Origin of the sequence: Cohnella sp. GCM10012308 (genome assembly GCF_042649185.1) — a bacterium.
GTDB lineage: Bacteria > Bacillota > Bacilli > Paenibacillales > Paenibacillaceae > Cohnella.
The window spans coordinates 1-57671 of the sequence record NZ_JBHRYU010000045.1 but is presented as its reverse complement, the minus strand read 5'-3'; the positions used below and the strand labels follow the sequence as shown (position 1 = coordinate 57671).

The window sequence follows — 57671 nt, the reverse complement described above, 5'->3', positions numbered from 1 at the left end:
TTTTTATTCTAGCTGCACTATGTCCGCAACATCGCCAAAAGCCATGTTTTTGAGTAAATAACGCATCTGGTGTCCGGCTACCAGCTGCCCGAAGCTGGCGAAGCCGGCAACGCCTGTCGTAGAGCAGGCGATGGCCATGGCGATGCCCGCGAAGCCAGCATCGCCTCTTGTAGAGTAGGCGATGGCCCTGCCACGGCCCGCGAAGCCGGCAACGCCTCTTGTAGAGCAGGCGATGGCCCTGCCGAGGCCCGCGAAGCCGGCATCGCCTCTTGTAGAGCAGGCGATTGCCCTGCCGCGGCCCGCGAAGCCAGCATCGCCTCTTGTAGAGCAGGCGATTGCCCTGCCGCGGCCCGCGAAGCCAGCATCGCCTGTCATAGAGCAGGCGATGGCCATGCCGCAGACTATTTTAAGCCTGTACAGACGATTTGCTACAGGCATGATTGGATCGTGGTATGTTGGCGGGCGTGCAGACCAAGGTCAACGACCTCTCGGATTCGATCGACTACGGCTTGCTGACATTACAGAGACGAGTGGCGGAATCCTGCTTCAAGCTGGGCTTCGCGATGCCGGCCGACCTGGCCGACACCGCGAGCTGTTATTTATGATAAAGAGTCGGCCGACCGGCGCCCGCTTGCCTGACCGGCTGGTCCCCGATACGAACGGCGATGTCTTGCGAGCGAACTTCGGAATCGGTATCGGTGGCCGTGCTTTCTTTCTCGCCCGGACTCAACGCTTCCTTTACCGAGTGTGCGATCGTGTGCAGTACGTCGCCTACCTCGTGCGTCGTCTCGAGCAGCGGATCGACGGTATTGATGCGACCTTTAACGTCCTTAACGGTACGGTTAACGGTATGAATTAATGCAGTCGCCTCGTGCGTGGCCTGAAGGGCGGATCTCTTGACATCGACCAGCGTGCGGTTGGCTTCGTCGAGGGTCGCCATCGTCTTCTTCATCGTCTTGACGGCGTAGAGGACGAAGACGGACAGGGAGACGGAAGCCAGCGCCGCGCTTTTGCCTCGCATCGGTCACACCTCCCGGGATTCGTGGGGAATGACGAATTCCTTCACGGGCGTCTGCACGTCGCCGTCCTTGGCGCTAATGTAGACGCGCATCTCGTCGGCAGGCTCGGGCGCGGCATCCGGCAGCTTAGGCTGCTCGAACGTGACGGCGGTAGAGCGCGGCTCTATGGCGCCGAATGCCTGGAAAATGCTCTCCACATGCGAGCGGTTCTCGGCCCCGGTCTTCACGATGACGAGCAGATGATCCTGCTCGACCAATGTCTTGTAGATCTCCGCCTCGCGGTCCGGAATTCCGAGACCGACGAGACCGCCGATGAGCGTGCCCGTGCTTCCGCCGACAGCTGCGCCGGCAATGACGGTCGCGATCGGTCCGGCCGCGAGCAGCGGGCCGAGACCCGGAATGAACAGCAGGCCAGCCGTGGCGAGGAGTCCCGCGGTTCCGCCGAGAAAGGCGCCCGCTACGCCGCCCGTAACCATGCCTTCCGCGCTGTTCGTGCCGGTGACGGTGTCCACGTGATGGACAGCTTCGCGTTTATGGCTGACGACGGAGATATCATCCTTGTTCCAGCCCGCCGCTTTTAACGCTTCGATCGCGTCAATGACGTCCTGTTCATTTCTAAACGTTCCAACGACTGGTGTAAGCATCGCAATCGCCTCCATGCTGTTTTTTTCGCTGGCCGCGCCAGCTGAATACTGATTATTCACCATGTTGGAATTGGAAATAACAGGGTGGACAAGCGGTGGCCGAACTTTATTTTCGCAGGCTTGTCCGAAAAAGGGGGGCTCTATTTGCGCGGAGAGGGGGCCAATCGCCTGCAATAGGAGAGGCGATGCGGGCTTAGAGGTCCGGCCCCGGCCAATCGCCTGCACAAGGAGAGGCGATGCGGATTCGCGGGGCCTCCCGAGACCAATCGCCTGCACAAGGAGAGGCGATACGGATTCGCGGGGCCTCCCGAGACCAATCGCCTGCACTACGAGAGGCGATACGGGTTCGCGGGGCCTCTCGAGACCAATCCCCTGCACTACGAAAGGCGATGCGGGCTCAGAGGTCCGGCCCCGCCCAATCGCCTGCACTAGGAGAGGCGATGCGGATTCGCGGGGCCTCTCGAGACCAATCGCCTGCACTAGGAGAGGCGATACGGGCTCAGAGGTCCGGCCCCGCCCAATCGCCTGCACTAGGAGAGGCGATGCGGATTCGCGGGGCCTCTCGAGACCAATCCCCTGCACTACGAAAGGCGATGCGGGCTCAGAGGTCCGGCCCCGGCCAATCGCCTGCACTAGGAGAGGCGATGCGGATTCGCGGGGCCTCCCGAGACCAATCGCCTGCAATAGGAGAGGCGATACGGGCTCAGAGGTCCGGCCCCGGCCAATCGCCTGCAATAGGAGAGGCGATGCGGATTCGCGGGGCCTCCCGAGACCAATCCCCAGCACTACGAAAGGCGATGCGGGCTCAGAGGTCCGGCCCCGGCCAATCGCCTGCACTAGGAGAGGCGATGCGGATTCGCGGGGCCTCTTGAGACCAATCCCCTGCACTACAAAAGGCGATGCGGGCTTAGAGGTCCGGCCCCGGCCAATCGCCTGCACTACGAGAGGCGACACGCGTCGTATCCCCCAATTGCGCAGAAAACCCAAAGAACCCGCCCTCACTCTCGGCAGGTTCTTTGGGTTAAACGATCTCAACGCTAACTAGCTGTCTTTTGGCTTCCGCCCGCGTCTGCCCGGCTGCTTGGGCTGGTTCGGCTCGCCAGGGGCTTCTGCGGAAGTAGCCGGTACGGTCGCTTCGGTCGTATCCGTCTTCCGCGTAGCCCGCGGCCTTCCGGCCGTCTTTCGGGCAGCGGGCGCAGCGGCTTTCTCGACAGCTTCCGCCGGCTTGGCATCCGCAGCGGCTTCGAGGCCGACATTTATTGGCTCGCCAGCAGCCGCCTTCCTGCGGCCCCTCGCCGGCTTGCCTTCGTCGGCTGCTCCGCCATCCTCCGCCTGTTGGTCGGCCGCCGCCTTCCTGCGGCCCCTCGCCGGCTTGCCTTCGCCGGCTGCTCCGCCATCCTCCGCCTGTTGGTCGGCCGCCGCCTTCCTGCGGCCCCTCGCCGGCTTGCCTTCGTCGGCTGCTCCGCCATCCTCCGCCTGTTGGTCGGCCGCCGCCTTCCTGCGACCTCTTGCCGGCTTGCCTTCGTCGGCTGCTCCGCCATCCTCCGCCAGCTGGACGGCCGCCGCCTTCCTGCGACCTCTCGCCGGCTTGACGACAGCTTCTGCTTCGCTATCCGCCGGCTTGCCATCGGCAGCTTCCACGCCGACTTGCGCCGTCTCGCTTTCCGCAGCATCCTCGCTATTCGCTGCTGCTACACCGCCAACCTCGGTTAGCTCGGCATCCGCAGCGTCACCGCCAGCCTCCTCCAGCTCGGCATCCGCAGTGTCGCCGCCAGCCTCCTCAAGCTCGTCATCGACAGCGTCGACGCCAACGTCCGCAGCTTCCTCATTCTCATCCTCATCGGCGGAATCGGTGGATTTCTGCCGCTCGTCCTCGGCGCGGTCCTTGGTTTCCTTGCGCTTGGCCGATGCCAGTTTGGCACGCGTCTCCTCGTCCAGATCCAGCTCTCCGAAACGCTCGATGTCGATCTTCGGATAAGCGAGATCCAGCGACTCGAACGCTTCCGTAATAATCTTCAGCACGCGGTAATCGCGGTACCAGCGCTTGTCCGCAGGGACGATATGCCACGGGTTGCGCTTTGTGCCGGTCGCCTCGAAGACATCTTCGTAAGCGCGGACGTACTCGTCCCAATGCTGCCGTTCCTTCAGATCGCTCGGATCGAACTTCCACAGCTTCTCGGGCCGGGTAAGCCGGTCGTGCAGCTTTTCCAGCTGAAATTCTTTGGAGATGTGAAGGAAAATCTTGATGACCAGCACGCCGCTGTTCGCCAGCAGCTTTTCAAAGTTTTTGATATGCTCGAGGCGACGCTCCGTCTCTTTTTTGTCGATGATGCCATGCACGCGGGTGATCAGCACTTCTTCATAATAAGAACGGTTAAAGGAGGCTATGTATCCCTTTTGCGGAATCAGCTTGTGGGTTCGCCACAAGAAGTCGTGGGAGGCTTCCTCCGAGGTCGGCGTCTTGAAGCTCTCGGCGCGATAGCCTTGCGGATTAAGCGCGGACAACACCTTTTTCACCGTGCCGTCCTTGCCGCTGCAATCCATCCCCTGGAACACGATCAGTACGCCGTTCGATCGGCTTGCATACAGCTTTTCTTGCGCTTCCTGCAGTCTGTCGCGAAGATCCTCGATCTCCGCTTCCACCTGCTCCTTGCTCTCGATATCGCCCGTGTCGCCGGGGTCGAAATCCTTCAGGGAAACGTGACGCTTGCGGTCAAGCCTGGTGCGGTCGGCCATGCGCTCTCCTCCGATTCTCGCTCGATTGTGGGTCTGACCCGGTGTTTGTTTCTATAATTATATCACTCCTAAAGGTAAAATTATAAACATGTCGCTCGCGCGGGCTAAGGCTGTATCAAATGGGGAAGCGCGTGTTATGATTTGGCTAAAAAAAATTTGCGGACGATGTCGATCCGGTCGTCCGGCGTTCGTCGTGTATATGAACGAGAAGGAGCGACAGTCGAAAAAGGCTGCGCTTCCTGCCCAAAGGAGGAAAAAAACATGCGGTTTATGATGATCGTCAAAGGTACGTCGGATTCGGAAGCGGGCGTTATGCCGAGCGAAGAGCTGGTGGCGGCGATGCAGCGGTACAACGAGGAGCTCGCCAAGGCAGGCGTCTTGGTAGCGGCTGACGGACTTCATCCTACGTCGGGAGGCATTCGAATCTCTTATCCGGAGGCGGGCGGCAAGCCGAAGATTACGGACGGACCGTTCACCGAGGCGAAGGAGATTATCGCCGGGTTTACGATGATTGAGGTAAAGTCCAAGGAAGAAGCGATCGAGTGGGCGCTCCGGATGCCGGATCCCCACGGGTACGGGCAAGGCCAGATCGAGCTTCGCCAGATCTTCGACATGTCGGACTTGACGCAGGATCCGGAAATGCTGGCCAAAGAGCAAGCGCTGCGCGAGCGGCTTGAAGGGCCTCGCCGGACATGAGCGAACGGGCCGCGCATCGCGCGATCGACGCCGTCTGGCGCATCGAATCGGCCAAGCTGATCGCGCGCCTGGCGACGATGGTGCGCGATGTCGGCCTTGCGGAGGACCTGGCGCAGGACGCGCTCCTGACCGCGCTCGAGCGGTGGCCGGAGACGGGCATCCCGGACAACCCCGGAGCCTGGCTCATGACGACGGCGAAGCGCCGGGCGATCGACTTGCTGCGGAGAAACAAGCTGCGTGACCGAAAATACGAGGAGTACGGGCGAGCCGGCGCGCTGTATACGGAGGACGACGTGGCAGCGGAGTCGGGCGAGATCGGCGACGAGCTGCTGCGCCTCATCTTCGCGACCTGTCACCCGTCGTTGTCGCGGGAAGCGCGCGTCGCGCTGACCTTGCGGCTCTTGGGCGGCCTGACGACGGACGAGATCGCGCACGCTTATCTCGTCCCCGAGCCGACTGTCGCGCAGCGGATCGTCAGGGCGAAGAAGACGCTCGGCGCGGCGCGCGTAAAGCTGGACGTGCCTGAGGGAGCCGAGCTGGAGGAGCGCCTCTCGTCGGTGCTCGAGGTCGTCTACCTCATGTACAACGAGGGATACTCGGCCACGGCGGGCGGAAGCTGGATCCGGCCGCTACTCTGTCAGGAAGCGCTGCGTCTCGGGCGAATGCTGGCGGAGGTCGCGCCGGGAGAACCCGAGGTGCACGGACTTGTCGCCCTGATGGAGATTCAGTCGTCGCGCTTCAAGACGCGCATAGGGCCGTCAGGCGAGCCGATCCTGCTCATGGACCAGAACCGCGCGCTGTGGGACCGGCTCCTGATCCGTCGCGGTCTGGCCGCGCTCGAGCGCGCGCGCAGCCAGGGCCGGCCGCTCGGCCCCTATGCGCTGCAGGCCGCGATCGCCGCCTGCCATGCGCAGGCGCCGACGCCCGGCGACACCGATTGGGCCCGGATCGCCGCGCTCTATGAGGCGCTCTCGCGGGCGGCGCCTTCGCCGGTCGTCGAGCTGAACCGCGCCGTCGCGATCGCGATGGCGTTCGGACCCGCGATCGGGCTGCAGATCGTCGACCGGCTGGCGGACGAGCCCGCCTTAAAGGGCTACTATTTGCTGCCGAGCGTACGCGGGGATCTGCTCGCGAAGCTCGGGCGCATGGAGGAGGCGCGTGCGGCTTTCGAACGGGCTGCCTCCATGACGCAGAACGTGCCGGAGCAAGCGCTGATGCGCCGGCGCGCGGCGGAATGCGCGGAGCGGCGTGCCGGGGATGCGGACAAAGAGCCGTGAGCGCGCGTTTGACATTGATCGAATCGGGCGAAGAGTCGGCGAAAAAGAGAAGCGGGGAATGAAATTTGACGAAAAGCCACTTGAACCAGGCGGCCTATGCCGTATCCAAAGACGGAACGCGGATCGCTTACGATACGATCGGCCAAGGGCCGGCGGTAATTTTGGCCGGGGGCGCGTTCAGCTACAGGAAGTTTCCGGGATTGCAGAAGCTGGCTCGCCTCCTCGCCTCGGACTTTACGGTCGTCAATTATGACAGGCGAGGCAGAGGGGACAGCGGGGATCAGAAAACATACGCGATTCAGCGGGAGATCGAAGATCTCGAGGCTGTCATCGGGGCAAACGGAGGCGTCGCGCATGTATGGGGGCTATCCTCGGGCGCGGCATTGGCGCTTGAGGCTGCGGCGAGCGGCGTCGGCATCGCAAAGCTTGCGCTTTACGAGCCTCCGTATCTAGCAGGGGGAACGGGTCCGGTCTCGCCGGCGGAACAGCGGTCGCAGCTTGAACGGCTGATCTCCGAGGGGCGCCGGGACGAAGCGGTCAAGTACTTCTTGCGCTTGATGGGCGCACCTGGATTTGCGGTAACGATGATGCGGCTGATGCCCTTTTGGCCGCGGCTTCGGGCCGTCGCGCACACGCTCCCTTACGATGCGGCGATCATGGGCGATTATTCGCTGCCTGCGGCCCGGCTCGCTTCGATCGGTTCGCCGGTGCTTGCGGTCGGCGGCGCCAAGAGCCCGGTTGCGCTTCGGGAGGCGGTGCGGCAGGTCGGCCTGGCCGTGCCGCATGGCGAGTCCCGCCTGCTCCCGGGTCAAAATCACAATGTATCTATGGACGCGCTCGCGCCGGTGCTGAAGTCGTTTTTCCTCGCTTGAGTTCGCTTGAGCTTGATCGATACAAACAAGGAGGGATGCCGCATGCGATTCATGATCCTGATCAAGGCGAGCGCACGCTTCGAAGCCGGGATCGAGCCGGCGGACGACCGGGCCGCCGCGTTCGCGGCCTACAGCCGGCAGATGAAGGAGGCGGGCGTCCTGATCGAGTCTGCGACCCTGCTGCCGAGCGCCGAAGGGCTCCGGCTGGCCTATCCCGAGACGGGCGGTCTGCCGGCGATGACGGCCGGGCCGTTCGACGGTTCGGAAGGGCAGGTCGCAGGCTACATGCTGCTCGAAGCCGAATCGGACCGGGAGGCATACGCCTGGGCGGCAGGGATGCCCGACCCTTACGGATTCGGGGAGGGCGGGATCGAGCTGCGCCGGCTCCGGGAGACGGCCGGGCCGCAGGTCGCCGGCGGTTCGAGTCCGATCGAAGCCGACCTGCGCGATCAGCTCGGTGCTTTAAGAAGCTTGCACGGATAAACGCATTGACTTATACGAAAAAATCACAATCTAAAGGAGCTAAAAACATGAACCCTGAAATCACGCAATTCATCGCCGACCTCAAAGAACCCTGGCAAGCCGAGCGCTGCCAGGCGCTGCGGGAGCTCACCCTGCAGACGATTCCGGACGCGCTCGAGCGCATGCAGTACAAAAAGCCGCATTACTTAAAAAACGGCAAGTATGCCGCCGTCATCTCGACGTCCAAGGACGCGGTGAGCTACACCATTTTTAACGCCGAGGGCATCGCGTTTCCCGAAGGCGCCTGGACCGGCCCGCCCGAGCGCAAGACGATCAAGATTGCGAAGACGCAGGACGTCAACGAAGCAGATGTGGCGGATTTGCTCAAGCAAGCTTCGGCTTCGCTGTAAACGGCGCCTATTTGATCGTTGACAGCTCTTCCATTTTTGGACATAATCGAATCAATGAAGGATACGGGGAAGCGCCCCGTCAGAGCCGAACACGAACCGTGTCGCTTTGACGGGGCTTTTCCGTCAGGAGGATGCTCGATGGATAAAAAGAAGCGGCCGGAGGATCGGGTCGGCGAGCAGCAGGTTACCTACGACATTTATGCCGCGATGCCGGACGACGGCCTGCGCTACGAAGTGCTGGACGGCTCGCTGGAGCTGATGTTGCCGGGGCCGAACACCCCGCATCAGATCTTGAGTTTTAATTTACAATCGACGCTGGCTAGCAGCTGTAAAGCGGAATACCTCATTTTGAGCGCACCGCTGGATGTCATTCTCAGCCCTACGAACGTGGTGCAGCCCGATCTGATCTTTATTGGTCTGCAGCGTGTCGAAATTGTAACCAAGCGGGGCATCGAAGGGCCGCCGGACCTCGTCGTAGAGATTTTGTCGCCCGGCTCGCGCCATCGGGACCGGGTCCGCAAGCAGCGAATTTACGAACGGCATGGCGTGCCGGAGTATTGGATCCTGGATCCTGTCGCCCAGACCGTAGAGCAGCATTTGTTGTCTGGCGAGCGCTACGAATTGACCTGCGTTTACGAAGGCGAAGACACGGTAACGTCGGACAGGCTGCCCTGCGTGTCGTTTACGGTGGCCGGACTGTTCGACGATCCGACCCTGCAGCGCCTGCTGTCCTCGAACTGAATCGCCGGAATTGCAGAAAAAGACAGCTCGCGGCCTTGACGGTCCGGCCGGGCTGTTTTTTTATGCCAGCTTATCCGGCGATGCTGTCGGGGATGGGCCTGCCGGCAATCGCCGGTGCCGCTTTTACGTCCGTCTTGCAATTTTACATTACGGTTATAAGCGGAAAATACAGACTTAACGAAGCGAGTCTAGTATATGTTTGTATACTACATTTAGGAGGGGAATTATGAAACTTCTAGAAAAGAAAGTATTCAAGGCTACGATGGCCGGTACGATCACGGCAGCTCTGCTCACGGTCAGTGCCGTCACCGTTCAAACGCATGATCGCGCGGACGCCGCATCCCCTCGCACCCAGAATGTAATCTTGTTCGTTGGAGACGGTATGGGCACCGCGCAGCGCGATGCCATCCGCCTGGCCACGGTCGGCGAGAAGGGCAAGCTGGCGATGGACGCCATGCCCTATGTCGGATTGATTCATACGAGCTCCACGATACCGGTCACAGACTCGGCTGCTTCGGCAACCGCCTATGCCAGCGGCGTTAAAACCTACAACGGCGCGATCGGCATGGACGCCAACAAAAAATCGGTCAAAACGATCATGGAATACGCCAAGGATAAGGGCAAATCGACCGGCGTGGTCACGACCAGCCAAGTTACAGACGCCACCGGCGCGGCCTTCGGCGCCCATGTCGAAGACCGTTCCAAGCAAAGCGACATCGCGCTGCAATATTTGACCAAGAGCAAGATCGACGTCATTCTTGGCGGCGGGGAAGACTTCTGGTACCCTGCGGGCAACCCGGGCAAGTTCCAGGACGAGCCTGCCGAGGATCCGTCGGAGAAGAGCAAGGGCACGCAGGGCAACTTGATCGACAAGGCCAAATCGCTCGGATATAGCTACGTTTCCACCAAGGCGGATCTGCAAAAATCCAAGGGCGGCAAGCTGCTCGGCCTGTTCTCCAACGAAGAGATGTTCCAGCAGAAGCCGGAGGGCGAGGGGGATATTTACAACCCGGTCGTATCTCTGCCCGAGATGACTAAAAAAGCGATCGATACGCTGTCCACCAACAAAAAAGGCTTCTTCCTGATGGTCGAGGAAGAAGGGACGGATGAGTTCGCGCACCAGAACAATGCCAAAATGACGATCAAGTCCGGCCAGCAGCTGGACCAAGCCGTCCAGGTCGCGAAGGACTTTGCCAAGAAGCACCCGGATACGCTCGTGCTCGTGCTTGCCGACCATGAGACCGGCGGCTTCTCGATCGAGGAAGTCAACGCGGACGACGAATCGGGCGACGGCATCTCCAAGGAAGACGGACCGTTCCAGATCGTGGGCTCCGACCACAACTTCGTCGTCGACTGGACGACCTCGGGCCATACGGCAGTCGACGTTCCGGTCACGGCCATGGGCCGCAACTCCGAGCTGTTCACCGGCATCTACGAGAACACCGAGGTGTTCACGAAGCTGATGCAGGCGCTGGGGATTAAGGCCAAGTAAGACTCGTCCGCCGGTGCTGACTGCCTGCGATAGCGCCAAGAAGCGCTTATCGGGGCGGGATCGAGCTGTAGTGAGGCCGAGATAGTGCCAAGAAGCGCTTATCAGCGGCGAGCGGCGCTCGCCTCGCTCGCAAAACGTAAAGAGACTCCGTCTCCCGGCACGACGGGAACGGAGTCTCTTTTTGCATTCGGCGACTAGACGTTCGCCGACTTCGTCCAGTTGTAGAGCATTTGTGCGGCTTCGGCACGGGTAGCCGTGTTCGAAGGCGCGATGATCGTGTCAGACTTGCCGCTGATGAGGCCGAGCTGCACGAGCGCATTCAGCTGCGTCTTCGCCCAGGCATGGATCGCTCCAGCGTCTGCATAACCGGACAATGCGTCCTTGGCCGCATCGACTGCCGTATTCGAGCCGGATGCCCGGAGCGCATTGTAGATCATGACGGCCATTTCTTCTCTAGTAATGGTAGCGTTCGGCGCGAACGAAAGGTCGCTCTTGCCGTTTACGATGCCGTGCTGATAGGCTGCGGCGACTGCCGATGCGTACCAGCTGTCCGCCACGATATCGGCGAACGGATTCGCCGCGCCGGCATCGGCTTCGAGGCCGAGCGTCCGGACGATCAGCGCCGCGAATTCGGCGCGCGTGATGCTGCGGCCGGGCGCGAATTGCTCCGGACCGACGCCAGAAACAATTTGCTTCGACGAGAGCACCTGAATCGCTCTGTTCGCCCAGTGCGCGGCCGGTACATCGCCGAACGTCTTGGCGAAAGACAGGACGCCGTACTTGCTAAAGTGAGAAAGCTCCGCATAGACAGTTCCAGCAGCAGCGTCCCATTTGCCGCCCACGTAATGCGCTTGGCCGTTCTCGTCCCAATAGTAGATACCGGTCAATTCCGGATCCGCGCCGGCATCAGCCTTCAGCTGCAGCTTCACCGGCTTGTCGAAGGACTGGCCGAGCGTCAGCGTCGATCCGTTCTCCAACTGCGCCGTCAGCGCCAGGTCAACGAATTCGCCAGCAGCGCGGAGCATGCCGCCGAGCTGCGCGCCGCCTTTTTGAAGAAACGCAGTGCGATCCGTATCGGAGACAGGCTTGATCTCCCAGCTCAGCGACTTTACTTTCTCCGTGCCGGCAGCGGACTGAAACTGCACCAGATTCTCATAAGGAATGAACAGCTTGCTGCCGTCCTTGGCCGAGAGCTGCAGATCCGTCTTGCCGTCGATCGCGGCCTGCACGCTTGCTGCCGTAGCGGTTACCGTTTCGCCGGCTGTATGAACAGGCTCGGTCGGGGTCGTAACTGTACCGCCGTTATTTCCACCATTGTTCCCGCCGTTGTTCCCGCCGTTTTCACCGCCGTCGCTTCCCGAAGCTTTAATTGCCGCCCGTCCCAGCTCGTAGGTGCGATCGAGCAGCGTCGCCTTCAGGACGACGTCGTAAGAACCCTTCTCGTCGAGCGGCGGCATCGTCCACGTGCCGCTCAACTCCGCCGCGCCGCGCGTGCTCAGCTTGTCGCTCACGCTGGCGACCTTCTCGCCCTTGGCGTCGTAGATGTCCACGACGACGGGAATCTCCAGCAGCGGATCGGCTTCGATCAGGTACGGCGACGCAAGAAGATGATCCGCATAGGCCGCGATCGCGTCCGTCGCCGAGACCGTATAGTCGGCCTTGACCGTCTTGCCGCTGTCGCCCTTCACGACCTCGAGCTTGCCCGCGAGCACGCCATCCGCCGCGTTGGAAGCGGCGAAGTGCCGGCTGTGCTGCGCGAACGACAAGCCGATCGACTTGGTATAGAAGGCGCTGTCGTGCGCCCCGTCGCGAACCTCCGCATAATGCGGCACGCCGTTTTCCATCAGATACTTGTGTAACGTGTTGACGGGAACATCGAACTTATAGACGTCCAGGTTGCCGGAGTCCAGGTAGATCGCGTACCGTTTGAGCGTATCGATCGGGTAACTCTTCAGGATGGCGATCGGATCCTGGCCCTGCTGCGTGAAGCTCAGCGCGCCCATGTGGCTCGCGATCGTGGAGAAGAGATCCGGGTACTGAAGGCCGATCGCGAAGGAGCCAAAGCCGCCCATCGACACCCCGGTCGTGCCTCTATAACGGGAGTCGTCGATCGTGCGGTAATGGCCGTCGACGAACGGCACAAGGTCTTTTACGACCATGTCCTGCCACTTCACGCCCGTCGCGCCGGTCCCGTTCACCCACCAGCTCGTGCCGGACGAATCGGGCATGACGACGATCATGTCCTTCATGGAGCCGTCCGCCGCGCCTTGATTCAGAATCTGGTCGATCTTGTCGATCTCGAACGATTCGCTGTCGCTGTTGAACTGGTGGAACAGGTAGACCGACGGATATCGCTTGTCGGGATCGCTCATATACGAAGGCGGCAGGTAGATTCGGAACGTGACGTTCCGCTGCGCGCTCTCCGAGTAGAACGAAGTTTTGTAGAAAAGCTTCTGGTCGCCCGTCTCTTTGGGCGCGCCGTCCTCGAATGCGTAGTATTGAGAGAGGCTGCCTTGCCGCACATTCACTTCCGTGCCGTCGTCCAGCGTGCCGGTGACGGTCACTTGCGCCGTGTACAGATAACGTCCGTCCAGCTCAAACACATAGGGACTCTGCACGGTCGTCTTGAGCGAAGCGTACGCGGCGAACCAGGCGTTTTTCTCCGCGACGGCCGCCAGCTTGTCGAAGCCTCCGTTGAAATACTGCGCCGACAGCGTCGCCGCATAAGCAGCAGCGTCCTTGTAGCCGATCGCGTCGAATTGCGATTGCGCCAGAGCCTTAACAGCGCTTACGATCTGGTCGGACGGCACCTTGGACGGCAGGTTCTTGACCTTTTGCGCCGCCGCCTTGGAATAGATGCCGATCGGGCCGGCATACCAGCCGCCGCCGCCGTTCTGATTGTACATCCGCACGGCGATCGTGTTGGTCTCTCCGCGGCGCAGCAGATTGGAAGGGATCGCGTATTCCCGGGATGCGGCCCAGAACGAGCTCGTATAAACGCCGCCACTGAAGCCGGTTTCGCCGACCAGTTGACCATTAATGTAAGTCATGTCCGCGTCGTCGATCTTGCCCGCCATCAGCGTCAGATCGTCCACCGGGAAGTCTGCGGGGACATAGAACTTTTTCACGTACCAGGCGGCGCCAAAGTAGTTGTTAATGCCGCTGTAGCCGCCGAAGCCGTCCGTCCACCAGTCGAGGCCGGGCTGAACGACGCTCCATGCCGAGGTGTCGAGGCTCTCGTCCGCGCCGTTGATCGAGGCGACGGGGAAGGAGTCTTTCGTAAATCTCCAGTCGCCTAGCAGGTCGATCTGCGTGTCCTCGGGCAGCGTGCCCGTCGGCGTGACGCGGATCAGCGGCTTCGTTCCCAAGGTGAACGAGGCGCCGAGAATCTTGGCGTCGAGCGTCAGATTCGTGCTCTTGAGCGAGCCGAGCGCGGAGACCGGCACCGTGAAGGCGCCGGTGAAGCTCGACTGGCTCGAGTTCTGCACGACATTGCCGAGACTTGTATTCGCCGCGTACAGCACGGCTGCGCTGCCCGGATCCGTCACCTTGAGGCCGACGTTCAGGTTAAACGCGCTATTGGCGCGATTTTCGTATACGGACCGCGTCACAGAAGTGCGGTTCAGGTTGACGGTGAAGTTGACGCTGACCTTCGTGTCGTCCGCGCCGATCGCCTGCGGCGCCGCCGAGAAGGAGCCGGTCAGCAGGCCTTTGGCGAAGCTCGCGCTGTGCATCATGAACGAGCGGTTCAGATAGGTCAGGTAATAGGATTTGTCGTGTCCGCCCGGACGCGACTGATAGCCGTGCGTTACATTGTTGGCGCGGAAGTACGCATGAATGTCGTTGGTGGAATTCGTCGCGTAGGTCATCGGATCGTCCGTGCCGCCGTCCAGATAGTACTGGTAGGTTTTAAGCGCGGCGGCCGTCTTGCCCTTGATCAGCGCGAGCGGCTGCAGGCCGCCCACGGTGCGGTCGAGCGCGCCCATGTGGCTGGCGATCGAGCCGAACAGCTCGGGATGACGCATGCCGAGGACAAAAGCGCCGAAGCCGCCCATCGAGACGCCGCCGATGCCGCGGAAGGCGGGCAGGGCGATCGTCGGATAGCGCTGGTCGATGACGGGAACAAGGTCGCTCGCGATCAGGTCTTCCCAGCGTCCGCCGTCTTGGTTGACGAACCAGCTGTCGCCGCTCGTATCGGGCATGACGACGATCATTTTCTGAATCGCGCCTTCGGCGGTCCATTGGTCGAGGCTGTCCTGAAGGCGGTCATCCTCGAACTGCTGGCTCGATTGCCCTTCTTCATGCAGCATATAGACGACCGGATAACGCTGGTTGCCGTTGTAATAGCCGTCCGGCAGATAGATGCGATAGGTCATTTCTTTGCCGAGGCTGGCGGAATAATAGCGGTCTACGTAAAAGCGGGGCTGCGCGTCGTCTGCGGCCGCCTGGGCGGACAAAGGCATTACGCCGATCAATACAAGCAGGGCGAGCGTCAACATGGACCATCTGCGCCAGTGCCGGGTGCCGGATCTATTCAAGGGGGAAAGTCCTCCTTCAAGGGGTGTGGGATGAGGTGCGGTACGTTGCGTTGCGTTGCGGTAAAGCGGGGCGAGTCGGAGAATCCCTCCCATCGTTAATTTGTAAACGGTTCCAGTCGATGGCTATACTTTAGTTTAAATTTAGTAAAAAATCAAATACAATTTTACTTCGGCGTTCAATCTGCGAAAAAATAGGGTGCAAACGTATGAAGTTATCAGTAAGATAGGTGCATATCGCGCGTCGCGGAGGATGGAACGGTCGCAAAAAAAGACCGTCTCCGGCAATGGATTCGGTCTCGCGCGTCATTTTCAGTTAAATTTTAGCAGTGCTTTCCCTGACCATCAGCCGGGTGGGCAGCACGATTTTTTTGCAGATGTCCCTTTTCGTATCCAGCCTGTCGGCCAACAAGCCGACAGCGGCCTCGCCCATGTAGTCGACGTGAACCTTGACGGTCGTGAGCGGCGGCTGAAGGAAAGCGGATATGGTATTGTCGTTGAAGCCGACGATAGAGATATCGCGGGGCGCCTGTACGCCGGCTTCATGCAGCATGCGCAGCGCGCCGGCTGCCATCGAGTCGTTCTGGATCAAAAAAGCGGTCGGACGGCTATCCGCCGCAAGCGCCTGCCGCATGAGCAGGTAACCGTCTTCCGAGGCGAGCCGCTCTCCGATGCGGACATGCTCCGGCCGGTACAGGCCGCGGTCCGCCAACCAATCGCGGCAAGCGCTCTCCCGGTCGTCGGGGACGAGGTGACCGCCGATGACGGTGCGGGCGCCGATATAGCCGATCTCGCGGTGTCCCAGCTCGTACAGATGCGCGAGCGCCTCGCCGACGGCTCTGCGCATGTCGATAACGACGGCGTCGAACCGGCTCTCGTCGGGCGACGAGTCGACGATCACGCAGGCGTCCGACAGCGCCGACATCCGTTCTACGTCTTCCGGCCGGAAGTGCCCGATTGCGATGACGCCGTCCAGCGCCTGGGCCGTATCGGAAGCGAGCCCGTTCTCCCGGAGATAGAGGCGCGCCATCTCGAACCCGCGCGTCAGGCATTCCCGCTCGATGCTAAGACGAATGGCCAGATAGTAGGGATCGGCCATCTCTTCGAGATCCGAGTACCAGCTGACGACGCCGACCCGGCATTTGCGGGCGGCCGCGCTTGCGCGCCCTCGCGGCGTCTTATAGCCGATCTCCTGGGCGATATCGAATATGAGCTTGCGCTTGGTCTCCGCGATCGACAGCGTCGCGTCCCCGTTCAACACGCGGGACACGGCCGTGATCGATACGCCGACCCGTTCGGCTATCGCTTTTAGCGTCGCCATGCCACTTCACCTTCCCCGGCGTCGTCCGCCGCGAATCTATCGCTCGGGCCGGAACGACCGTACGTACATGCCAGATTTAAATATGCCAGACTTCCTATGGATTTACAAACGATTTGCAAGGGAGACACGAACGATGGGAACGGACAGATCGCGCAGATGGTTCGGCAATCAATTCATACGCAACAAAATCATGGCGATCTATCTGCCGCTGATCCTGATTCCGCTGCTGGCGCTCGGCATCGCCTCCAACCGGATCTATACGCAGTCCCTGGTCGACAAGACGATCAAGGGCGTCGGGGACAACTCGTCGCTGATCATTACGCGGATTAACGGCATTCTGGCAAATGCGCAGAGCTGCGCCAACATCCTCGCGATCAATCTGGACCGCACGATTCTAGGACAAGGCGCCGCCTCGGGCGGGGACGAGCCGGACATTTCCGAGGCCGCGCGCATCCTGAATCAGCTCAGCTTCTCGATCCTCGTCTTCCCGGAGGTGCACAGCGCGGCGTTCATCGATCTTCAAGGCCGGGTATACGCGACGGCGCCGCAGCTCGAACGCGGGGACGAGGACTTGCTCCACACGGCCATTCTGACGCGCATCGACGGGACGAGCGGAGAGAATCTATGGTTTCCGATGGAGCGCAGAACCTACCTGACTCCGGACCCCGGACAGGCGGTCCTGACGCTCGGCAAACGCGTATTCAACATCAATACGGGCAAGCCGATCGGGTCGATCGTGCTGAACGTCCGCGAGGAAACGCTGTCGTCGGTGTACCGGAGCATCGGCTCGTTCGGAGAGGGCGTATTCTCGATCGCGGACGACCGGGGGACCGTCATCTCCTCGCAGCGGGCGGAGGATCTGCTGCTGCCCGAGAAGGACGCTGCGCTGCGCAGCTGGATTGCAAACGCTTCCGAGACGACGACCATCGGCAGCTTCGACGAAGGCAAGCTGCTCGTTGCGCGCTCCGGCTTTTCGTTTCTCGACTGGCAATTCATCGCGGCCGTTCCCTATGAAGCGCTGACCCACGACGTTCGCCAGGTGACGATGCTGATCGCGGTGATCGGCGGCATCTGCTTCCTGTTCGCGCTGCTCGGCGCCGGCATCCTGAACAGGCTGATCGCCATCCCGATCGTCCGCATGGCCCGCAGCATGAAGATGGTCAAGGAAGGCAACCTCGACATGCGGATCGGCGTCCGGACCAACGACGAGCTGGGGCTGCTCGCGTCGGGCTTCAATACGATGATCGCGCGCATCCAGGACCTGCTCCAGCACGTGAAGATCGAGCAGCGCAAAAAGCGCGAGTACGAGCTGGCCCTCATCCAGTCGCAGATCAAGCCGCATTTTCTGTACAACACGCTCGACGTCATCTACACGCTCTCGCAGATGGACCGGTCCAAGGACGTGCAGCGCACGACCAAGGCGCTGGCCGACTATTATCGCATCGTGCTGAGCAAAGGAAGCGAACAAATCACGCTGGAGGAGGAGCTTAGCGGTCTCCGGGATTATTTGTCCATCCAGAAAATCCGCTATTCCGACGTCTTCGACTACCAGATCGACGTAGACAAGTCGCTGCTGCCCTGCGCCATGCTCAAGCTGACGCTGCAGCCGCTCGTCGAGAATGCCATCTATCACGGTTTAAAAACGAAGGGCGGCTTCGGCCATTTAAGCGTCAGAGGACGGCGGGAAGGCGAGCGAATGGCGCTGACCGTCGAGGATAACGGCACCGGCATGACGGAAGAACGAATCCGGGCCTCGCTCGGCGGCGCGGAAGACAAGCGGCGGCCGGTCTCTTACGGCTTGCGCAGCGTCCACGAACGAATCAAGCTATACTTCGGCGAAGCTTACGGCGTCCGGATCGAGAGCGAGCCGGGCCGGGGCACGACGATCACGATTATCCTGCCTTGCCAGCTCGAGCCGTACGGCGGGTCATCCTATCCAGACGGAGGCGACAACGAATGACGAACATCTTGATTGCGGACGACGAGCTGATTTTTCGCGAATACCTGCGGCGGGTCATCGACTGGGAGCAATACGGATTCCGGATCGCGGGGGAAGCGAGGCACGGGCTCGAGGCGCTGGAGCTGGCAGCCGCGCAGCCGCCGGATATCGCGCTGGTCGACATTACGATGCCGTTCATGGACGGGCTCGAGCTGGCCGAACGTCTCAAGGCGCAGTACCCGGCTACGAGCGTCGTGCTCGTCACGGGCCACAATGAATTCGATTATGCCAGGCGCGCGCTGAAGCTCGGCGTCGAGGACTATATATTAAAGCCTTTCTCCAAGGAAGAGCTGCTGCTGACGCTGCTCAAGCTGCAGCAGCATCACCACAAGGCGCTCGAGGAAAAGGCGACGCTGCAGTCGACCGTCCAGCTGATGAAGGAGGGGCTGCTGAACCGGCTGGTAAGCGGGCAGCAGGAGGAAGACGGCGAGACGACCATCCGCCGGCTGGAGGCTTACGATCTTCGTCTGGACCGGCCGGCCTATACGGTCGCATGCATCGAGATCGACGATATGGACCGCAAATGGAGCGAGGTCAGCGAGCGGCTGCTGTGGAAGTACGCGGTCAGCAACATTCTGGCGGAGGCGATGGAGGACGACGGCAAGCCGGTCATCTTCAACGGTCCGGAGGGCCGGATCGTCTGCCTGGTGAGCCATGCGTCTTCTGCCGCGGGAGCGGGATCGACCGGCGCGGCAGGTCTCGAAGCCTACGAACGGCTGTGCGCGCTCATCAAGCGTTACCTGAAGTTCACGATCACCGTCGGCGTGGGCAGCGGGTACGAAGGGACGGGGCGCATCGCCGACTCCTACAGGGAGGCGATCGCGGCGCTCCAGAACAAGTTCGTGCTTGGCTGCGACCGGGTCATCGGCTACGACACGCTCGCGAAGGGGGCGTCCTCGCTCGGTCAATACCCGCTCGAGAACAAGGAGGCGCTGCTGCACGACCTGCGGATGGCCGACGACAGCCGGCTTGCGGAGCGGCTCGGCGGGCTGTTCCGGTCGGTCCGCGAGCAGAAGCTGTCGATCGAATACACGTACGTCGTCTGCATGGGACTCGTCTCCGTCTGCCTGAGCTACATCAGCGAAGCGGGGCATCCGATCGAGGACTGCTTCGGCGAGCACTTCTTTCCTTATAGCGAGATCCAGCGGCTCCGCACGGTTCAGGAGGCGGAGGCGTGGATCACGCGCTTGTTCATGCAGGCGTCCGCCTACGCAAGGCAGCACAAAAAGACGCGCGCCTCGATCATCGCCCGTTCCGCCAAAGCTTACGTAGAACAGCATTATGCCGACCCGGAGCTCGGCGTGGAGCGGGTCGCGGGACATGCGTTCATCAATGCGAGCTATTTGCGGGCCGTGTTCAAAAAAGAGCTGGGCATGACGCTGTCGGACTATATCACGCATGTGCGGATGCACAGGGCCAAGGACATGCTCGGCGAGGGCAACGTGAAGCTGGCGCATGTGGCGGAATCGACCGGATACAGCGACCTCAGCTATTTCAGCAAGAGCTTTAAAAAGTTTTTCGGGCGGCCGCCGAGCGAATACGAGAATCTGCTGAGAGAGCGCGGCTAAGCGCAGGCGCCTGCCGGCATTGGCGTCGGCGTGCGAATAGACAGATGCGCGGATATTACAAATCCGCATCGTTCTCTCCATTATCTTCGCAGGGACCGGCTCCTATAATAAAGGCATAGTTCCAGTCGAGAATATACGAACTATATCGGAGGTCCGGGGAAAATGAAAAAATGGTCATTGTTGCTTAGCGTGACGCTGCTGATGAGCGCGCTCACGGCTTGCGGTTCAAACAACGAAAAAGAAGCAGGCGCTTCGGAAAGCGCGAGCCCGAGCCCGAGCGCTTCTAGCAGCGCGTCGGCAGCCGAGAGCGCGAGTCCGAGTCCGAGCGCGGAGACGCAGAAGCCGGTCAAGCTGAAGATTTACGCGCAGTATTCCGACGACGACACGAAGCTTCCTTACGACTACGCCGCGGCCGAGCTGAAAAAAGCGATGCCGAACGTGGAGCTGGAGCTGGACGTCCAGGCGCAGGACGACGGACAGAAGTTGAAGACGTATGCGGCGATGGGCACGCTTCCGGATATTTTCCAGGCGAACCTGGACATCATCAATACGTTCAAAAACTCGAACAACATCCTCCAATTGGACGAATACGTCGACAAGCTGGGCTTCAAGGACAAGATGTACCCGAGCACGATGAACACGCTGGTCACGGAGGACGGCCACAGCTACGCCTTCCCGTATGCCGGCAACGAAGTCGGATTACTCTTCTATAACAAGGAAATCTTCGCGGCGAACAACGTGCAACCGCCGAAGACTTACGCGGACTTGCTGGCCGCCGTCAAGACGTTCAAAGCGGCCGGCGTCACGCCGCTCTCCATGTTCGCGAAGGAAAAGTGGCCGGCGGTCGTTCTCTACGACATGTTCGTCACGCGGACGGAGCCGGAAGGCATCCTGAAGCTCGACCGCGGCGAGGCCAAGGCGAGCGATCCCGCCTACAAGCAAGCTGCGGAGCAGGTTATCGAGCTGGTCAAAGCCGGCTTGCTGCCCAAAGGCGCGACGAGCATGAACTACGACCAGGCGGCGGCGCTGTTCCGCGAAGGCAAGGCGGCGATGTTCGTCAACGGCCAGTGGGAGATAGAGGACTCGACCAAGGCGCTCGGCGACAAGCTCGGGTACCTGTACGTTCCGGCAGCCGACGAAGCAGCCTATGAGGCGGCCAAGTATAACTTCACCGGGGGCGGCGGACCGAGCGGCTACGCAGTCTCCTCGCATTCGGACAACAAGGAAATCGCAGCGGAAGTCGCAGCCTTCCTTTCCGAGAAGTATGCCGAATTCAAGTATACGCAGCGCGGCACGCCAATCGTTGCTACCAAGGTCGACCTGCCCGTGCAAAAGGAATTCCCGCCGACGATGCAGCAGCTCGCCGACGATATCCCCAACATGAAGACGACCGCGTTCGCGTGGGGTCTCGGCAATGCGAAGTTCAAGGCTGCGATCGAAGACGCTTCTCAATCCCTCCTGACCGGCGCTTACTCGGCCGACCGGTTCGCAAGCGACGTCGACAAGGCGATCGAGCAATCCAAGTAATCCTTCCCATTCTAGAAACGTTCCGCGAAGATCGCGCGCCGCAGGCTCCCCGAGAGCCGGCGCGCGGCTCCCGGAATCCATCCCTGAGGGATTCGCATGACGACACGAAAGTAGTGGTGACATGAATAAATATCTGGGCAACAAGACGGCGATTCTCCTTTTTATCCTGCCCGCGCTGCTCGTTTACTCCGTCGTCGTGTTTTATCCGATGCTCCAGGTGTTCTTCCGCAGCCTGTACGAATGGGACGGACTGACGCCGGGCACGTTCATCGGATTCGACAATTACACCCGCATGTTCGACGACAGCATTTTTCATACCTCGGTTTACAACGGCCTTGTGTTCGCCCTGATCATTACCGTCGCCCAGCTCTCGATCGGCACGCTTCTGGCATTCGCAGTCGCGGAAGCCGGCATCCGCGGCCGCAAGTTCGTCCGCATCAGCGTATTCATCCCCGTCGTGCTCTCGATTACGGTCGTCTGCCAGCTGTGGATGGCGATGTACAATCCCGAGTACGGATTGATTAACCGACTGTTCGAGCTATTAGGCATCCCGTATCAGCAGGACTGGATCTCCGGCAGCCGTACGGCCATCTATGCGCTGGCCGCCGTGAACGCCTGGCAGTACATGGGCTACCACTTCGCGCTGCTGCTGGCGGCGGTCAAGTCCGTGCCCGAGCATTATATGGAAGCCGCCCGCATCGACGGCGCGAGCAAGTGGAAGGCGCATCTGCGGATCACGATTCCGCTGATGGCCGAGACCTACAAGTTTTGCCTGATCTTCGCCATTACCGGCGGCTTGAACGCCTTCGCCAATATGTACATTATGACGGGCGGCGGTCCGGGCACGAGCACGTATACGCTGACGTACATGATGTACCGGTCGGCCTTCCGGGTCGGCGAATACGGCTACGGCAGCGCATCCGCCGCCTTCCTCGTCATTGAGTGCCTGATCGTCACCCTGCTGATCAACCGCTTTATCGCGCGACAACGGATCGTTTACTAGAGAGGAGGCGCGAGCTTTGGGGACGCCTTGGTACAGGCAGCCGTTCAAGCACGGCCTGCTGTGGCTGTACGCGCTGCTGTCGATTTACCCCCTGTTTTGGATGGTTTCCTATTCGCTTAAGAGCAACGACGAGATTTTTGTCACCAATCCTTTCGGCCTGCCGTTTCACTTCCGAATCGAGAACTACAAGACCGCCTGGGAAAGCTTCAACGTACCCGTCTACTTCCTGAACAGCGTGATCGTGACCTGCGCGACGGTCGTCGGCAGCCTGACGCTTGCCGTGCTGTTTTCCTACGCCATCGCCCGCATGCGCTTCAGGTTCAGCGGCGCGGCGCGCATCTATCTGGTCATCGGCATGTTCGTGCCCGTCCAAGTCATCATGATTCCGCTGGCGATTCTGATGCGAGACTTCCATCTGGCCAACACGTACGGCTCGCTGATCGTGCCTTATATTTCGTTTAACCTGTCGTTTGCGACCATGGTGTTCTACGGCTTCTTCAGAGGCATCCCGATCGAGCTGGAGGAATCGTCCTGCATCGACGGCGCCAGCATCTACCGCACGTTTTTCAGCATCATGCTCCCGATTATCCGGCCGGCGCTCGCGACGATGATCATCTTCGTTTTTCTCGCCGCGTGGAACGAGTTTCCGATGGCGCTGGTGCTCATCTCCAAGGAAACGCTGAAGACGCTTCCGCTCGGCCTGCTGTTTTTCCAGGGACAGTTCACGACCGATTGGGGCGCGATGGGCGCCGCGATGACGATCGCCAGCATCCCGACGGTATTCCTGTACATGATTTTCAGCGATCAGGTAGAGCGGGCGCTCACGGTCGGCTCGGCTGTAAAAGGATGACCGGGGAATGAGGCAGACCCGGCCGGATTCCGGAGGACGAGGAGTGTGGGCATCATGACGACGATCGAAGAAATCGCGACGCAGGTCGGGGTGTCGGCGGCGGCCGCGGCGCGCGTGCTCAGCTACGATCCCTCGCTATCGGTCGGGGACGAGCTGCGCAGACGTATATTCGAGGCTGCGGCAGCGCCGCCGCGGCGCATGGGCGCGACAGCAAGCGAGAGCGGCCGCGGCGCTCGGGCGCGAAGGATCGGGCTGCTCGGCATCGGCAGCGCCCCAGGTGCGGCGGCGGATTGGCATCGCGAGGTCCGTTCGGGCGTGGAGCGCGCATGCGCGCGCCGCGGGATCGAGTGCGTCCCGCTGTCCGACCCGGTATCGGCGCTAGCGATCTCGCCTTGGTCGCCGGACCGGCTCGACGGCTTGATTTCCATAGGCAGCCTGAAGCCGGACGAACTTGCACGGCTGCCCGCGCTGGGCAAGCCGACCGTGTTCGTCGGCTCCTCGCCGGACGATACGCGCTACGACTCGGTCGTGGTCGATTATTCCGAGGCCATGGAGCGGCTGATCGACCATTGGACGGGGCTAGGCTTCCGGCGTTTCGTCTATATAGGAAGCTGCGGGCCGGAGAACGAGACCGGTCGGGCCGACCGGCTTGCCGCGCTGCGGACCGGGCTTGACCGCCGCGGGCTCGGCCCGCTGCAGGCGCGGTGCGCGTCGGCGTCCGAGCCGGAGGCGGAGGGCCGGCGTCTGATGGCGCAAGCGCTGCGGGAATCGCGGGCGCCGACCGCCTTTGTCTTGGAAAGCGGGCGCCTGGCCGCGGGCGCTGCCGATGCGGCGAGAGAGGCCGGAAGGCAGGTTTCCGGGGACGCGGCGCTGGTCGTGCTGGACGGCGGCGGACTGGAGGCCTCGCTGTCCGAGCCGCCGTTCGCGACGGTCCGGACGCCCGCGGCCCTCTTGGGCGAGTCGGCCGTGACGCAGCTTGCGGACAGGCTGCGCACGCAGCGTCTTTTCGCGCAAAAAACGGTGCTGAACGCCGCCTTGTTCGCTTGAGAGAATTCTATTGTACATATTAAAAGAGCTGCTGAAACGAAAAGGTACAGTCCCGCGGAAACGCGGGGAGCTGTACCTTTTTTATATGCGGTAACTCTATTCTTGCTGTTACAGCTCCGAGGCCCGGTTCATCCGCGGCTCCAACCACAAATTTTGCTGCTACAGCTCCCAAGCCCGGTTCATCCGCAGCTCTAACCACAAATATTGCTGCTACAGCTCCCAAGCCCGGTTCATCCGCAGCTCTAACCACAAATTTTGCTGTTACAGCACGCAAGCCCGTTACATCCGCAGCTCTAACCACAAATTTTGCTGTTACAGCTCCCAAGCCCGGTTCATCCGCAGCTCTAACCACAAATTTTGCCGTTACAGCACGCAAGCCCGGTACATCCGCAGCTCTAACCACAAATTTTGCTGTTACAGCACGCAAGCCCGTTACATCCGCAGCTCTAACCGCCAATATTGCTGTTACAGCCCCCAAGCCCGGTACATCCGCAGCTCCAACCACAAATTTTGCTGTTGCAGCCCCCAAGCCCGGTACATCCGCAGCTCTAACCACAAATTTTGCCGTTACAGCTCCCAGACCCGGTACATCCGCAGCTCTAACCACAAATTTTTGCTGCTACAGCCCCCAAGCCCGGTACATCCGCAGCTCTAACCACCAATATTGCTGTTACAGCCCCCACGCTGCGATCATTTTGCAAAAAAAGTGACCTCACGGTTGGCGTTAGTGACTTTATGCGCTTATCGGCATCTTCCTGAGCGGCTCAGAGGCAGCGTTAATGCCCCGGTGCACTTTATTAGCACAGAGATACACGGTATTTCCGTGCAACGGCGCTCCTGACTGCGATTTCAGCGATAGTTACATGGAATTTCCACGCAACGCAGTTCCAGTCTGCGGGTTCAGCGAGAGTTACACGGTTTTTCCGTGCAACTCAGCTCCAGACTGCGGTTTCGGCGAGAGTTACACGGTTTTTCCGTGCAACTTAGCTCCAGGCTGCGGTTTCGGCGAGAGTTACACGGTTTTTCCGTGCAACTCAGCTCCAGTCTACGGGTTCAGCGAGAGTTACACGGTTTTTCCGTGCAACTCAGCTCCAGTCTGCGGTTTCGGCGAGAGTTACACGGTTTTTCCGTGCAACTCAGCTCCAGGCTGCGGTTTCGGCGAGCGTTACACGGTTTTTCCGTGCAACTCAGCTCCAGGCTGCGGTTTCGGGCGAGAGTTACACGGTTTTTCCGTGCAACTCAGCTCCAGGCTCACCAGGCCGAGATCCTCCGCAGCTCCAACCCCCTATTTTGCTGTTAAAGCCCCGAATCGTAAACTCGTCAGCGCACTCCCGTTAGATAGGGGGCTTTTTGCTTATTAATCCGCCTTATCTGATTCATTTATCTCAATTATAGGTCGTATTAATCATTTCATATTTATTTTAATGCTGCTTATTGCAATATTAATGACGCATATATATAATTATGACACACAATAAAATTTACAGGCGGCATCAATCCGAACCGCCGGGAGGAGAAGCAACATGTCGAACGCGACGAACGCCTTACAGGGATCCGCACCAGGACTCGAACTCGGTATGGTTATCTGCAAGCATTGTCAGCAGCTCATGTATACGATTCCGACCAACGGTGTGAAAAAAATATACGGCGTGTGCGGGCAGGAAGGCTGCTTGGAGACGGTCGAGGCGAGCGAGGGCGAAGATTAATGAACGTGCAGTCCTGGGTTTATTCCTTTGAAGAAGGCAATGCCGGCATGCGGACGCTGCTGGGCGGAAAAGGCGCCAATCTGGCGGAAATGACGCGCGTCGGACTTCCGGTGCCTCCGGGGTTCACGATAACGACCGACGCGTGCCGCGCTTTTTTCCGGGCGGGCAATCGGATCTCGGGCGAGCTGCAGTTGCAGATGAGAGAGGCTGTCACACGGCTGGAGGAAAAGAAGGGACAGCGGCTCGGCGATCATGCCGATCCGCTGCTCGTCTCCGTCCGATCGGGATCGGTCGACTCGATGCCCGGGATGATGGACACAATCCTCAACTTGGGATTAAATGACGAGACCGTAAAGGGATTGGCCGCAGGCACGGGCAACGCCCGTTTCGCCTACGATTGCTATCGCCGGCTTATCCAGATGTTCGGCCAGGTGGTGCTCGGCATCGAATCCATCCGCTTCGAACGGCTGCTGCGCCGCGTGAAGCGAGAGCTCGGCGTCGAGCAGGATCAAGAGGTATCGGCCGAGGGCTGGATGCAGCTGATCGGGGAGTACAAGGGCTGCGTCAAGGCGTTCTCGGGCATCGACTTTCCCCAGGACGTGCACGAACAGCTGACGCTCGCTACCGAAGCCGTATTCAAGTCCTGGCATAATCAGCGGGCGCAGGTCTACCGCAAGATCAACCGCATTCCAGACGAACAGGGCACGGCGGTCAACGTTCAGAGCATGGTGTTCGGCAATAAGGGAGACGACTGCGGCACAGGCGTCGTGTTCACGCGCAATCCGTCTACCGGCGAACGGGCGCTGTTCGGCGAGTACCTGACGAACGCGCAGGGCGAGGACGTCGTCGCGGGCGTGCGCACGCCGCAATCGATCGCGACCTTAAAGGATGTCATGCCTAGGGTATACGAGGAGCTGTCCGAGCTGTGCGGACGCCTGGAGCTGCACTACGCGGACATGCAGGACATCGAGTTCACGGTGGAGCGCGGCGAGCTCTACGTGCTGCAGACGCGGGGCGGCAAGCGCAACGCCCAGGCCGCGCTGCGGATCGCCGTGGATCTCGCGGCCGAAGGCGTCGTCTCGCGCGAGGAAGCGCTGATGCGGATCGAGGTATCGCATCTCGAGCAGCTGCTGCACCGCGGCATCGACGAGCAAGCGGCGGGAGATGCGATTGCGTCCGGCCTGCCCGCGTCTCCTGGCGCGGCCGTCGGCATGGCCGTCTTCGACGCGGACACCGCGGCGGCGTGGGCGCAGGCGGGCAAGCCCGTCATTCTCGTGCGGGCCGAGACGACGCCGGAGGATATCCACGGCGTGCTCGCCGCAGAGGGCGTGCTCACGAGCCGAGGCGGCATGACCAGCCATGCGGCGGTCGTGGCGAGAGGCATGGGGAAGCCGTGCGTATGCGGCTGCGAGGAGATTCGTATCGATCCTGCGCTGCGGCAGGCGGCGGCAGGCGAGCAGACGATCGCCGAGGGCGACTGGCTGACGCTCGACGGGACCAGCGGCAGCGTATACGCCGGCCAGATTCCGCTCAAGGAGGCGGCGGTTACGGACGAGCTGCAGCAGGTGCTGCGTTGGGCGGACGATATCCGCAGGCTGCGCGTCTATGCCAATGCGGATACGCCGGCGGACGCGGGAATCGCGCGCGGCTTCGGCGCAGAGGGCATCGGGCTGTGCCGGACCGAGCATATGTTTTTTGCGCCGGAGCGGCTGACCGTCATGCAGGCGATGATCATGGCGGAGTCGCGCGAGGAGCGGCTGGCTGCGCTTGAGCTGCTGCTGCCGATGCAGCAGGCCGACTTCGAGGGGCTATTCCGCGAGATGGACGGCTTGCCCGTCACGATCCGGCTGCTCGACCCGCCGCTGCACGAGTTTCTCCCGCATGCGGGAGAGCTGCAGCAGAAGCTGCAGGCGGCCGGCACGGAGGAGGAGCAAGAGCAGCTGCGGCGGATGATCCGCAAGGTCCATGCGCTGCACGAAGCCAATCCGATGCTCGGGCAGCGGGGCTGCAGGCTGGGCATCGTGTACCCCGAGATCTATGACATGCAAGCCGAAGCCGTGTTCCGGGCGGCCGCGGTCTGCATTGGCAAGGGAATCTCCGTGCATCCGGAGATCATGATCCCGCTGGTCGGCGACGCGAGCGAGCTGAGCCTGCTGCGCGAGCGGGTCGACCGTGCCGCGGATCGCGTGCTCGGCGAGGCGGTCCAGGGTGCTTGCGGCTACAAAGTCGGCACGATGATCGAAGTTCCGCGCGCCGCGCTGACGGCCGATCGCATCGCGGCCCATGCGGATTTCTTCTCTTTTGGCACGAACGATCTGACGCAGATGACCTACGGCTACAGCAGGGACGACGCGGAGGGCGGCTTCATGTCGCATTATCTGGAGCAGAAGCTGCTCCCGCACAACCCGTTCCAGGTGCTGGATCCGGACGGCGTCGGACAGCTGATCGAACTGGCTGCGACCAAGGGACGCTCGCGCAAGCCGGGCCTGAAGACTGGCATTTGCGGCGAGCATGGCGGGGACAAGGACTCGATCGCGTTCTGCCATCGCGCGGGGCTCGATTATGTCAGCTGCTCGCCGTACCGTATTCCGATGGCTCGGATCGCGGCCGCGCAGGCGGCGATCGAGAACGCGGACGAGGACGCAAGGGGCGGAACCGTTCAGGCGATTTAAATAGATTATTGAAGAGGGGCAGGCAACCGGGCTGAAAAAGAGAGCCATCGCGATCCGGCGCCGATGCGCGACAGGGGTGTGATCGGGACGCGGATCGGTTACAATGGGGGAAAAGAGTCGTCCAGCCTGGAGGTTGCCATGCTCGAACTATCAACGCGCCAGCTCGAGATCGTCGATCTGGTCCGCAAGCGCGCGCCGATCACCGGCGAGCAGATCGCGGAGGCGCTTGGCGTCACCCGCCCGTCGATCCGGTCGGATCTCGGCTTGCTGGCGATGCTGGGCTATATTGACGCCAAGCCCAAGGTCGGCTACTTTCCGGCCACGGCGTCCAGCGATGCGGGAGCGTCCGGGCAGGATGCCGTCCTGCGGATGCGCGTGAAGGAAGTGATGGGCGTGCCCGTCGTCCTCCGCGAGACGGCGACCGTCGGCGATGCCGTCGTTTCGCTTTTCCTCGAAAACGTGGGCAGCCTGATCGTCGTCGATGCGGCGGGCTCGCTGACCGGCATCGTATCCCGCAAGGACCTGCTGAAGGTCGCCGTCGGCAACGCGCATGGAGACGCCGTCATCCTGGGCATGGTGATGACCCGGTATCCCAACATCGTCACCGTCGCGCCGGACGATACGATCCTCGACGCGATGCGCAAGATGATTCAGCACGAGGTGGACGGCCTGCCCGTCGTTCAAGCGCATCCGCACGGCGGAGGGCCGGCCGCGGAAGTCGTGGGCCGGATCACCAAGACGACCATCCTTAAGCTGATCTACGAGGCCGCGGTCTCGAGGGATATACCCTGACGCTTCGGCTGCGGCAGGGCGGCGCATCACATTTATAAACCGGCAAGTGCAAGAGGCAGTCTTGACGTCGCGAGCGCGGCGCGGGACGGCCTCTTTCTCTTTTTCGGCATGGCGGGGCATTTTAAATTCTACACGAACTTAATCTCGGAAAGGCAGCGTCCTGACCGAAGGGGATATCGTTCAAACGCCCCAATACGTTCCATTTTCATCCGCAATGGAACGGCGCGGCAAGGCAGGAAAGCTATGATGAAAAAGCCGATTGCGCATGGTTATAATACGTGTTATATTCTCGGTGAGGTGCGACTATGACAGGCAAAGGCAAGGCGCCGAATACCGGCAAACGAACGACGAGCTTTGACGTTGCGAGAGCCGCCGGCGTGTCCCGGAGTCTCGTGTCCGCCGTCATCAACGGTACGCCGGGCATCGGCGTCGGTCCCGAGACGAGAGCAAAGGTACTGAAGGCGATCAAGGAACTGAACTACCAGGTCGACGCGCAGGCGCGGGCGATGAAAACCGGGCTCAGCAGGTGCGTGGCCGCATTCGGAGACATGAAAAACCCGCTGTTCCTGCAGCTGCTCGAGGGCATGCAGAAGGCTTGCGCGGAGCGCGGCTATCACGTGCTCATCAGCGGCCAGAGCGAGGACGACCAGGACAGGCTCGACATGCTCGATTTGTACCGCCAGCGCCGGATCGACGGCATCGTCACGCTCGACGATACGGATTACGAGAGCGCGGCGTGGATCGAACGCGTCCGGGAGTCGGGCGTCCCTTACGTATCCGTCGAAGGCTATGCCGGGATGGAGGGCGTCGCTTCCGTGCTCGCCGACTACCGCGACAGCATTCGCGAGGCGCTGGATTACATGGGCGGCACGGCGGACCGTTACCCCGTATATCTCGAAGCCTACGAAGACCGGCCCGAACGGAATTGGGCGGAACGCGACCGCAAGGCCGCTTACGAAGCCTGGTGCGGCGCTAGAGGCTGGACGCCGGTCGTTCGTCGATTTTTCCTGGATGATGAGGCGTGGCTCGGCGAGTATTTGGACGAAATGACTGCGGACGGCGGAAGCCTGCCGCCGATGCTGATCAATTGGTCGGTGGGCGCCGTGCCATTATACAGAGCGGCGTGGCAGCGCGGCATTCGGATCGGGGACGAGCTTGTCCTCATGGCCGGGGACAACACCCGCAGGAGCAACGCGTACATGAGTCCTTCACTAACATCCGTGGAGATTCCTTATGCCGCGATGGGGGAAGAGGCGGTGCGCTTGCTGCTGGAGCCTTCGCAAGGCGAGCGCGCGTCCAAGCGCTGGCTGCGGGCGTCGATTCGTCCCGGAGACAGTGCTCCAAGGGGCTCGGGCGGTTAGCGCCGCTTTCTTTGAATGATTATAACACGTGACATAACTTTTGAGGGAGGCCTGCATTTATGTTTTGGATCGTGGAGAAGCTTCAGAAAAGAATCGAGGAATTAGCCGCTTACCGCTATCGTCATGCGCTGGCGCTGGACGAATGGGAGATGCAGGAGGACGAGGCGGGCGCGAACGGCGTGCACCGGCCGCCGGAGACGACGAGCGAGCTTCGGATGCGCAAGGGAGACCGTTGGGTCGGATACGACCGCTATGTATGGCTGCGACGTACGGTCCGTATACCCGGAGAATGGAAGGACAACGAGGTCGTCGGTTTGTTCGACTTCGGCCTGACCGGACCGGGCAACAACTCGGCCTTCGAGTCGCTGCTTTATTTGAACGGCCGTCCTTTTCAAGGCGTCGATACGAACCACCAGGAGGTCTTCCTTCCGGCGGAGCTCGCCGGCAGCGAGATCGAGCTCGTCTTCAGGCTGTGGTCGGGACTCGAAGGCGGCGGGGGGCCGCGCGATCAGGAGCATCAGTTCAAGCGCGCCGAGCTCGCCGTGCTGGACGCGGCGGCCGACGATCTGTACTTCACGGGGCGCGCGGCGCTGGAGACGGCCAAGATTCTGGAGGAATCCAATCCGTCCAAGCACGACCTGTTGACGGCTGCGGACAGGGCTTTTCTGCTCGTCGATTGGTCGCGCCCGGGCTCGGACGACTTTTATGCCTCGGTTGAGCTGGCGGCGAACGCGCTTCGCACGGCCGTATCCGAGCTGGACAAGAACCACCCTGTAACCATACGCGCGATCGGACACACCCATATCGACGTCGCCTGGTTGTGGCAGCTCAAGCATACGCGGGAGAAGTCGGCCCGTTCCTTTTCCACGGTGCTGAGGCTGATGGAGAAATATCCGGAATACGTCTTCCTCCAGACGCAGCCCCAGCTGTATGCCTACCTTAAAAAGGATTATCCGGAGATCTACGAGCAAATTCGCGAGCGGATCAAGGAAGGACGCTGGGAAGCCGGCGGCGCCATGTGGCTCGAGGCGGACTGCAACCTGACGAGCGGCGAGTCGCTCGTGCGTCAGATTTTGCACGGCACGCGGTTTTTCCGCGACGAGTTCGGCGTCGAATGCGACTATCTGTGGCTGCCGGACGTGTTCGGATACAGCTGGGCGCTGCCGCAGATTTTGCGCAAGTCCGGCATCAAGACGTTTATGACGACCAAGATCAGCTGGAGCCAGTACAACCGGATGCCGCACGACACGTTCAAGTGGCGGGGCATCGACGGCTCGGAGGTGCTGACGCACTTTATCACGACGCCCGAGGTCGCGGAAGCGAACGTCTGGTGGTACACCTACAACGGCTTGATCGAACCGTTCTCCGTCAAGGGAATCTGGGACACGTACCGCGACAAGGATATCAATCGCGAGCTGCTGTTGTCTTACGGCTACGGGGACGGAGGCGGCGGCGTGAACCGGCATATGTTGGAGATGCGGCGTCGGCTCGATGAGATGCCCGGCTTGCCCAAGATCGTGCCGGGGCGGGCGGAGGACTTTTTCCACAAGCTGCACGAAACGGTAGACGGCACGGACCGGTACGTCCATACGTGGGACGGGGAGCTGTACCTGGAGTACCACCGCGGGACGTACACGAGCCAAGCCTACAATAAAAGAATGAACCGCAAGCTCGAGATGATGTACCGCGAAGCGGAATGGCTGCATTCGTTAAGCGCGGCTGCGGGCGGCGGCGATTGGTCGGCGTATCCTGCGGAGCGGCTGCACGAGGGCTGGACGACAATCTTGCGCAACCAGTTTCACGATATTATCCCCGGTTCGTCCATCGGCGCCGTTTATGCGGATGCCAGGATCGAGTATGCCGAAGCGGAACGCTTAGGCAAGGAAGCGATTCAGGCTGCGACCGAGCGGCTGGCCGGGCAGTCGGACGGCACTGTAGTCAGCGTATACAACGGCGCCGCGTTCGACCGGACCGAGCTGATCGAGGTCCCGACGCCGGCGGGTGCAGGAACGAAGGGGGCGTGGCTGACCGAGGACGGCCAGCCGCTACGGTCGGAATACACCGGCAGCGAATGGCTCGTGCTGGCGGAGAACGTGCCGGCGACGGGCGCGGCGACGCTGCGCTACGATCCGTCCGCGGAGGAGCCTGCTGCGGCAAAGGCGTTCGAGTGGGCGGACGGCGTGCTCCGGACGCCTCATTATGAGCTGGCGTTCGACGAGGCCGGCCGGCTGGTCCGTCTGTACGACCGCGGGCTGTCGCGCGAGGTGCTGCCTGAGAGAGCTCGCGCCAACGAGCTGCAAGTTTTCGAGGATAAGCCGAAAATGTTCGAAGCGTGGGACATCGACTTGTTCTACCAGGAGAAGCAGCGCGAAGTGACCGATCTGCGCAAGCTCGAGCTCGTCGAATGCGGCGCGCTGCGCGCGGTTCTGAGATTCGAATGGGCGTACGGGGCGTCCGTTATCGAGCAGCGCCTGATCGTTTATGCGGAGGACCGGCGCATCGACTTCGTCACGCGCGCGGACTGGCGTGAGCGCCAGCAGCTGCTGAAGGTGGCGTTCCCGGTCGAGGTTCGCGCGACGGAGGCGACCTACGACATCCAATTCGGCAACGTCAAGCGTCCTACGCACTGGAACACGAGCTGGGACCACGCCCGGTTCGAGACCGTCGGTCATCAGTGGGTCGATCTGTCCGAGCACGGTTACGGCGTGAGCTTGCTCAACGACTGCAAGTACGGCCATGACATCAAAGACAACGTCATCCGGCTGTCGCTCATCAAATCCGCGATCGATCCCGATCCGAATGCCGACCAGGGGGAGCATCTGTTCACTTATTCGCTGTATCCGCACGCGGGAGACTGGACGGCCGGCGGAACGGCGACAGCGGCATGGGCGCTCAACAATCCGCTGCTGGCGGTCCCGGGCGGGAGCGCGTTCGCGGGCAAGTCGCTGCTGCGAACGGACGGGGCGCACATCGCCTTCGACGCGATCAAAAGAGCGGTGGACGAGGACGCGCTCGTCGTCAGGCTGCACGAATATGCGGGCGGGCGCGCCGTTACGACGCTAACGTTAGGCTGCGAGATCGCTTCGTGGCAGGAATGCGATCTGCTGGAGCGCCCGATCGGCGAGCTCCGGAGCGGCGGAGAGCCGCTGCAGTTTGCGCTGGCGCCTTACGAGATCAAGACGTTTTTGATTCGGCTGCGGTAAAGAAGTTCGCGATCAAAAGTATCTGTCGATCGATTCGCTCCTAGACCCATCGCCTGCAGTAGGAGAGGCGATGGACTTGGGAGCGCTCGAGTTGGTCGCATCGCCTGCAGTAGGAGAGGCGATGGACTTGGGAGCGCTCGAGTTGGTCGCATCGCCTGCAGTAGGAGAGGCGATGGACTTGGGAGCGCTCGATTCGGTCGCATCGCCTGCAGTAGGAGAGGCGATGGACTTGGGAGCGCTCGAGTTGGTCGCATCGCCTGCAGTAGGAGAGGCGATGTACTTGAGAGCGCTCGATTCGGTCGCATCGCCTGCAGTAGGAGAGGCGATGTACTTGAGAGCGCCAGAGTTGGTCGCATCGCCTGCACTAGGAGAGGCGATGTACTTGGGAGCGCCAGAGTTGGTCGCATCGCCTGCACTAGGAGAGGCGATGGATTTGGGAGCGCTCGATTCGGTCGCATCGCCTGCACTAGGAGAGGCGATGGGCTTGGGAGCACTCGATTCGGTCGCATCGCCTGCAGTAGGAGAGGCGATGTACTTGGGAGCGCCAGAGTTGGTCGCATCGCCTGCAGTAGGAGAGGCGATGTACTTGAGAGCGCTCGAGTTGGTCGCATCGCCTGCAGTAGGAGAGGCGATGTACATGGGAGCGCTCGATTCGGTCGCATCGCCTGCACTAGGAGAGGCGAAGGGCTTTGTGGCGCGGGGAACCCAGGCCTGCAACCTTTTGTCGCGCGGGCCGGAAGCAACGATATAGACCGCAGAGACAGCGCTTCGGGGCGATAGTGCCTACGAAGCGCTTTTTTTGGCATCCGACCGCTAGCTTGTACATAATTCCAAGGCTGTAGTGGCATACCATATTTCGCAAGCCTGATTTGTCGGTATGTCGATTAACGGATATAATATGAAGAATGTTGACGAATTAGGCTAAAATTCGACAAAGTTTTTATTTTAAAACCCCTTGCTAATCCGAGTAAACCGATGTACTATGATAAAACTGTTACAAAAACAGATACAGAGATACCGTGGAGGGTGAACCTATGCTTAACCGCAACAAAAAACGCTTTACAGGCGTCATCGTTCTTGCGCTGCTCACCATGCTCGCAAGCGCGTGCTCCGGCAACAACAACGCGAACACCGCGTCTCCCGGCGCTTCGGCGACGGCCTCCGCTTCGGCATCCGGCTCGCAGCCGGCGGCCGGCGGCGAAGCCAAAGACGGCGGCAATCTGATCGTTGCGGTCGCATCGGATCCGGTCGTGCTGAACCCGAACTACGCGGGCGATCGCGTCAGCCTGACGATCGACCAAGCGCTTTACGCACCGCTGTTCCAGGTGAACAACGGTAAGAAGACGTTCTACCTGGCCGACAGCCTCGACCTATCTGAGGACAAGCTTACCTACACGCTCAAGCTGAAGAGCGGGCTTACCTGGCATGACGGTCAGCCGCTGACCGCCGACGACGTCGTGTTTACGATCGAGAAGATCCTCGACGAGTCCCAGAACAGCTTCTTGCGCGGCAACTTCATCATCGGAGGCAAGCCGGTCCAAGCGGTGAAGGTCGACGACACGACGGTCCAGCTCAAGCTGCCGCAAGTCGCGCCGGGCTTTGAAGCGACGCTCGTGCAGGTATTCCCGATTCCGAAGCATATTTTCGAAAACGAAGCGAACATCGAGAAAAGCGACAAGAACAAAACGCCCGTCGGTTCCGGCGCGTTCAAGTTCAAAGAATACAAGACCGGCGAATACTTGACGCTCGAGCGCTTCGACGGCTATTTCGGCGGCAAGCCGCATCTCGATTCGATCACGTACCGGATCGCGAAGGATACGAACGCTGCGAACCTGGCGCTGCAAAACGGCGAGCTCAACGTTAAATACCTCGATCCGCAGGACGTGTCCACGATCGAAGCGACGGGCAACTTCGACATTCTTCCTTACAGCGAAGGCCGTTTGGCTTACATGATGTTCAATCACAACAGCGCAACGGGCGCCCTGAAGAAGAAGGAAGTCCGCGAAGCGATCGGCTATGCGCTGAACCGCGAAGAGCTGATCCAGGTCGCGTACGCTTCCGCCGATTACGCCGATCCGGCTCATTCGTTCCTGACGCCTGACGTGCTGTACCAGACGAACGACGTACCGACCTACGACAATGACATCGCCAAAGCGAAGGAGCTGCTGCAGACGGCCGGCGTGAGCAACCTGAAGCTGCGCTTCATCGTGCAAAGCGGTAACAAGGTGCAGGAAGCGGTCTCTCTGTACGTGCAGCAAAAGCTGAAGGACGTCGGCATCACGGTCGAGCTCAGCAGCATGGATGCCTCGGCATTCGTCGCGAAGTTCACCGATCCGAAGGCTACGGACTTCGATCTCGTGGTCTCCGGCTACATCATGGGCTTCGACCCGGATGCGTACAGCATGCTGTTCACGTCCGACGGATCGTCCAACTACTCGCACTATAGCAATCCGGAGGTCGACGCTTTGTTCAAGCAAGGCGCGGGCGAAGGCGACGCAGCGAAGCGCGAGGAGATCTACAAGAACGCCCAGAAGATCGTCGCGGAAGACGCGGCCATCTATCCGATCGCTTATACCAAGACGATCGTCGCCGTCGACAAGCGTTACGGCGGTCTTGACGAAGCCGTGCTGAAGCCGGTGGTCATCTTTGAAGACCCGTCCAAGCTTTACCTTAAATAAGCGCTGTTGAATACCGGGCGTTCAAGAAAATAAGCTGGTTCGCCAGCTTATTTTTTTGTACGTCCATCCCGGGGAGCGTACCGAATGAGACAACTCTTAATTAGAAGGCTCTTGCAGACGATACCGCTGCTGATATTCGTCTCGATCGTCTGCTTCGCGATGATCAAGCTGGCGCCGGGCGACCCGGTGCTGTCGTTCGTCACGCCGAACATGCATGCCGAGGACATCGAGCGCATCCGTCACAATCTCGGCTTGGATAAGCCGGCCTATATCCAGTACTTTTTGTGGATCAAGGAAGCCGTGACCGGCAATCTCGGCTACTCGCTCGTCAACCATCAGCCTGTGATGGAGCAGATTCTGGACCGCTTGCCCGCCACCGCGGGGCTGATGGGCGCCGCGCTTGCGCTCGCCGTGCTGCTGGCGATCCCGCTCGGTCTGCTGGCCGGCGCGAATCGCGGCCGCTGGATCGACAAGCTCGTCAACCTCGTCGCCTACGTCGGAATTTCGGTTCCGCTGTTCTGGCTCGCCATTTTGCTGATTTACTATTTTTCCATCCATCTGCACTGGCTCCCCAGCATGGGCATGCGCACGATCGGCGTGGACAGCGCGCTCGACGTACTGAAGCACGGCATTATGCCATGCATCGTGCTGGCGTTCAGCTTCCTGGCGATCTACGTCCGGTATATCCGGTCCAGCACGATCGGGCAGCTGCGCGAGGATTATGTGCAGATTCAATACGCGTTCGGCTCGACCAAGCGCATCGTGCTCCTGCGTCACGTGATGAAGCACGTGCTGCTGCCGATCATCACGCTGCTCGGCATGTCGATGGGCGAGCTGGTCGCCGGCGCTATCGTGACGGAGACGGTGTTCTCCTGGCCGGGCATCGGCTCGCTTGGCATGACGGCGGTCCGGGGCATGGATTATCCGGTCATCATGGGCATCACGCTGTTCTCCTCCATCATGCTCATCCTGGGCAATCTGGCCGCGGATCTGCTGTACGGCGTAGCGGACCCGAGAATCAATTCAAAGAGGTGAACACATGAACCGGAGCAAATGGCGAAGCGTCGCGGACGAGCTGCGGTCGAGCGTATTCGGAATCGCAGGCATCGTTATTCTCATCCTATTCACGATTGCGGCCGCGCTGGCCTTTCTGTCCCCGCACGATCCGAACGCGCTGAACGCGCTCGAGCGCCTAAAGCCGCCAAGCGGGGCGCATTGGTTCGGGACGGACGACTACGGGCGCGATTACTTTACAAGAGCGCTGTACGGCGGCCGCGTCTCGCTTACGGTCGGCTTCGCGTCGATGATCCTCGCGACGGGAATCGGCGTTGTCGTCGGCGTCGTGAGCGGCTATTTCGGCGGCTGGATCGATAACCTGCTCATGCGGCTCGTCGAAGTCGTCATGTCGATCCCTTCCTTTCTCATCCTGCTGCTGTTGAGCGTGTTCCTGAAGCCCAGCGTCGGCAATCTCATCATCATTATCTCGCTCCTCATGTGGATGAACATCGCGCGGATCGTCAGGGCGGAGACGATGTCGCTCAAGGAGCGGGAGTACGTGCTGTATGCGCGAGCGTCGGGCCAAGGCGCCTTCGGCATCGTCCGCAGACACATCCTGCCTAACCTGATGCCGATCGTCATCGTCGGGGCGACGAACAACATCGCCTCCGCGATCATGATGGAATCGTCGCTCAGCTTCCTCGGCTTCGGCGTCCAGGCGCCGAATGCAACCTGGGGCAGCATGCTGAACAACGCCCAGGGCTTGATCGGGCAGGCGCCTTACCTGGCGGTGTTCCCGGGCTTGTTCATCCTGCTCACGGTGCTCAGCTTCAACGTGCTGGGCGACATTCTGCGCGTGGGCTTCGAGCCGAAGCTAGTGAAGCGGTAGGACATTCTGATTCGCGCCCCCTCGCAGTGACGCAGCTGCTGGCAAAGTGCTTTTCGGACACACAATCCGTTATTTTGCTGAAAATGCGGTTAGCGCGTGGGTGGCGGACTACAGATCCCTTATACGTGGATTTGCGCGCGGAATTCGGTGTAATCGGGGCCAATAGCGGATCCTGGGTCCGCGGCGGACCGGATTTGGTCGTTATGGAGAGGAATAGCGGAAGCTGTGTCCGTTCGAAGTGGCGACTGAGGTTCGAAGTGGCGACTGAGGTTCGAAATGGCGACTGAGGTTCGAAATGGCGCAATATGGCAACTGAATTCGAAATGTCTCATTTAGATACAACACGGCGACACAGATGGAAGGCAGCATCACGCAATGTAAAAGGAGGGAACGGGACATGACGGAACGGCTGCTAGAAATGGAGGATCTCCGCGTGTCGTTCTACTCCCGGAGCGGGGAGAACCAGGCTGTGCGGGGCGTGAGCCTTCACGTCGACGCGGGGGAAACGGTCGGCATCGTCGGCGAGTCCGGCAGCGGAAAAAGCGTGACGGCGAAGGCGGCGCTGGGCCTCATCCGTCCGCCGGGCCGCGTCATCGGCGGCGATATCTGTTATCGCGGCGAGAGTCTGCTGGGCTGGTCGGACAGCCGCTGGCGCAAGCTTCGGGGCAATCGGATCGCGATGGTATTCCAGGATCCGATGACGGCGCTCAATCCGGTAAAAAAGATCGGCGCGCAGATGACGGAAGTTATACGCAGGCACCGCGGGCTCGGCAAAGAAGCCGCGAGGCTGGAGGCGGCAGCCAAGCTGCGCGAGGTCGGCATCGGCGAGCCCGAGCGCCGGCTCGAGCAGTATCCGCACGAGTTCAGCGGGGGCATGCGGCAGCGGGTCATGATCGCGATGGCGCTCTCCTGCGAGCCGGAGCTGCTGCTCGCCGACGAGCCGACGACGGCGCTGGACGTGACGATCCAGGCGCAGATCCTCGATCTGCTGAAGGATATCAAGGCGAAGTCGAACATGGGCATCGTGCTGATCACGCACGATCTCGGGGTCGTCGCCCAAGTGTGCACGCGTGTCGTCGTCATGTACGGCGGCATGGTGATGGAGGAAGGGACCGTGGAGGATATCTTCTACCGCCCCGGTCATCCTTACACGCAGGGGCTGCTGAAGTCGGTGCCGAAGAGCGGAGGGGGCACGCGCGAGCGGCTCGTACCGATCGAGGGCACGCCGCCGGATCTGCTGGATCCCCCGCCGGGCTGTCCGTTCATCGAGCGCTGCCCGCATGCTTTCGGCAAGTGCACGGAGCGGCCGCCGTTGTTCGAGCTCGGCGATGGCCACCGGGCGCTGTGCTGGCTGCACGATGCGGAGCATTCGGCGGCCGGAAGCGATGCGAGCGGGGCGAAGCTGGAGGCAGTAACGGCAGCAAACGATGACCGCGTCGACGGCGCCGGCGGACCAGGCGTAGCGGAGAGCGGCGTCGGCGAGAACGCGGGGAGGGATTCGGATGGATAAAGCGGCCAAAACGCTGGTGGACGTCCGGGGTCTCAAGAAGCATTTTGCCAAGGAAAAGGACGTCTGGGGCAGAACGACGCAGGTGTTAAAAGCGGTCGACGGCGTGAGCTTCGGCATTCGCAAAGGCGAGACGTTCGGCCTTGTGGGCGAGTCGGGCAGCGGCAAGTCGACGGTCGGTCGCTGCTTGCTGCGGCTGTACGATTATACCGAGGGCGAGGTTCTGTACGACGGCCAGCCGCTGTCCGCGCTGGACGACAAAGCGCTGCGGCCCTTCCGGCGGCGAATCCAGAGCATTTTCCAGGACCCGTACTCGTCGCTGAACCCGGGCATGAACGTGCTTGAGCTGGTCGGCGAGCCGATGGACATTCACGGCGTGCATACAGGCAGCGCCCGCAAGGAAGCGGTCGCGGAGCTGCTCGAGAAGGTCGGTCTCAAGCCGGAGCATCTGACCCGCTATCCGCACGAGTTCAGCGGCGGGCAGCGGCAGCGGCTGTCGATCGCAAGGGCGCTCTCGGTCCGGCCGGAATTCGTCGTCTGCGACGAGCCGATCTCGGCGCTCGACGTATCCGTGCAGGCGCAGGTCGTGAACATGCTCGAGGACCTGCAGGCCGAATTCGGCCTGACGTACCTGTTTATCGCGCACGACCTGTCGATGGTCCGCCACATCTCCGACCGGATCGGCGTCATGTACGGCGGCCGCCTTGTCGAGGTGGCGGACAGCGACGAGCTGTACGACAATCCGCTGCACCCTTACACGCAGGCGCTGCTGTCGGCGATCCCGGTCCCGGACCCGCGGGCCGCGGCCAAGCGAATCGCTTGGGACCGCGCGGCGTGGACCGGCGAAGGCGCTCCGCTGCGCGAGGTCGGACCGGGGCACTTCGCCGCGATCCCGTAATCAGCCAGGGAGCGCAAGGTATTAGGCACGGCGACTGTCGTCGGAGCGAGCGAGGAAAGCGTGGCTGCAGCGCGAATTGAGCAATCATTTCAAAGAGTTATGGTGAAGGAGCGGATGAAGCATGAGCACGACAAATCAGGCGAAGCTGTCCCAGTGGGACGCCTTGTTGGTAGAGTCGCTGAAGTCGCGGGGATGGACGAGCGAGGAGCTGATTGCGCGCGTCCGGTCGGGCGAGCTGCCGATTGACGAGAGTCCGTTTCAGTTTAAGTACGAGGCGCTCTCGGCATTTGCTGCGGAAGAGCCCGAGACGTTCGAAGCGGCAGTAACGCACGGATACCAGATCAAGTACAACACGGTGCGGGGCATTCACAGCTGGATCCGCGTCGCGCTCGGCCTTCAGCCGGAGCTCCTGCTGGAGGCAGGGGCCGAGGCGGTCCGCGCCTCGCTGAAGCCGGAGGAGAAAGAGCGTCTGGCTTCCGTCCTGTCCTTTGGCTGGCAGGTTCGCGAGGAAGAGGAGAAGTCGGCGGAGGCTTCCGGCGAAGGCCGTAGCGTCTACCTGATCGAACCGATTCAGCGATAAGTTTCATTGACAGATTATCCAGCCTTGTCCATAATGGAGACAAGAATGAACGCGGGGAAGCGCCCCGTCAGAGCCGAACACGTCATGTGTCGCTTTGACGGGGCTTTTTTGCTAAAGGGAGGATGCCTGCCATGGATAAAAAAAAGGAATGGGAAGACGCAATCAGAGAAAAGCGCGTGACGTACGACATTTATGCGGAGCTGCCGGAGGACGGACAGCGGTACGAGGTGCTCGACGGGGCGCTCGAGTTGATGTCGGGTCCGTCGCTCGTACATCAGATACTGGGAGGCAAGTTGACTTATCTCACGACTCAAAGTTGCGGCACTGATTATTTTATCCTAACAGCGCCCCTCGACGTCATTTTAAGCCCGAGAAACGTCACGCAGCCGGACGTCATCTTCATCCATCGGGGCCGTACGGACATCATGACGATGCGCGGCATCGAAGGCGCGCCCGATCTCGTCGTGGAGGTGCTGTCGCCAGGTTCCAGACATAGGGACAAGGTCCGCAAGCTGGACATCTACGGGAAGCACGGCGTGCAGGAGTACTGGATCCTCGATCCGGTGGCCCGGACGTTGGAGCGTTACGAGCAGGATGGCAGCCGCCTGACGTTGACCGATCTGTTCGAGGGAGAGGAGCGCGTCGTATCGGACAAGCTGCCGTGCATCTCGTTCGCTCTGAGCGAATTGTTCGCGGAGGAGCAGATCGGACGTTTGCTCGCGGGCGGCTGAAGCCGGGCGACACGCGTTTCGAGCCGGCAAGGTCAGCTGAACAAGACGTTTGACATGCTCATTCATGCGCTTATATATTAAGGCGGTAAAGGAATAAAGCCGGCCATCGGCTCAGAGGAGAGATCGGGCGCGTGAGCATTCAATTCAAGTGTTTTCCGGGAGGACGAAGCAAGGCGGTTACGTTCAGCTTCGACGACGGCAGAGTGCAAGACCGCAGGCTGGTCGAGATGATGAACCGATATGGTCTCAAAGGGACCTTTCACCTGAATTCCGGAAAGCTGGACCAAGAGGGGTTTATCGCTTCCGACGAGATCGCCGAACTGTTTGCCGGTCACGAGGTGTCGGCGCATTCGATCAGCCATCCGTTTCTCGACCTGCTTCCGACCGATGCGCTCGCCGGAGAGATCGCGGGGGACCGCAAGGCTTTAGAGCGATTGGCAGGCTACCCCATCCGCGGCATGAGCTATCCGTTCGGTACATACGATGACCGGGTCGTCGCGGCGCTGCCCGCGTTCGGCATTGAATACGCCCGCACGGTGAACAGTCACGGCGGCTTCGAGCTGCCTGCGGATTTTCTGCGTTGGCATCCGACCTGCCATCACAAGCAGATGGTGGAGCGCACGCAGGCTTATCTGGAATACCAGGACTACTTTGGCAGAATGTCGCTGCTTTATATTTGGGGGCATAGCTACGAGTTCGACGCGGACGATAACTGGAATCTGGTCGATGCCGTCGGAGGGCTGCTCGTCGATGCGGATGACGTTTGGAAGGCAACCAATGCCGAGATCGTCGCCTACAAGCAGGCGCTCGACCGCTTGCGCTTTACCGCCGACTGCACGATCGTGCACAATCCGTCCGCGCTCGAGGTGTGGATCCAGGCCGACGGAAAGGCCGTCCCGGTCGCTCCGGGCGAGCTGAAGCGTTTGTAGATGTAGGCATGAGTCCAAGCGGGACCCGTGGTTTGCAACACGCGGCGGAGGCAGTCCGTATCCCCTCTCGGAAAGAGCAGAGACCGCTCGGTCTCTGCTCTTTGTGCCGCAAGTACCCCGTCAAGCCGGATTCAGAATCCGGTCGTTCGAATAGACGCATACCGCATAGTAGACGAAGTACACCGCGACATACGCGCCCATCGACAGCAGGATCGGGATCGTGAAGTTCATGCCCACAAGTCCGGCAGTGAATACCTTCATGATCACGTAGCCGTGAGCGGTGCCAACCGCGAGCGGCAGGACGAAGACGAACAGCGTCTGCCAGGCGATCGTCCGCCGCAGCTCCCGGCGGCTGACGCCAAGCTTGCGAAGCACCGCGTACCGCCCGATGTCCGCGTGCGCTTCCGTCATTTGCTTGAAGTAGATCATGCTGCCCGTAGCCGCGAGGAAGACGAGCCCGAGAAATCCGACGATGAATAGAAACAGCCCCGACTCTTCCTGCGTACGCTTGTATTCCTCGTAAAACGTGCTCAGGCGCACCTCGTCGCGGCCGGCGGCCATCGCGCTTAGCCGGTCGGCGGTCGCGCCCGCCTTCTCTTGGCCTTCGACGCTATAGACCTCGAATACCGTAGGTGCTGCCGCCTTCGCGAGCTCGGCCCACGTCCCGTCGTCGACGACCACGAACAAGTCCGGGAACCGCCAGCTCAGCACGCGGCCTTCCAGCAAGGCCGCAAAGGGCAGCGCTCTTTTCCCGTCTCCGATGCGCAATTCAAGCGATTGATCGGCGTATTCCGCAAACGTCTGATCGTCCAGCATCGGCCGGATCGCCGCCGCTTCCCCCGCGGCCAGACGGACCGTCTCATGCCGTCCGAGCGCCTCGGATGCCTCGTTGTAGGCGCTGGCGGACAATACCGATACTGCCTTGCCCGGCTCGGCGTACGAGTAGTAATGTATCGGAATGTCGCGCAGGTTGGTCAGGCTCGCGTCCAACTCGATGACGGGAATCGAGAGATGCGAGACGACCGGGTGCTCCATGTCCGCGTCGATAACGCCCCGGACGCTGTCGTCGAATGCGGGATCGACGGACGTATGCTCATAGCTGAACGGGCGGCTCTCGGCGGTGCTGCGCTCCGCGAAGTAGTATTGGATGTATACGATGCTGAAAATGCCGAGGGTGATGCCGCTCAGCAGCGCGATCATCGAAAAAGTACGGACATGGCCGCGGACGCGGAACAGCAGCTGCGATACCCCGATCATGGCGGTGCCCCGGTAATAGCGGGATTTGTTCCTGCGCCAGGCTGCGAGCAGCGCCGGCACGGCCGCGCGGAACAGCAGCCAGGTGCCGAGCAGGATGCAGACCAGGGCGATGCCCATATTCAGTGCGAACTGCTCCGTGGTATGAATCTCCTGAAGCGCCGCGATGTAGCCCGCCGCGATCAGCAGCGCGGCAGCGAGCGCCGCCCATACCGAGACGCGGGGCGCGGGCTCGCCCTTTTTGTCCGCTCTGAACAGCTCGATGAGCGAGAACTTGTAGATGAGCCGATAGCTGAAGAGCGAGGTCGCCAGGACGATAAGAGCGAACACGGCGATCGTGTTCGCCGCCGCTTCGAGCGAGAGTCCGAAGCCGACGGACGTCGTCGCGTCCGTGCCAAGCAGCCGGACCAGAATCATGCCGAACAGCTTGGACAGCAGCGTGCCGAGGCCGATGCCAGCGGCCAACACGACGGCGCCCAGGATCAGATTTTCGTAGAGCAGCATTTGTCCGATCGTTTTGCGCCGAACGCCAAGCAGCGCGTACAGCCCGATTTCCTTTTTGCGGTTGCGCGTGAAGAAGGCGTTGGAGTAGCCGATGAATACGGCTGCGAACAAGGCCAGCACGACCGACGAGCCCATGAATACCGTGCGGAGGTTTTGCGAGGAAGCCATCCCGGCCTCGATGTCTTTGCTGTACTGAAGGCTGACGAACGTATAATAAATGACGACGCTGACCAGCATCGAGACAAAATAAATTGCGTAGTTCCGGGCGTTGCCTCTCATGTTTTTCTTGGCCAGATCCCATGGCGTCATGCCGAGCCTCTCCTTTCCGCGATCGCGCGCCGAATCATCCGCCGACCGGCGCGCCGCCGCCGAGTACCGACAGCACGTCCATGATTTTTTTGAAAAATAGCGGCCGCGCCTTCTCGCCTCTGCCGACCTCGGTGAAGACGCTTCCGTCCTTGATGAACAGCACGCGTGAGCAATAGCTGGCGGCGAACGGATCGTGCGTGACCATGAGGATGGTCGCGCGCTCGCGCATATTGAGCTCCTGCAGGCACTCGAGCAGGTCCGTGGCGGACTTCGAATCGAGCGCGCCGGTCGGTTCGTCGGCCAGCACGAGGCTAGGCTTCGCGACGATCGCGCGGGAGGCCGCCGTGCGCTGCTTCTGCCCGCCGGAGATCTGGTACGGGTACTTGTCCAGAATGTCCCGGATGCCGAAGCGCTCGGCGATCTCAAGCGCGCGGCGCTCGAGCTCCCCGAGGTCGGCGCGCGCCAGCGCCAGCGGCAGGACGATGTTTTCCCGGACCGTCAGCGTATCGAGCAGATTGAAGTCCTGGAAAATGAAGCCCAGCCGGTCCCTGCGGAATGCCGACATCCGAGCCTCGTCCATATTCAGAATGCTGACGCCGTCTACCTCGATCTCGCCCGAGGTCGGCTTGTCGATCGTCGACAGCAGGTTCAGCAGGGTCGACTTGCCCGAGCCGGACGGCCCCATGATGCCGACGAACTCGCCTTCCGCGACGGTCAGGTCGATATGCTGCAGCGCGGTGAACAGATTGCCTCTCGCGCCGTACGTCTTTTGCACGTTTCTCGCTTCCACGATCGTTTTCATCTTCAATACCTCCATCTCCGCCATTCAAGAGCGTCAGGCCTGCGATACTTATTGTACAGGATCCCTTATGCGTTCAACCGAACAGCCGGAGCGCCCAACCTAACAATATTGTCACATACGGCGTGTTGCGCGGGGGCGGCGGGGATGTTATGAATGACTCATGCGAAAGGCGAACGGCCTGGGGAGGCATGCGTATGAGCATGAAAATCATGATCGTGGAGGACGATCCGACGATCCGGGAGCTGATCGCCGAAGCGCTCGGCAAGTGGGGCTTCGAGACCTGTCTCGCGGAAGACTTCGGCGAGGTACTGGCGGCATTCGTCCGGGAGTCGCCGCATCTGGTGCTGATGGACATCAACCTGCCCTCGTTCGACGGCTTCTACTGGTGCGGCCGGATCCGGGAGCTTTCGAAGGTGCCCATCCTGTTCCTCTCCTCGCGGGACACGCCGATGGACATGGTCATGTCCATGAATATGGGCGGGGACGATTTCGTTCAGAAACCGTTTCATATGGACGTGCTCGTAGCCAAGATCCAAGCCCTGCTAAGGCGGACGTATACCTATCTCGATGCGCCCGCCAGCGTCATCGAGCACGACGGCGTCGTGCTCGACCTCAAGGACGGGACGGTCGTGCGGGGCGACAGCCGGGCGGAGCTGACCAAGACCGAATTCGCGATCTTGAGCCTCCTCATGCGGAACAAAGGCGCCATCGTCGGCCGCACGAAGATCATGCGCGCGCTCTGGGAGGACGAGAGCTTCGTGGACGAGAATACGCTGACCGTCAACATCGGACGGCTGCGGCGGAAGCTGGCGGAGCTGGGCCGTGAGGATTTCATCGCGACTCGCAAAGGACAGGGGTACATCGTGCCATGACATTCGCCGATTATGCCAGAGACAAAGCGCCGTTTTTTGCGTTCGCGGCAGGCCTGACTGCATTCGTCGCCCTGATGATGGCGGTCAGCGGCGTCGATTCGGGCACCGTCCTGTATACAGCTTCCGCTTGCATCGTTTTTACGATCATATATGCATGCGCGGGCTATATGCACCGAAGAGGGTTTTACCGGGAGATTGAGCTGAGCATGGACGCCAGGGACGTCAAGGTCGACCATCTGCCGAAGCCGCTGACGCGGGGACAAGCCCGGTTGCTGGCCTTCTCTCGGCGTCGTCAGGAGGAGCACGAGGCACGGCTGAGCAGTCTGCGTGCCGAGATTCGCGAGCATCAGGACTTCGTCATGTCCTGGATTCACGAGGTGAAGCTGCCGATCGCCGCCATTCGGCTGCTTCTTGAGCGGGAGGAGGCGCTGCCCGAGCCGCTTGCGGACAAGCTGGAGGACGAGATCGCCAAGATCGACAGCTACGTGGAGCAGGCTTTGTATTTCTCGCGCATCGATTCCTTCTCCAAAGACTACTTTATCTCCGAACTGCCGCTGCAGACGGTCGTTAAGGCGAGCGTGCGAAAATACGCCAAGCTGTTCATCAACAAACGGATCGCCTTCGAGATTCAGGAGGGGGAGCTTCGTGCGCACAGCGACGGCAAGTGGCTCGCCTTCATCGTCGAGCAGATCATGGCCAACGCGCTCAAGTATACGCCGGAGCAGGGCCGGATCTCGGCTGGCTGGGAAGAGGACGCGGCGGAGAAGCGGCTGTGGATCGAGGACGACGGTATCGGGATTCCGCCGGAGGAGCTGGGCCGCGTCTTCGAGAAAGGCTTCACGGGGACGAACGGCCGCAGTCATGCCAAGTCCACGGGTCTCGGCCTCTACCTGGCGCGGCAGATGGCGCACAAGCTCGGGCACCGGCTGTCCGTGAGCTCGGAGCCGGAAGCAGGCACGAGGCTTACGATTCATTTCCCGAAATTCAGATCGTACATGGACGTCGGTCGGCTCTGAGACAAGCCTGCCCTTGCGCAAGAACGCGAATAGGCGTTTACTAGGTGAGGAAGTGCATGCATCTAGAGGAGGAGGAGCGGCACCGTGAACGAACATACCGATATTGTCGCATTCGTGAAGCAAGGGGCGGAGTCGAGAGGCATTCGTCTGACCGAGGTGGCCTTTCCGGACGAGATCGTCCTGGCGCCGGGCGCGGCCGCGCGGTTGCCGGTCTACTTGAAGGAAAAGGGCCATCGTCGCGCGCTGCTGGTCGGCGACCCGATCACGATGGCAGCGGCGAACGGCGACGGGCTGGCCGAGGCGCTCCGCGGGCTGGGGATCGTCGCCGAGGCGACGCTCGTAAAGCCGAACGCAGCGGGAGACGTCGTAGCGGACGAAGCGTCGATCGTGCAAACGCTGCTGGACATCCAGAAGCGCGGAGCGGACGTCGCCGTAGCGGTAGGCGCGGGCACGCTGCACGACATCACGCGCTATGCCGCATACGCGTCGGGCCTGCCGTTCGTCTCGATGCCGACGGCGCCGTCGGTCGACGGCTTCACCTCGAAGGGCGCGCCGCTGCTCATTCGCGGCGACAAGATCACCGTCCCGGCGATCGGCCCTTCGGCGATTTTCGCGGATACGGATATTCTGGCGCTGGCGCCTGGCGCGATGGTCGCGGCCGGCTTCGGAGACATGCTCGGGAAGTACACGTCTTTATTCGACTGGAAAGTCGGACATACGATCGGCGGCGAGGACTACGATCCGTATGTCGCCGAGCTAACCGCCATGGCGCTGGAAGAATGCGTCGCGAACGCCGAGGCGATCGGCGGCCGGACGCCGGCGGGCATCGAGACGCTGACGCGCGCGCTGATCGTGTCGGGACTCGCGATGCTCATTTTCGGTCAGTCCCATTCGGCCTCGGGCGCCGAGCATCATCTATCGCATTATTGGGAAATGGAGCTGCTGCGGACGGGGCGGCGGCAGGTGCTCCACGGAGCCAAGGTCGGCGCGGCATGCGCCGTTATCGCCGAGCATTACCGCATCCGGCTGGGACAAGCGGCGGAGCCGCAGGCTTCGGGTTCTGCTGCTGCGCTTGCCCTGCGGCTGGGCGACAGGCTGCCGGAGATTGCCGGCTGGCTCGGCGAGCTCCCCGATGCGGCGCGCATCCGGGAGCTGCTGCGAATCGCGGGCGGGCCCGCGTTGCCCGAGGCGCTCGGCATCGGCGACGAGCTGGTAGCGCGATCGCTGCGCGAAGCGGACGAGATCCGCCCGAGCCGCAAGACGCTGCTGCGTCTCATCAACGGCAGAACCTGAAAAGCCTGCTCCGCTGCCGCAAGCCGGCGGCGGAGCCGTTTTTTAGAGTCGCCAAGCCTAAAGAAGTCTCCACTGAGACCACTTCGCCCCGCCGAACAGCCATCGCTCCGCGAGAAGTCCCACGCAAGACCACTTCGCCGCGCCGACCAGCCGCCGCTCCGCGAGAAGTCCCAACCGAGACCACTTCGCCCCGCCGAACAGCCATCGCTCCGCAAGAAGTCCCAACCGAGACTTCTTCCCCCCGCTCGCGGTCCCCCCAACTAATCCCTCACTCTCCCCAAATACGCCCGAATGTATTGCCGGGGCGATACCCCTTCCGCTTGCTTGAACGCCTTGCTGAACGCGTACACGCTCCCGTACCCGACCTCCTCCGCGATCGAGGTCAGCGAACGCCGCCCGTAGATCATGAAGCCCTTCGCCTTCTCGATCCGCTGCCGGATCTGGTATTGCTGCGGAGACAAACCAAACTTTTCCTTAAACAACCGCGAGAAGTGGAACACGCTCAAGCAGGCCAGCTTGGACAGCTCCTCTAGACTTACCGTCCGGTTGTAATGCTCGACAATGAAGGTCACGGCCTGCTCCAGCGTTTTCTCGTGCAAGCTTAGGTGTGCCTTGTGCTGCGCTTCCAGCCCGGTCAGCAGGAGGTGAAGAATGTGCAGGACGAGCGATTTTTGCAAGATGATAAACGCTTCGTCTCTCCGGTCATAGGCATGGATCAGCTTCATCAGCAGCCGATGGACCTCCCCATGACCGCCGATGCGAATGATATCGGGCATGCCCAGCACGCTGCCCAGGTGATCGGGGCGAATGAGCCGTACTTCAGCCTCGGAGCACTCTGCGCGTGTCTTGAAGTTGACGGGCACATCCGCGAACGATGCATCGTCCATGACGTCGAAGTGGATATGCGGCATCCAGCATTCGCCCGAAGAGCCGACAAATTCGTGCTCGACGCCAGGCTTTAGCAGCAGAATGTCGCCGGGGACGAGCGTGTGCATCCGATTCCCGATTCGAAGACGCAGCTCGCCTTTTTCTAAATAAAGCAATTCGTAGTCGAAAATAATGCGCGGCTTGAGCTTCATGCCGACAGCGCGATGGTTCCAGGCCCGGCGTACGTTGGGGGACATCTGTCTCAGCAGCTCGCGCACGGTGTCGGATGCCGCAGTCATGTTCAGCCCTCCTCGATAAAAGAGCAAGATCGGTTAAATAATCACAATTCGCAATAAGGAACATTTCCCGTTCGTTTGCTAAAATCATTGCTGAAATCGCTATCACATTTAGCAATTTTAATTATAATCCCGCACGTCGATCCAAGCTACGGCATACGCGTGTCGATGGAGAAGGAGCTGGCTGAATTGAGCGGATTTAACGGACTGAACCTGGGGCTCGGCAATCTGGCGAGGCTGTCGGACGCCAAGACGAGATCGATCAGCGCCGAGAACTATACGGGCGGCAAAGGACAGGGAGCCATGGCGACGGAAGGGACGGGCGCAAATTGCGCGCGTGAGCTCGGCGTCGGCTGGAAGGTGTCGCCATCCGTCGAGATCGAGCCGAATGCGACCTTCGTCATGGGCGAGATCGAAGGTCCGGGAGCCATCCAGCATATATGGATGACGAGCGCGCCGCATCAGTGGCGAAACCTGATTTTGCGCTTTTACTGGGACGGCGAAGAGGCGCCTTCCGTCGAGGTGCCGATGTGCGACTTCTTCTGCAACGGGTGGCAGGAGCGCGCGGACGTCAATTCGCTGCCGATCGCCGTCAATCCGGCGGGCGGCTTCAACAGCTACTGGCAAATGCCCTTTCGACGATCCGCGCGCATCACGATGGAAAACCGCAATCCGGACAAAACCGTGCTCTATTACCAGATTGACTATACGCTCACCGAGGTGCCGGACGACGCGGCATACTTCCATGCGCAGTGGCGGCGCAGCAGCCCGGTCGCTTACAAGGACGTACACACGATTCTGGACGGGGTTCGCGGCAAAGGCCATTACGTCGGCGTCTATCTGGCTTGGCAGGTAAACAATACGGGCTGGTGGGGCGAAGGCGAGATCAAGTTCTACATGGATGGGGACAAAGAACATCCGACGATCTGCGGCACGGGGACCGAGGATTACTTTGGCGGCGCATGGAATTGGGAGCAGCCGCAGGGCACGTATCGGACCTATTCGACCGCTTATCTGGGCATGCATCAGGCTATTAAGCCTGACGGCTTGTACCGCAGTCAGCAGCGCTTCGGCATGTATCGCTGGCATGTGATGGACCCGATCCGCTTCGACAGCGACTTGCGGGTGACGATCCAGGACCTGGGCTGGCGTTCGGGCGGCCGATATTTGCCGCAGCAGAGCGACATCGCGTCGACGGCTTTCTGGTACCAGTCCGAGCCGCACGCGCCGCACCCGACGCTGCCGGACAACGATGCGAGGGAAGTCATTTAGCAAAGTGAGGGAAGCGCATCGGGACGGGGGACGGATTATCTCTCTATTTTAGGCGCGGCCGGGCTCGGTTACGCGAGGACCCGCATGCGGTGGTGTGGCTTGAAATAAGGATGTGCCAAAGTCTTATTCGCGTGAGATCGGTAGCTGCCAGCGGAATAGCGGTATACGGTCGTCTTACCCGATCAATCTAAAAAGAGCGACACGCCGTCCGGCCGGGGAAATAGCCGGTGGACGGTGTGCCGCTCTTTTTGCTACAGCGCCGGCGCCGCTCCGCCGTCGATGTTGACCGACGTGCCCGACACGTAGGAGGCTGCGCCGGATACGAGAAACGCAATCACGCGCGCAGCCTCATCAGTATCGCCGATCCGGCCGAGCGGAATGCCGTGCTTCGGATCGCGCGCATACTGCTCCCAAGGCACCTCCGGCGCTTCGCGCTGCCACTTGGCCTCGATCTGGCTGCTGCGGATGAGCCCGATGCAGACGGTGTTCACGCGGATGCCGTCCGCAGCCAGATCGCGGCTCAGCGCCTTGGTCAACGCGAGACCCGCGGCGCGGCTGACCGAGGTCGGCAGCGAGGAAGCGCCCGGCGTCTTGGCAAAAGCGGCCGTGACGTTGACGATGGCGCCCGCGCCGCTGCGCTTCAAGTACGGCAGCGCCGACTGCGTGAAGCGGATTGCGCCGAACAGCTTCAGGTCCAGGTCGTCGCGCCAGACGGCAGGCTCGACCTTCTCGAATGACGCCGCGTTCGACGTGCCGGCGTTATTGACCAGAATATCGATGCCGCCAAAGCGTTCCGCCGTCTTGACCACCGCATATTCCACGTCGCTGTCGCTCGTTACGTCGGCGACGATCGCCAGCGGCTCATGCCCCGTTTTTTCCTTGATGAGCGCTTCCGCCTTTTCCAGCTCGTCCGCCCCGCGGGCGACGATGACGACGTTCGCGCCTTCCTCCGCCAGCAGCAGGGCCGTATGGAGTCCGATCCCCTTGCTCCCGCCCGTAATAATCGCGGTCTTGCCTCGCAGTCCCAGATCCATCGCTTGTACCTCCTCGTCAGCTATGCTTGCGCTTGCGCCGCAGCGCCGTCCGACTTCTGGTCGAGCGCCGTCCGCAGCACCTTTTCCACCTTGGACAAATGCAGCCCGATCCGCTCGGAAGCTTGGCCTGCGTCACGCGCCTCGATCGCCTCGTAAATACCGCGGTGCTCCTCCAGCAGCCTGGAAGCCTCGGCCTGTTCCTGATAGAACCATAGTTCCCGCGTCCGGCCGATCGTCTCGGACAGCCGCTGCGAGATCGAATCCATCAGCTGGTTCAGCACGGGATTGCCCGAGGCCTCCGCGATTGCTTGATGAAACGCGAGGTCGGCGCGTTCCCCGCCTTCCGCATCGTCCTCCCGGAGCGCCCGCTCCATCGTCGCCAAGATCTCTCGCAGCTTCGCAAGATCGTCTTCGCTCCGTTTCAAGGCAGCCAGCTCGGCCGTCCCGCGCTCGAGTATTTTGCGGACCTCCAATATCTCCATCACCGCCTCCGCACCCTGAGACAGGTCGAAGAGAGAGCCCGTTCCCTCGCCGGGAAGCGACTTCGCCACATAGGTCCCGCCGCCGTGCCGCACGTCCAGCCAGCCCATCGCCTTAAGCGCGCTGATCGCCTCGCGGATAGTGGAGCGGCCTACGCCGTAGGCTTCGGCAAGCTTTTCAAGAGAAGGCAGCTTCTGTCCGGGCACGAGCTCTCCGCGTTCCAACTGCTGACGAATATGGCGCGAGACGATTTCATGTCCTTTTTGCGTCTCGATCTTGGTCGGTCGCATGTCCAGCGCTCCTTGCGTCTTCGATATCGTCGGACGGCGCATAAGGCCGTTGATATGTATTAGCATAAATGATATATCGCGAAAAGTCTTGGCACAAGAGAGAGCGTCAGCGAATACCGAAGAGTGGGAGGAAGGTCGGCAGCCTCTGCGGAGCGTCTTCGACCGCATCGAAGATACGGTCAGCGGGAGGCGCAAGGAAGAAGCCGCGGCTACCCGCCGCGGCTCCCTACGGACTACTATTTCTTCTTTTCGTCGGCGGATTTGTGGTTCGTAAACGTCTCTTCGACCGAATCGACCATTTCTTTCACCGCATCGTTCACCATGTCCGTCGCCATCAAGTCGTCCTTGCCTGGCGGCGTAGGGGACGAGGCTTCAGTATAGGATTCAACGTCTCCGTCCTTGCGAATCATGGGAATCCCTCCTTTAGCTTCATAATTATGATTACCCAGACCGGGCGCCCCATACCCATCCGACACTCGTCGCAGAAAAGCCGCAGAAAAAGGGATTTACGAAAAGTGAACAAACCGTTACAATAAAAGTCATCAGATGACCTGAACAATTAGGGGTGAAACGTAACATGGCGGAAAAGGCGTATGCGTCCAAACTGCGTGCCATTGTCGGCGATCGTTACTATAGAGAGGATATGGAGGCTCGCGTCGCGCATTCTTACGACGGGACGCCGATGCTGCAGGCGCTTCCCGACGGCGTCGTCTATCCGGCTTCGACCGCCGAAGTAGCGGCTGTCATGAAGATTCTGGCCGAGCACCGCGTGCCGCTGGTGAGCAGGGGCTCCGGATCGAATCTGTGCGGAGGTACGGTTCCGCTTGAGGGCGGCATCGTCATGGTCCTGCACCGCATGAACCGCATTATCGAGGTCGACCTCGAAAATTTGACGGCGACCGTTCAGCCGGGCCTTATCACGGCTGAGTTCATCGCGCATATCGAGTCGCTCGGCCTGTTCTATCCGCCGGATCCTAGCAGCATGCGCATCTCGACGATCGGCGGCAACATCGCGGAGTGCTCAGGCGGCTTGCGAGGTCTTAAGTACGGCACGACCAAGGATTATGTCATCGGCCTGGAAGCCGTGCTCGCGAGCGGAGAGATCATCCGCACGGGCGGCAAGCTGATGAAGGACGTGGCCGGCTACGATCTGACCAAGCTGCTGGTCGGCTCGGAGGGCACGCTCGCCATCATCACCGAAGCGACGCTGAAGCTCGTTCCGCCGCCGCGCGCCAAGAAGACGATGCTCGCGATGTACCGCGACCTGTATGGCGCGGCGCGCACCGTATCGCGCATTATCGAGGCGCGGATCATTCCGGCTACGCTCGAGTTCATGGACAATCCGACGATCCGCGTCGTCGACGACTTCGCGAAGCTCGGGCTGCCGCTCGACATGGAGGCGATCCTCCTCATCGAGCAGGACGGCGATCCCGAGGCGGTGGAGAGGGATATCGCCCTGATCGAGGAGATCTGCATCGCGGAGCGCGCCGACCGGGTACAGGTCGCCGCCGACCGCGAGGAGGCGGAGCGGCTGCTGACCGCAAGGCGGAGCGCGTTCACCGCGCTCGCGCGGCTGCGTCCGACGACGATCCTCGAGGACGCGACCGTGCCTCGCTCGAAGATCGCGGACATGGTGCTGCGCATCAACGAGATCGCGCGCAAGTACAACGTCACGATCGCGACGTTCGGCCACGCCGGGGACGGCAATCTGCATCCGACAGCGACGACGGACGCGCGAGATCATGACGAGGTGCACAGGGTCGAGCAGGCGTTCGCGGAAATTTTCGAGGCGTCCATCGAGCTCGGCGGCACGATTACGGGCGAGCACGGCGTGGGCATCGTCAAGGCGCCTTATCTCGAGTGGAAGGTCGGATCCGCGGGCCTCGACATGATGAAGGGCATCAAGCAGGCGTTCGATCCGCACAGGCTGCTCAACCCGGGCAAGCTGTTCGCCAAGGAAACGAGAAAAAGGGTGGTGCTGCAGCATGAGTAGTCAAACCTTCGGCAAGCCCGACATCGATCATGCGAACCCGCTCGCGCGCACGATGCTGAAGAAGCTTGACTACGATCAGCTTACCAACTGCATGCGCTGCGGCTTCTGCCTGCCGGCTTGCCCGACCTTCCGCGAGACGGGCGTCGAGCCCGAATCGCCTCGCGGCCGGATCGCGCTCATGAAGGCCGTCGTCGACGGCGTGATGGAGCCCGACCAGGCGTTCGAGGACCAGATGAACCACTGCCTCGGCTGCCGCGCTTGCGAGCCGGTCTGTCCGGCCGACGTCAAGTACGGCCAGCTGATCGAGCAGACGCGCGACGCGATCGAGGACCATGCCAAGCACGGCGCGATCGTGAGCGGGACGCGCAAGCTGTTTTTCCGCGGCGTATTCCCGCATCAGAACCGGATGAAGCTGCTGGGCAAGTCGCTCCGGCTGTACCAGAAGTCCGGTCTGCAAAAGATCGCGCGCGGTACCGGCGTCATGAAGCTGTTCCCCGCCCATATGCGGGAAATGGAGCAGATCTTGCCGGAAGCGGCGTCCCAGGGCGTCATCGAGCGGATCGGCGAGCGCTACCCGGCCAAGGGCCAGCGGATCGCGACGGTCGCCTTGTTCAGAGGCTGCATCATGGACGTGCTGTTCGCCGACACCAACGTCAACACGGTGAAGCTGCTGTCCGAAGCGGGGTTCGACGTCGTCATCCCCAAGACGCAGGGCTGCTGCGGCGCGCTTCACGCGCATAGCGGCGAGATGGATAAGGCACGTGAGCTGGCTCGCGTCAATGTCAAAGCGTTCAAGGATGCCGGCGTCGACTATATCGTCAGCAATGCCGGCGGCTGCGGCGCCTTGCTCGTCGAGTACGATCATTTGCTGCACGAGGATGAATCCTGGGCGGCCGACGCGGCCTGGTTCGCGAAGCGCGTCGTCGACATCAGCACGATCCTGGTGGATAAGGGCCGCGTGCCTGCCTTCGCTGAAGAGGCGGCTAAAGGCGCGGTGCCGGAGGCAGTCGCGGAGACAGGGGCTGCGGCAACGATCACGTATCAGGATTCCTGTCACCTGCGCAATGTCATGAAGGGCTCCATAGCGCCGCGTAAGCTTATGAAGTCGGTAAAGGGCGCGCACTTCTGCGAAATGCGGGATTCCGATCGCTGCTGCGGATCGGCGGGCATCTACAATGTCACGCAGCCCGAGATGGCCGGCCAGATTCTCGAGCACAAGATGGAGCATGCCAACGCAACGGAGGCGCAGTACTTGCTGACGAGCAACCCCGGCTGCCTGCTGCAGATGAAGCTGGGCATCGACAAGCACGGCCGCGGCGGCGACATGAAGGCGATGCATATCGTGGATTACTTGTACGAGCGGATCGCGCAACCCGGCGACGAGGCGTAATTAAATTTCGACGAATCGAATGCGGCGCGTGCGCATGGGCGGTCTAGCCTATATAATGATAGTTAAACAGTCTAGGAGGTTCGCCCCTTGAGGAAGTATAACTTCATTCGCCCGGTGCTGCTCATCGTGACCGCGCTGCTCGTCAGAAGCCTTGTCACCAACGTTTGCTTGCTGCTGGGCATGGAGCCCGATCCGGCCAGCAGCGTAGGCTTTATGGCCATGATCGTCGCCGCTTTCATTATTTTCTCCCGCATGAACAAGCGCCGCCGCAAGCCTTCGGACAAGTGAAGGCCGTCCGCTTGCAAGCGTCTTTTTTAACGCATAGATCCGTTATAGGCTTTAAGAGGCTGTCCCGACATGTCACGGCATGATCGGGACGGTCTTTTTTTGCCATTAAAGAAAGTATGAAATGCGCATGACCAAACCAATCGATGAACCGGTAATTGCAAGGAGAGAAGAGTCGGTGCTTTCCATTCTGATGCGGGCGGCGGCGATTCACGGACAAGCAGGCGCGCAAGCGGCGTGCCGGCGATTTTCGGTTGCTTCGCGGGACGAAAAACCTGCATTTATACATGTATTTTCCACCGACCAACGACACTTGATAAAATACCTGCAAATGCGCAGGTAAATCGAATACTTAAGCCCGAAATCTGATTGATAGAGGAAAATACCTGCGTTTTTGCATGTATTCGTGTCAAAAGGATAGGCATCGGCGAAAAAAGATGTATATTTCAGGCTGTTGAGAAAGCAGTTTTACGCAGCCAACTGTAGCCTGATCCGACGAATATGTAAATAAATGGTCGACAGTGCGCACCAAAAGCCCGAACCTTTGCAGGAAGAAGTCTTCGCCAGGTGTCT

Annotated in this window: 49 protein-coding genes; 35 read left to right on the top strand and 14 right to left on the bottom strand. The window is 61.0% G+C overall.

Features of this window, described 5'->3' with window-relative positions; translation table 11 throughout:
- Positions 1-3 precede the first annotated feature (3 nt).
- Positions 4-438 (bottom strand): hypothetical protein, encoded by a 435-nt coding sequence (locus tag ACFOTD_RS31415; RefSeq protein WP_378123909.1) that lies wholly within the window; start codon positions 436-438, stop codon positions 4-6.
- Positions 439-440: 2 nt separating this feature from the next.
- Between ACFOTD_RS31415 and ACFOTD_RS31410 the strand changes: the two genes are divergently transcribed.
- Positions 441-605, top strand: coding sequence for a hypothetical protein (locus ACFOTD_RS31410; RefSeq protein ID WP_378123907.1), 165 nt, complete (start codon positions 441-443; stop codon positions 603-605).
- Here ACFOTD_RS31410 and ACFOTD_RS31405 read toward each other — a convergent pair.
- From ACFOTD_RS31405 to ACFOTD_RS31395, 3 genes are all read right to left on the bottom strand, one after another.
- Positions 596-1021 carry a DUF948 domain-containing protein gene (locus tag ACFOTD_RS31405; RefSeq protein ID WP_378123906.1) on the bottom strand — a complete coding sequence of 142 codons (426 nt, stop codon included), beginning with the start codon at positions 1019-1021 and terminating at the stop codon, positions 596-598. The two genes, ACFOTD_RS31410 and ACFOTD_RS31405, sit on opposite strands and share 10 nt — an antisense overlap.
- Positions 1022-1024: 3 nt before the next feature.
- Positions 1025-1663, bottom strand: coding sequence for a general stress protein (locus tag ACFOTD_RS31400; protein WP_378123905.1), 639 nt, complete (start codon positions 1661-1663; stop codon positions 1025-1027).
- A 1041-nt stretch (positions 1664-2704) separates the two neighbouring features.
- A complete protein-coding gene (locus tag ACFOTD_RS31395; RefSeq protein ID WP_378123903.1) occupies positions 2705-4399 on the bottom strand; it encodes a PPK2 family polyphosphate kinase in 1695 nt (564 codons plus the stop codon).
- A 261-nt stretch (positions 4400-4660) separates the two neighbouring features.
- On the opposite strand from ACFOTD_RS31395, the gene ACFOTD_RS31390 reads away from it, so the two are divergent.
- The 7 genes from ACFOTD_RS31390 to ACFOTD_RS31360 all read left to right on the top strand — a co-directional run bounded on the left by ACFOTD_RS31390 (position 4661) and on the right by ACFOTD_RS31360 (position 10349).
- Complete coding sequence (locus ACFOTD_RS31390) at positions 4661-5095, top strand: YciI family protein (RefSeq protein WP_378123902.1); 435 nt, start codon at positions 4661-4663, stop codon at positions 5093-5095.
- The gene (locus tag ACFOTD_RS31385) at positions 5092-6372 is read left to right on the top strand and encodes an RNA polymerase sigma factor (RefSeq protein ID WP_378123901.1); all 1281 of its coding nucleotides are present in this window, start codon (positions 5092-5094) and stop codon (positions 6370-6372) included. Before ACFOTD_RS31390 ends, ACFOTD_RS31385 begins: the two co-directional genes overlap by 4 nt.
- A gap of 65 nt (positions 6373-6437) precedes the next feature.
- Positions 6438-7244 carry an alpha/beta fold hydrolase gene (locus tag ACFOTD_RS31380; protein ID WP_378123900.1) on the top strand — a complete coding sequence of 269 codons (807 nt, stop codon included), beginning with the start codon at positions 6438-6440 and terminating at the stop codon, positions 7242-7244.
- A 42-nt stretch (positions 7245-7286) separates the two neighbouring features.
- Positions 7287-7727 carry a YciI family protein gene (locus tag ACFOTD_RS31375; protein ID WP_378123899.1) on the top strand — a complete coding sequence of 147 codons (441 nt, stop codon included), beginning with the start codon at positions 7287-7289 and terminating at the stop codon, positions 7725-7727.
- Between the two features lie 47 nt (positions 7728-7774).
- Complete coding sequence (locus ACFOTD_RS31370) at positions 7775-8116, top strand: DUF1801 domain-containing protein (protein ID WP_378123898.1); 342 nt, start codon at positions 7775-7777, stop codon at positions 8114-8116.
- Between the two features lie 138 nt (positions 8117-8254).
- Positions 8255-8857 carry a Uma2 family endonuclease gene (locus ACFOTD_RS31365; protein WP_378123897.1) on the top strand — a complete coding sequence of 201 codons (603 nt, stop codon included), beginning with the start codon at positions 8255-8257 and terminating at the stop codon, positions 8855-8857.
- 226 nt (positions 8858-9083) lie between these two features.
- Positions 9084-10349 (top strand): alkaline phosphatase, encoded by a 1266-nt coding sequence (locus tag ACFOTD_RS31360; protein ID WP_378123896.1) that lies wholly within the window; start codon positions 9084-9086, stop codon positions 10347-10349.
- Between the two features lie 194 nt (positions 10350-10543).
- Here ACFOTD_RS31360 and ACFOTD_RS31355 read toward each other — a convergent pair whose 3' ends face one another.
- Both ACFOTD_RS31355 and ACFOTD_RS31350 read right to left on the bottom strand, forming a co-directional pair.
- Positions 10544-14887: an alpha/beta hydrolase-fold protein gene (locus ACFOTD_RS31355; protein WP_378123895.1), complete on the bottom strand. Its 4344-nt coding sequence runs from the start codon at positions 14885-14887 to the stop codon at positions 10544-10546.
- 313 nt (positions 14888-15200) lie between these two features.
- Entirely contained in the window at positions 15201-16205 is a 1005-nt protein-coding gene (locus ACFOTD_RS31350) for a LacI family DNA-binding transcriptional regulator (RefSeq protein ID WP_378123894.1), read from the bottom strand.
- A gap of 133 nt (positions 16206-16338) precedes the next feature.
- On the opposite strand from ACFOTD_RS31350, the gene ACFOTD_RS31345 reads away from it, so the two are divergent.
- The 6 genes from ACFOTD_RS31345 to ACFOTD_RS31320 all read left to right on the top strand — a co-directional run bounded on the left by ACFOTD_RS31345 (position 16339) and on the right by ACFOTD_RS31320 (position 24199).
- Positions 16339-18165, top strand: a complete 1827-nt coding sequence (locus ACFOTD_RS31345) for a sensor histidine kinase (RefSeq protein ID WP_378123893.1) — start codon at positions 16339-16341, stop codon at positions 18163-18165.
- On the top strand, positions 18162-19772 hold the full coding sequence (locus ACFOTD_RS31340; protein ID WP_378123891.1) for a response regulator: 1611 nt from the start codon (positions 18162-18164) through the stop codon (positions 19770-19772). The genes ACFOTD_RS31345 and ACFOTD_RS31340 overlap by 4 nt, the downstream gene beginning before the upstream one ends.
- 162 nt (positions 19773-19934) lie before the next feature.
- Entirely contained in the window at positions 19935-21299 is a 1365-nt protein-coding gene (locus ACFOTD_RS31335) for an ABC transporter substrate-binding protein (RefSeq protein ID WP_378123890.1), read from the top strand.
- 121 nt (positions 21300-21420) lie between these two features.
- A complete protein-coding gene (locus ACFOTD_RS31330; RefSeq protein WP_378123889.1) occupies positions 21421-22302 on the top strand; it encodes a carbohydrate ABC transporter permease in 882 nt (293 codons plus the stop codon).
- A gap of 16 nt (positions 22303-22318) precedes the next feature.
- A complete protein-coding gene (locus tag ACFOTD_RS31325; protein WP_378123887.1) occupies positions 22319-23152 on the top strand; it encodes a carbohydrate ABC transporter permease in 834 nt (277 codons plus the stop codon).
- A 54-nt stretch (positions 23153-23206) separates the two neighbouring features.
- Positions 23207-24199: a LacI family DNA-binding transcriptional regulator gene (locus ACFOTD_RS31320; protein ID WP_378123886.1), complete on the top strand. Its 993-nt coding sequence runs from the start codon at positions 23207-23209 to the stop codon at positions 24197-24199.
- A 19-nt stretch (positions 24200-24218) separates the two neighbouring features.
- On the opposite strand, the gene ACFOTD_RS31315 is transcribed toward ACFOTD_RS31320, so the two are convergent.
- Positions 24219-24728, bottom strand: a complete 510-nt coding sequence (locus tag ACFOTD_RS31315; protein ID WP_378123885.1) for a hypothetical protein — start codon at positions 24726-24728, stop codon at positions 24219-24221.
- 994 nt (positions 24729-25722) lie between these two features.
- Here ACFOTD_RS31315 and ACFOTD_RS31310 point away from each other — a divergent pair.
- From ACFOTD_RS31310 to ACFOTD_RS31245, 14 genes are all read left to right on the top strand, one after another.
- Positions 25723-25905 carry a GapA-binding peptide SR1P gene (locus tag ACFOTD_RS31310; protein WP_378123884.1) on the top strand — a complete coding sequence of 61 codons (183 nt, stop codon included), beginning with the start codon at positions 25723-25725 and terminating at the stop codon, positions 25903-25905.
- On the top strand, positions 25905-28577 hold the full coding sequence (gene ppdK / locus ACFOTD_RS31305) for a pyruvate, phosphate dikinase (RefSeq protein WP_378123883.1): 2673 nt from the start codon (positions 25905-25907) through the stop codon (positions 28575-28577). The genes ACFOTD_RS31310 and ppdK overlap by 1 nt, the downstream gene beginning before the upstream one ends.
- A 138-nt stretch (positions 28578-28715) precedes the next feature.
- The gene (locus ACFOTD_RS31300; protein ID WP_378123882.1) at positions 28716-29369 is read left to right on the top strand and encodes a helix-turn-helix transcriptional regulator; all 654 of its coding nucleotides are present in this window, start codon (positions 28716-28718) and stop codon (positions 29367-29369) included.
- Positions 29370-29674: 305 nt separating this feature from the next.
- A complete protein-coding gene (locus ACFOTD_RS31295; protein WP_378123881.1) occupies positions 29675-30730 on the top strand; it encodes a LacI family DNA-binding transcriptional regulator in 1056 nt (351 codons plus the stop codon).
- 59 nt (positions 30731-30789) lie between these two features.
- The gene (locus ACFOTD_RS31290; protein ID WP_378123880.1) at positions 30790-33933 is read left to right on the top strand and encodes an alpha-mannosidase; all 3144 of its coding nucleotides are present in this window, start codon (positions 30790-30792) and stop codon (positions 33931-33933) included.
- A 70-nt stretch (positions 33934-34003) separates the two neighbouring features.
- Entirely contained in the window at positions 34004-34684 is a 681-nt protein-coding gene (locus ACFOTD_RS31285) for a hypothetical protein (protein WP_378123879.1), read from the top strand.
- Positions 34685-34967: 283 nt separating this feature from the next.
- Complete coding sequence (locus ACFOTD_RS31280; RefSeq protein ID WP_378123878.1) at positions 34968-36611, top strand: ABC transporter substrate-binding protein; 1644 nt, start codon at positions 34968-34970, stop codon at positions 36609-36611.
- An 84-nt stretch (positions 36612-36695) separates the two neighbouring features.
- Complete coding sequence (locus ACFOTD_RS31275) at positions 36696-37646, top strand: ABC transporter permease (protein ID WP_378123877.1); 951 nt, start codon at positions 36696-36698, stop codon at positions 37644-37646.
- 4 nt (positions 37647-37650) lie between these two features.
- Positions 37651-38496, top strand: coding sequence for an ABC transporter permease (locus ACFOTD_RS31270; protein WP_378123876.1), 846 nt, complete (start codon positions 37651-37653; stop codon positions 38494-38496).
- 397 nt (positions 38497-38893) lie between these two features.
- The gene (locus ACFOTD_RS31265; protein WP_378123874.1) at positions 38894-40006 is read left to right on the top strand and encodes an ABC transporter ATP-binding protein; all 1113 of its coding nucleotides are present in this window, start codon (positions 38894-38896) and stop codon (positions 40004-40006) included.
- A complete protein-coding gene (locus ACFOTD_RS31260; protein ID WP_378123873.1) occupies positions 39999-40901 on the top strand; it encodes an ABC transporter ATP-binding protein in 903 nt (300 codons plus the stop codon). The genes ACFOTD_RS31265 and ACFOTD_RS31260 overlap by 8 nt, the downstream gene beginning before the upstream one ends.
- Before the next feature lie 121 nt (positions 40902-41022).
- Positions 41023-41481, top strand: a complete 459-nt coding sequence (locus ACFOTD_RS31255; protein ID WP_378123872.1) for a hypothetical protein — start codon at positions 41023-41025, stop codon at positions 41479-41481.
- A gap of 131 nt (positions 41482-41612) precedes the next feature.
- The gene (locus ACFOTD_RS31250) at positions 41613-42212 is read left to right on the top strand and encodes a Uma2 family endonuclease (protein WP_378123871.1); all 600 of its coding nucleotides are present in this window, start codon (positions 41613-41615) and stop codon (positions 42210-42212) included.
- Positions 42213-42343: 131 nt separating this feature from the next.
- Entirely contained in the window at positions 42344-43141 is a 798-nt protein-coding gene (locus ACFOTD_RS31245; protein WP_378123869.1) for a polysaccharide deacetylase family protein, read from the top strand.
- A gap of 120 nt (positions 43142-43261) precedes the next feature.
- On the opposite strand, the gene ACFOTD_RS31240 is transcribed toward ACFOTD_RS31245, so the two are convergent.
- Both ACFOTD_RS31240 and ACFOTD_RS31235 read right to left on the bottom strand, forming a co-directional pair.
- A complete protein-coding gene (locus ACFOTD_RS31240; protein WP_378123868.1) occupies positions 43262-45208 on the bottom strand; it encodes an ABC transporter permease in 1947 nt (648 codons plus the stop codon).
- Between the two features lie 34 nt (positions 45209-45242).
- Positions 45243-46010: an ABC transporter ATP-binding protein gene (locus ACFOTD_RS31235; RefSeq protein ID WP_378123867.1), complete on the bottom strand. Its 768-nt coding sequence runs from the start codon at positions 46008-46010 to the stop codon at positions 45243-45245.
- Between the two features lie 200 nt (positions 46011-46210).
- Here ACFOTD_RS31235 and ACFOTD_RS31230 point away from each other — a divergent pair, with 200 nt between their 5' ends.
- The 3 genes from ACFOTD_RS31230 (at position 46211) to ACFOTD_RS31220 (ending at position 49191) form a co-directional block, all read left to right on the top strand.
- Complete coding sequence (locus ACFOTD_RS31230) at positions 46211-46882, top strand: response regulator transcription factor (protein WP_378123910.1); 672 nt, start codon at positions 46211-46213, stop codon at positions 46880-46882.
- Complete coding sequence (locus ACFOTD_RS31225) at positions 46879-47898, top strand: sensor histidine kinase (protein ID WP_378123866.1); 1020 nt, start codon at positions 46879-46881, stop codon at positions 47896-47898. Before ACFOTD_RS31230 ends, ACFOTD_RS31225 begins: the two co-directional genes overlap by 4 nt.
- An 84-nt stretch (positions 47899-47982) precedes the next feature.
- Positions 47983-49191 carry a sn-glycerol-1-phosphate dehydrogenase gene (locus ACFOTD_RS31220; RefSeq protein WP_378123865.1) on the top strand — a complete coding sequence of 403 codons (1209 nt, stop codon included), beginning with the start codon at positions 47983-47985 and terminating at the stop codon, positions 49189-49191.
- 57 nt (positions 49192-49248) lie between these two features.
- Here ACFOTD_RS31220 and ACFOTD_RS31215 read toward each other — a convergent pair whose 3' ends face one another.
- Together ACFOTD_RS31215 and ACFOTD_RS31210 are read right to left on the bottom strand one after the other, a co-directional pair.
- Positions 49249-49416, bottom strand: a complete 168-nt coding sequence (locus tag ACFOTD_RS31215; RefSeq protein ID WP_378123863.1) for a hypothetical protein — start codon at positions 49414-49416, stop codon at positions 49249-49251.
- A 35-nt stretch (positions 49417-49451) separates the two neighbouring features.
- Positions 49452-50357: a helix-turn-helix domain-containing protein gene (locus tag ACFOTD_RS31210; protein WP_378123862.1), complete on the bottom strand. Its 906-nt coding sequence runs from the start codon at positions 50355-50357 to the stop codon at positions 49452-49454.
- A gap of 186 nt (positions 50358-50543) precedes the next feature.
- On the opposite strand from ACFOTD_RS31210, the gene ACFOTD_RS31205 reads away from it, so the two are divergent.
- Positions 50544-51626, top strand: a complete 1083-nt coding sequence (locus ACFOTD_RS31205) for a glycoside hydrolase family 172 protein (protein WP_378123860.1) — start codon at positions 50544-50546, stop codon at positions 51624-51626.
- 251 nt (positions 51627-51877) lie between these two features.
- Here the strand turns inward: ACFOTD_RS31205 and ACFOTD_RS31200 are convergent, their stop codons facing one another.
- The 3 genes from ACFOTD_RS31200 to ACFOTD_RS31190 all read right to left on the bottom strand — a co-directional run bounded on the left by ACFOTD_RS31200 (position 51878) and on the right by ACFOTD_RS31190 (position 53840).
- Positions 51878-52660: an SDR family NAD(P)-dependent oxidoreductase gene (locus tag ACFOTD_RS31200; RefSeq protein ID WP_378123859.1), complete on the bottom strand. Its 783-nt coding sequence runs from the start codon at positions 52658-52660 to the stop codon at positions 51878-51880.
- Positions 52661-52680: 20 nt separating this feature from the next.
- Complete coding sequence (locus ACFOTD_RS31195) at positions 52681-53430, bottom strand: FadR/GntR family transcriptional regulator (protein ID WP_378123858.1); 750 nt, start codon at positions 53428-53430, stop codon at positions 52681-52683.
- 236 nt (positions 53431-53666) lie between these two features.
- Entirely contained in the window at positions 53667-53840 is a 174-nt protein-coding gene (locus ACFOTD_RS31190) for a hypothetical protein (RefSeq protein ID WP_378123857.1), read from the bottom strand.
- Positions 53841-54007: 167 nt separating this feature from the next.
- On the opposite strand from ACFOTD_RS31190, the gene ACFOTD_RS31185 reads away from it, so the two are divergent.
- The 3 genes from ACFOTD_RS31185 (at position 54008) to ACFOTD_RS31175 (ending at position 57101) form a co-directional block, all read left to right on the top strand.
- Positions 54008-55423 (top strand): FAD-linked oxidase C-terminal domain-containing protein, encoded by a 1416-nt coding sequence (locus tag ACFOTD_RS31185; RefSeq protein ID WP_378123856.1) that lies wholly within the window; start codon positions 54008-54010, stop codon positions 55421-55423.
- Positions 55416-56813 carry a (Fe-S)-binding protein gene (locus ACFOTD_RS31180; RefSeq protein WP_378123855.1) on the top strand — a complete coding sequence of 466 codons (1398 nt, stop codon included), beginning with the start codon at positions 55416-55418 and terminating at the stop codon, positions 56811-56813. Before ACFOTD_RS31185 ends, ACFOTD_RS31180 begins: the two co-directional genes overlap by 8 nt.
- Positions 56814-56900: 87 nt before the next feature.
- Entirely contained in the window at positions 56901-57101 is a 201-nt protein-coding gene (locus tag ACFOTD_RS31175; protein WP_378123854.1) for a hypothetical protein, read from the top strand.
- The last annotated feature ends 570 nt before the right edge of the window (positions 57102-57671 follow it).

Excerpts from the sequence above, each read along its gene's own strand:
- ACFOTD_RS31300 (WP_378123882.1), top strand. The coding sequence starts at position 28,716 with ATGCTCGAACTATCAACGCGCCAGCTCGAGATCGTCGATCTGGTCCGC.
- ACFOTD_RS31345 (WP_378123893.1), top strand. The coding sequence starts at position 16,339 with ATGGGAACGGACAGATCGCGCAGATGGTTCGGCAATCAATTCATACGC.
- ACFOTD_RS31200 (WP_378123859.1), bottom strand. The coding sequence starts at position 52,660 with ATGGATCTGGGACTGCGAGGCAAGACCGCGATTATTACGGGCGGGAGC.
- ACFOTD_RS31395 (WP_378123903.1), bottom strand. The coding sequence starts at position 4,399 with ATGGCCGACCGCACCAGGCTTGACCGCAAGCGTCACGTTTCCCTGAAG.
- ACFOTD_RS31190 (WP_378123857.1), bottom strand. The coding sequence starts at position 53,840 with ATGATTCGCAAGGACGGAGACGTTGAATCCTATACTGAAGCCTCGTCC.
- ACFOTD_RS31180 (WP_378123855.1), top strand. The coding sequence starts at position 55,416 with ATGAGTAGTCAAACCTTCGGCAAGCCCGACATCGATCATGCGAACCCG.
- ACFOTD_RS31360 (WP_378123896.1), top strand. The coding sequence starts at position 9,084 with ATGAAACTTCTAGAAAAGAAAGTATTCAAGGCTACGATGGCCGGTACG.
- ACFOTD_RS31400 (WP_378123905.1), bottom strand. The coding sequence starts at position 1,663 with ATGCTTACACCAGTCGTTGGAACGTTTAGAAATGAACAGGACGTCATT.
- ACFOTD_RS31210 (WP_378123862.1), bottom strand. The coding sequence starts at position 50,357 with ATGACTGCGGCATCCGACACCGTGCGCGAGCTGCTGAGACAGATGTCC.
- ACFOTD_RS31330 (WP_378123889.1), top strand. The coding sequence starts at position 21,421 with ATGAATAAATATCTGGGCAACAAGACGGCGATTCTCCTTTTTATCCTG.
- ACFOTD_RS31285 (WP_378123879.1), top strand. The coding sequence starts at position 34,004 with ATGGACTTGGGAGCGCTCGAGTTGGTCGCATCGCCTGCAGTAGGAGAG.
- ACFOTD_RS31340 (WP_378123891.1), top strand. The coding sequence starts at position 18,162 with ATGACGAACATCTTGATTGCGGACGACGAGCTGATTTTTCGCGAATAC.
- ACFOTD_RS31405 (WP_378123906.1), bottom strand. The coding sequence starts at position 1,021 with ATGCGAGGCAAAAGCGCGGCGCTGGCTTCCGTCTCCCTGTCCGTCTTC.
- ACFOTD_RS31295 (WP_378123881.1), top strand. The coding sequence starts at position 29,675 with ATGACAGGCAAAGGCAAGGCGCCGAATACCGGCAAACGAACGACGAGC.
- ACFOTD_RS31195 (WP_378123858.1), bottom strand. The coding sequence starts at position 53,430 with ATGCGACCGACCAAGATCGAGACGCAAAAAGGACATGAAATCGTCTCG.
- ACFOTD_RS31385 (WP_378123901.1), top strand. The coding sequence starts at position 5,092 with ATGAGCGAACGGGCCGCGCATCGCGCGATCGACGCCGTCTGGCGCATC.
- ACFOTD_RS31365 (WP_378123897.1), top strand. The coding sequence starts at position 8,255 with ATGGATAAAAAGAAGCGGCCGGAGGATCGGGTCGGCGAGCAGCAGGTT.
- ACFOTD_RS31375 (WP_378123899.1), top strand. The coding sequence starts at position 7,287 with ATGCGATTCATGATCCTGATCAAGGCGAGCGCACGCTTCGAAGCCGGG.
- ACFOTD_RS31250 (WP_378123871.1), top strand. The coding sequence starts at position 41,613 with ATGGATAAAAAAAAGGAATGGGAAGACGCAATCAGAGAAAAGCGCGTG.
- ACFOTD_RS31260 (WP_378123873.1), top strand. The coding sequence starts at position 39,999 with ATGGATAAAGCGGCCAAAACGCTGGTGGACGTCCGGGGTCTCAAGAAG.
- ACFOTD_RS31310 (WP_378123884.1), top strand. The coding sequence starts at position 25,723 with ATGTCGAACGCGACGAACGCCTTACAGGGATCCGCACCAGGACTCGAA.
- ppdK (WP_378123883.1), top strand. The coding sequence starts at position 25,905 with ATGAACGTGCAGTCCTGGGTTTATTCCTTTGAAGAAGGCAATGCCGGC.
- ACFOTD_RS31265 (WP_378123874.1), top strand. The coding sequence starts at position 38,894 with ATGACGGAACGGCTGCTAGAAATGGAGGATCTCCGCGTGTCGTTCTAC.
- ACFOTD_RS31335 (WP_378123890.1), top strand. The coding sequence starts at position 19,935 with ATGAAAAAATGGTCATTGTTGCTTAGCGTGACGCTGCTGATGAGCGCG.
- ACFOTD_RS31290 (WP_378123880.1), top strand. The coding sequence starts at position 30,790 with ATGTTTTGGATCGTGGAGAAGCTTCAGAAAAGAATCGAGGAATTAGCC.
- ACFOTD_RS31280 (WP_378123878.1), top strand. The coding sequence starts at position 34,968 with ATGCTTAACCGCAACAAAAAACGCTTTACAGGCGTCATCGTTCTTGCG.
- ACFOTD_RS31370 (WP_378123898.1), top strand. The coding sequence starts at position 7,775 with ATGAACCCTGAAATCACGCAATTCATCGCCGACCTCAAAGAACCCTGG.
- ACFOTD_RS31390 (WP_378123902.1), top strand. The coding sequence starts at position 4,661 with ATGCGGTTTATGATGATCGTCAAAGGTACGTCGGATTCGGAAGCGGGC.
- ACFOTD_RS31320 (WP_378123886.1), top strand. The coding sequence starts at position 23,207 with ATGACGACGATCGAAGAAATCGCGACGCAGGTCGGGGTGTCGGCGGCG.
- ACFOTD_RS31415 (WP_378123909.1), bottom strand. The coding sequence starts at position 438 with ATGCCTGTAGCAAATCGTCTGTACAGGCTTAAAATAGTCTGCGGCATG.
- ACFOTD_RS31350 (WP_378123894.1), bottom strand. The coding sequence starts at position 16,205 with ATGGCGACGCTAAAAGCGATAGCCGAACGGGTCGGCGTATCGATCACG.
- ACFOTD_RS31185 (WP_378123856.1), top strand. The coding sequence starts at position 54,008 with ATGGCGGAAAAGGCGTATGCGTCCAAACTGCGTGCCATTGTCGGCGAT.
- ACFOTD_RS31270 (WP_378123876.1), top strand. The coding sequence starts at position 37,651 with ATGAACCGGAGCAAATGGCGAAGCGTCGCGGACGAGCTGCGGTCGAGC.
- ACFOTD_RS31235 (WP_378123867.1), bottom strand. The coding sequence starts at position 46,010 with ATGAAAACGATCGTGGAAGCGAGAAACGTGCAAAAGACGTACGGCGCG.
- ACFOTD_RS31240 (WP_378123868.1), bottom strand. The coding sequence starts at position 45,208 with ATGACGCCATGGGATCTGGCCAAGAAAAACATGAGAGGCAACGCCCGG.
- ACFOTD_RS31255 (WP_378123872.1), top strand. The coding sequence starts at position 41,023 with ATGAGCACGACAAATCAGGCGAAGCTGTCCCAGTGGGACGCCTTGTTG.
- ACFOTD_RS31230 (WP_378123910.1), top strand. The coding sequence starts at position 46,211 with ATGAAAATCATGATCGTGGAGGACGATCCGACGATCCGGGAGCTGATC.
- ACFOTD_RS31225 (WP_378123866.1), top strand. The coding sequence starts at position 46,879 with ATGACATTCGCCGATTATGCCAGAGACAAAGCGCCGTTTTTTGCGTTC.
- ACFOTD_RS31275 (WP_378123877.1), top strand. The coding sequence starts at position 36,696 with ATGAGACAACTCTTAATTAGAAGGCTCTTGCAGACGATACCGCTGCTG.